This is a genomic window from Actinosynnema sp. NPDC002837 (assembly GCF_040295345.1).
Taxonomy (GTDB): Bacteria; Actinomycetota; Actinomycetes; order Mycobacteriales; family Pseudonocardiaceae; genus Actinosynnema.
In genome coordinates this window covers 1-53,883 of record NZ_JBEOVG010000062.1, presented here as the reverse complement: position 1 = coordinate 53,883, position 53,883 = coordinate 1, and the positions used below count along the sequence as shown (strand labels likewise).

The following is a 53,883-nucleotide window of genomic DNA, read 5'->3' as shown; positions in this document are numbered from 1 at the left end:
GTCGTTCGCGTCCTCATTCCCGGCGATCACGCTTCTCGATCGTCGGGAATCAGGGCGCGAACGACCGACTTCCCGGCGACCTCGCCCGCCGTCTGCGGAGCAGCGGCAATCCAACACAGCGGCCTAGTACTCAGCCTCGTACAGCGCGGCCAGCCGCCCGTGCAGCTCCGCGGCGTCCGGCAGCGTCTTGCCGTCCAGCGTGTGCACGCGGGTGATCTTGCGGACGCTCGACACCAGGAACACGCCGTCCGCCGAGTACAGCTCCTCCACCTCGATCGGCCGCACCTCGACCGCCCAGCCCTCGCGCCCGGCGGCGCGGAACAGCGCGGCCTGCGTGGTGCCCGGCAGGATGCCCAGCTCGGCGGGCGGCGTGGTCAGGGTCCGACCGCGGGCCATGATCAGGGTGGACGTGGGGCCTTCCAGCACCGAGCCGGACGACGTGGTGAACACGACCTCGGCCGCGCCGCGCCGTTCCGCCTCGCGGATCGCCGCCATGTTCACCGCGTACGACAGCGACTTGGCGCCCAGCAGCAGCCACGGCGCGCGCTCCATCAGGCCCGGCTCGATGCCCCGGTCGAGGGTGACCGCGGCGATGCCCTCGGCCCGCTGCGCCATCACCTTCGGCGAGATGTCCATGCCGAGCGCGAAGCCGGTCGGCGTGCCGTCGCCGCCCTCGACCCCCCGCGTGTAGACGAGCTTGAGCGCGATCTCCGCGCCGCCCGCCCAGTTGTCCAGCACGAGGTCGACGGCGCGTTCGAACGCCGCCCGGTCGGGTTCGGGCAGGTCGAGCATGGCCGCCGAGCGGGCCAGCCGGTCCAGGTGCGGGGCGAGCTCCCGTGGCTTGCCGTCGACCACGAGGATGGTCTCGAAGACACCGTCGCCGCGCATCAGGCCGAAGTCGTCGACCCGGATCAGCGGGGCGTCGGGGTCGGCCAGCGTTCCGTCCAGTAGTGCGAGCACGCGCATACCGTGAGACTACTCACGGCCTACCATCGGATTCGTGGACACCGCCAGCGCCCCGAAAGCCCTGCGCAAGACGCTGCACGAACGCGGCATGCGGATGACACCCCAGCGCCAGCTCGTGCTCGACGCCGTGCGCGAGCTGGGGCACGCCACGCCCGAGCAGATCTGCCAGCGCGTCCAGGTCACCGCGCCGACGGTCAACATCACCACGGTCTACCGCACGCTCGACCTGCTCGACCGGCTCGGCCTGGTCCGGCACACCCACCTCGGGCACGGCGCGCCGAACTACTCGGTTTACGCGCACGAGCACGTGCACCTGGTGTGCCACCGGTGCGGCCGGGTGGACGAGGTGCCGTGCGAGTTGCTCTCCCCGCTCGGGGGAACACTGCGGGACGAGTACGGGTTCGAACTTGATGCGAGCCACCTCGCGCTGTCCGGCACGTGCCGCGAGTGCCTGAGCGCACCGAAGGAGTCCGAGTGAATTCACCGCTGTTGACCGCCCCCGGTGCCGTCGCCCCGTTCGAGGGAGCTCCCGACCAGGGCGTGCCGTGGCACTTCGGCGACCCGTTCGCCGAGCAGCGCTCGGCGACGCGGTCGGTCGCGGTGTTCGACCGGTCGAACCGGGCCGTGCTCGCGGTGCCGGGTGAGGACCGGCTGACCTGGCTGCACTCGCTGACCAGCCAGCACTTCACCGCGCTCGGCGAGGACGAGGGCACCGAGGCGCTGATCCTGGACGTGCAGGGCCGGGTCGAGCACCACGCCGTGGTGGCGAACGTCGGCGGTGTCGTCTACCTCGACACGGAGGCGTCGCGGGCGGCCGAGCTGCTGGCGTACCTGACCAAGATGGTCTTCTGGTCGAAGGTCGAGCCGCGGGACGCGACGGCCGAGCTGGCCGTGCTGACCGTCGTCGGCCCGGAGGTCGAGGGCCTGTTCGCCAAGCTGGACCTGCCGGTGCCCGCGGGCCCGCACGGCGTGGTCGCCCTGGAGGGCGGCTTCGCCCGCCGGATGACGTGGCCGGGCCAGGACGCGGTCGACCTGGTCGTCCCGCGCGGCGGGATCGCCGACTGGTGGGCCAGGCTCACCGACGCGGGCGCGCGCCCGGCGGGCAGCTGGGCGTTCGAGGCGCTGCGGGTGGAGTCGCTGCACCCCCGGCTCGGCGTGGACACCGACGAGAAGACCATCCCGCACGAGGTGAACTGGATCGGCGAGGCCGTGCACCTCGACAAGGGCTGCTACCGGGGCCAGGAGACCGTCTCGAAGGTGCACAACGTCGGCCGCCCGCCCCGCCGGATGCTGCTGCTTCACCTGGACGGGTCGCGCGAGGTGCAGCCGGAGACCGGCGACCCGGTGCTGGTCGAGGACCGCGTGGTCGGCCGCGTCGGCAGCGTCGCCCTGCACCACGAGCTGGGCACGATCGTGCTCGCGCTGGTCAAGCGGTCGGTCTCGCCGGAGACCGAGCTGCTGGTCGGCGCGGAGGACCGGCGCGTGCAGGCGAACGTCGACCCCGACTCGGTGCCGCCGGACACCCCCGGTCTCGGCCGCGAGGCGGCGCGCAACCTGGGCCGGTGATCGTCCGGACCGGAAAACCGGCGACTTCCCCTGCCTGCGGTTCCCGGCCCGCGGGGTACCGCTGAGGCGCTAGCCCGAACGGGTTCTGTGCCAGGATCACGACATGTCCCGACCCGGATCCCACGGCACGCTGATCACCGTCGCGCCCACCGGGGCCGAGCACGCGAAGGCCGACGTGCCCCAGCTGCCGGTCACGCTGGAGGAACTGGTCGCCGCCGCACGGGCGTGCGAGCAGGTCGGCGCCGCGATGGTGCACGTGCACATCCGGGGCGCGGACACGAGGCCGACGCTGGACCTCGGGCTGCTCAAGGCCACGGTCGCCGCCCTGCGCGAGCAGACGGACCTGGTCGTGCAGCTGTCCACGGGCGGCGCGGTGACCGACCCGGAGGCCGACCGGCTCAAGGTGCTCGACGCCCTGCCCGACTCGGCGTCCTGCACCATGGGCACGGTGAACTTCGGCGACGACGTGTTCCTGAACCGCTGGGAGTTCGTGGTCGCGTTGCACAAGGGAATGCAGGAGCGGGGCATCGTCCCCGAGTACGAGATCTTCGACATCGGCCAGCTGGCGTCGCTGCGACGGCTGCTGGACCAGCACGGGCTGCCCGCGGGCGGCAAGGTGCACGTCGACCTGGTGATGGGCGTGCCGGGCGGCATGCCGGGCGACGCGGAGACGCTGGTGGCGGCGTTGCGGCTGCTGCCGGAGGGCGCGTCGTTCTCGGCGACAGGCATCGGGCGGACCACCCTGCCGGTGATGCTGACGGCGTTGGCCGCCGGCGGTCACGTCCGGGTGGGCATGGAGGACACCGTGTCCTACGCCAAGGGCCAGCCGGTCCGGGACAACGCGCAACTGGTCGCTCGCGCGGCGGGACTGGCGAAGATCGCCCAGCGCCCGCCGCTGTCGCCCGCGGACGCACGTGCACTTCTGGGCGTGCGCAGTCCGGTACAGGTTTGAGACAACTTTGGAAGCAGGTTTGTGTTGGCGGGTGGACACGAACTACCTCAGGATGAGTACGTGATCGAGGTGCGCCCCGGCGGGCGCCGCCGTATCGACCGGGTGCTCGCCCCCGACTACACCGAGGGGGTCGAGCGGCTCCCGCTCGCCGAGGTGCGCGCGCTGCGCGACGAAGCGGCGCAGGAGGAGACCGACCTGTCGTACCTGCGGAGGCTGCTGCACGCGCGGATCGACATCGTGCGGGCCGAGCAGGAGCGGCGGACGTCCGGCGGTTCGGCGGTGGTCGACCAGCTGGCGACCATCCTCGCCTCGAACGCCGTCGGTCCCGCGACCGGCCACGGGCGGTACCAGACGCAGGAGCCCTCCCGGGCGGAGGCGCACCGGCGGCACGTCGAGGCCCTCGTCTCGGACGTCGACCTGTCGGACGTGAGCGCGCTCACGGACGACAAGCTGATCCTGGCGCTGCGGGTGTTCGTCGGCGAAGAGGCCTCGGTCTCGTCACGGCGGCGCGAGGTGCAGGCCGTGGTCGACCAGCTCAACGCCGAGATCGCCGGCCGCTACCAGAGCGGCAGCGCCTCGGTCGACGAGCTGCTGGCCGCGGAGCGGGGCTGGCCGGCCAACCCCGGCCGTTCCAAGGAATAGGAACGCTCTCCCGACATGTGGGCCGGCCGCCTAACGTGGCCGGTCGATGGCACAACAACGCTCGGCCTCGCCCCGGTACCGCTGGGTGGTGCTCGCGGTCGGCGCGGTCGCCCAGGGCGCCAACGCCGCGGTGTTCCTCGGCCTGCCGGCGATCACCCCGCAGCTGCGCGCGCACTTCGGGCTGTCGTTGCCGCAGGTCGGGATGCTGCTCGGGGCGGTCAACCTGGGCACGATGCTCACCCTCGTGCTGTGGGGCGCGGCGGCCGACCGGCGCGGTGAGCGGCTGGTCATGGCCATCGGCGGCTTCGGCGCGGCCGGGTGCCTGGCCCTGGCCGCGTTCGACGGGCCCGTGGTGGCCGGGGTGGCGCTGGTCGGCGTCGGGCTGTTCGGCGCGAGCGTCAACGCCGCCAGCGGCCGGGCGGTCCTGACCTGGTTCCCCGCGCAACGGCGTGGGTTCGCGATGGGCATCCGGCAGACCGCCACCCCGCTCGGCGCGGCCCTCGCCGCCGCCGTGCTGCCGGTGGTCGCGCTGCGGGCCGGCGTGCCGGCGGCGTTCCTGGCGCTGGCGGGCTTCACCGGCTTCGTCGCGATCGCGGTGGCGCTGTGGATCCGGGAGCCGCCGTGGGCCGTGCGGTCCGGGCAGGGGCAGCACGGTCTCGTGCTCAAGGACCCGGGCCTCATCCGGCTCAGCGCGGCGAGCGGCCTGCTCGTCGTGCCCCAGTTCACCGCCGCCGCCCTCATGGTCGAGCTCCTGCACGACCACCGGGGCGTGGCCGTGGGCCTGGCTGCCGGGTTGTTCGCCGCCGCCCAGGTCAGCGGCGGTGTCGGCCGGCTGCTCGTCGGCGTGTGGTCGGACCGGTCGGCCACCAGGGTCGGGCCGCTGAAGGTGCTCAGCGTGCTGATCGCGATCGGGTTCGCGCTGTGCGCGGCCCTCGACCGGGCCCCGGTGTGGCTGCTGGCCGCCGTGCTCGTGCCCACGGCGGCGCTCGCGCTGTGCTGGAACGGCGTCGCGATCACCGCGGCGGGCGAGCTGGCGCCGCCCGGCCGGACCGGGATCGCGCTCGGCATGCAGAACACCGCCAACTACCTGAGCGCCACCGTCACGCCGCCGCTGGCCGGGTTGGTGGCGGTGGGCGTCGGCTGGCCCGCCGCCCTGCTCGTGGCCGCGGCGGCGGCCGTGGGCGCCCGCGTGCTGCTAGCCGTGCCGCTCGCGGCGCGCGAGCTCGCCCCAGAACTCCCGTAGCCGCTCGTACCGGAGGGCGACCTCCTCGGCGTCGCCGGTCTCCAGGGCGTCCACGATCGCGTTCACGTCGGTCGCGGAGCTGTCCTCGAGCAGGTCCTCGTCGTCGATGAGCTGCACCAACCCGCCGTAGTCGAGCTCGACGGCCGAGTCGGGCGCGAAGTGGTCGAGCCAGCGCCCGGTGTCGGCGAGCACCTTGGCCGGACCCGCCTCGCCCAGCGAACCCGACACCACCCGGTGCGCGCGGGCCACCCGTGCGCGGGCGTCCGGCATGGACACCCGCCAGGAGACCTGCCGCTCCGGGTCGCCCTTCGGCGCGAGCACGACCCGCCGCGCCTCCGGTTCGACCAGCGCGAACCAGGGCAGTGGCACCGTCCAGGTGGTCGAGATGACGTGCACGGCGCCCGCGGTCAGCTCGGCCATCACCGCCGAGGCCCGCGACCGGATCTCCTCCGGCTCCACCGCCACGGCTTCCTCGCGCAACGGGCCGGTGGCCGTGGCCAGGAAGCCGACGAGCGCGGCGGCCGACCGGGCGCGCAGGTCCAAGGGGCAGACCAGGGGACCCGGGCCGACCTCGCCGGGCACCTCGGCGGGACTGATGGTCATCACGTCGAACGGCGCGTCGGGCGAGACGCTGCCGTCCGACCGCTCACCGGGCAGGAGGCGGCGCGGCCGGGCGAGTTGTGATCGCAACCACAGCTCCCGTTCGCGCGCGCCGACGTCCGCACGGCTCAAGACCCCGTCTTCCAGGGCTTTTCGCACCTGATCCGCCAACGGTGCGTCAAGAGCCGACAGCGGTTCGTACACCCTGAGGTAGGCGACGAACGGTTGAGGCACCCGCGCATCCTCCCACGGTGAGATTTGGCGGTACGTGTCACGCCTACCGCGTCGCGGGGAACCCCTTCGACACGGTACGGTAGTTACCAGGAACTAGTTGTCGAGACGAGTGGGGCCGCCGTTCCCCCGGCCGCCCCCGTCCCTGTGCGAGGGGGTCGAGCCATGGGGCGCGGCCGAGCGAAGGCCAAGCAGACCAAGGTGGCGCGGGAGCTCAAATACAGCTCTCACAACATCGACGTCGACGCCTTGCAACGCGAGCTGTCCGGCGGCGAGTCCGCAGGTGTTCGCCGAAGCGAAGAACGCTTCGACGACCCGTCGGACGACGAATACGACGACTACCGTCGCTGACACACACAACACCCGCTGCTGAGGTTGGGCTGCCGGTTATCCAGACCGGCAGCCCGACCTTTGCAGCGGGCCCAACTACGCCCTGGCGTACTGCCTCGGCGGGCTGACCTGCACCCCCAACTGCCGAGCCGCGTGCAACGGCCAGTACGGGTCGCGCAGGAGCTCCCGGCCGAGCAGCACCAGGTCGGCCGAGCCATCGGCGAGGACCTGCTCGGCCTGCCGGGCGTCGGTGATCATGCCGACCGCCCCGGTGGGCACGTCGGCCTTCCGCCGCACGGCCTCGGCGAACGGCACCTGGTAGCCGGGGCCGATCGGGATGTCCGCCGTGGGCGTGTTGCCACCGGTGGACACGTCGATCACGTCGGCGCCCAGGGCCGCGAGGTCGCGTGCCAGCACGACGCTGTCCTCCGCGGTCCAGCCGCCCTCGACCCAGTCGGTGGCGGAGATGCGCACGAACACCGGCACGTCCTCGCCGACGGCTTCCCGGACGGCGGCCGTGACCTCGCGCACCAGCCGGGTCCGGTTCTCCGGGGAACCGCCGTAGGCGTCGGTGCGGTGGTTGCTGAGCGGCGACAGGAACTCGTGCAGGAGGTAGCCGTGCGCGGCGTGCACCTCGACCACCCGGAAGCCGGCCGCCAGCGCGCGTTTCGCCGCCGCGGCGAAGTCGGCGACCACCCCGGCGATGCCCTCGTCGTCCAGCTCGACCGGCGTCCGGTAGGTCTCGTGGAACGGCACGGCGCTCGGTGCGACGGGCGTCCAGCCGCCGTCGTCGTCCGCGACCCCACCCCGCTGCTCCGCGAACGGCGCGTAGGTCGAGGCCTTGCGGCCGGCGTGGGCGAGCTGCACGCCGGCGACGGCGCCCTGCGCGTGGATGAAGTCCACGACCTTCCGCCACGACTCGACGTGCGCGTCGTCCCAGAGCCCGGTGTCCTCGGGCGAGATGCGCCCGATGGCCTGCACCGCGGTCGCCTCGGTGAACACCAGGCCCGCGCCGCCGACCGCGCGCGACCCGAGGTGCACGAGGTGCCACTCGTCCGGGTGACCGTCGCGCGCCGAGTACTGGCACATGGGACTGACCGCGATGCGGTTGGGCAGCGTGACCGTGCGGAGGGTCAGCGGGCTGAACAGCTGGCTCACGTGCGACTCCTGGAGGCGTTCCGGTACGACGACGGCCTCGCGGCGCGTCACCACGTCCAAGTCCACCGGATCGGCCCCTTGTTCCCCGGTGTGGCCCCCGTCCCACCTCACGGGAGCTGCGCAATTCCATTCGATTCGGTATTGCGCGTGCATTCGCACGTGATCTTCAATGGGAGGTCGGCCGGCAAAACGCCGAACAAGAGGACACCAGTTACGCCCATTCGGGTGTACTGTCCGCAGCACGTTCGGGGAGACCATCACTTGCCGCCCGACGCAGGTCGGCCCATTGGAAGTTCCCGCCGGTCACGACAGTAACAGGATCCACATGCTGCCCATGCCGACCACGATGACGCAGGATCCAGGGTGGCCCAGCAACAGCCTCCTGGGTCGCCTCCGAGACAACACCCGACAAGAGCTGCTGAACATCGGCACGGTCGTGCGGTACACGGCCGACCGCGAGGTCATCGAGCAGGACGCGAAGGACACTCACGTCCTGTTGCTGCTCGACGGCGTGGTCAAGGTGCAGACCACGGACGAGACGGGTGACACGGCGCTGCTCGCGATCAGGGTCGCGGGCGACCTGGTCGGAGAGATGGCGGCGCTGGACCAGAAGCCGCGCTCGGCCACCGTCGTGACCTGTGGCGACGTGGTCGCGAAGCTGATCACCAGCGGTGAGCTGATGGCGTTCCTGCACCGGCGCAACGACGTCTTCGTCGAATTGATCGGGATGATCAACGACCGGCTGCGCTGGGCGAACCAGCGCCGGCGGGACTTCCTGTCCCACCCGGCCGCCGAACGGGTGGCCCGGGTGCTGGCCGAATTGGTGCAGACCTACGGGCGCGAAGAGTCGCACGGGTGGACGTTGGGAATTCCGCTGACGAAGGTGGAACTCGCCTCCATCGCCGGGATGAAGCCCAGGACGGCCGAGAAGGCGTTCTCCGATCTGCGAAAAGCGGGGGTGGTGGTGAGTCACCTGAGGCGTGACGTGCTGGTGCCGGATCTGGCGGGGCTGAGGAAATTCGCGGGCTTCTGACGCGAGACCGCATTTCTGCGGTATTCCCGCCGATGCAGTAGTCCACAGTGACTCTGCGCAGTCGTGTGTCCGCAGTGCGTCAGCACCCGTCGAAAGGCCTGGCCGATGAGCTTCCAGCGCAGTCTGCTGGTGTGTTGTGACCTGAGGAGCTACGGGTCGGCCGACGACCTGCTCCAGCGCGAGCTCCAGGAGCTGCTGGTGCGCAGCCTGGACCGGGCGGGCGCGGCCGCCGGCCTGGACCGCTCGACGTGGCGGCGGCAGGCCAAGGGCGACGAGGAGTGGGCCGTGCTGCCCGCCACGACGCCGGAGGGCGACGTCGTCGACCGGTACGTGCGCGCGCTGGACGCCGAGCTGGCCTCGACCAACCGCTACCGGGTACCGGAGGCCAAGCTGCGGATGCGGATGGCCATCCACTTCGGCACCACGGTCGAGGGCGCCAACGGCTACCCCGGGCAGGACGCCGTGCTGGTCAGCAGGCTGCTCAACAGCGAGCCGGCGCACGCGGCGCTGGAGCAGTCGCCGCACTCGGACCTCGTCGTGGTGCTGTCGGACTCCCTGTTCACGTCGCTGGTCGCCGCCCGGCACACCACGCTGCGGCCCGAGGACTTCCGGCGGGTGGACGTGCGGGTGAAGACGTTCCACGGGCACGGGTGGATGTGGCTGCCGAGCGGTGACGTGCACGCGCTGGTCCTGGGCGGCGGGCCGGTCGACGAGCCGGGCGCCGCGGCCGACCCGGTCACGCCCGAGCCGATCGCGGCCGACCCGGTCTCGCCCGTCGTGGGCTCGCCGTCGGTGAACCAGAGCGCGGTGGCCTCCGGCGGGTCGACGGTGATCCAGGCGGGCCGCGACGCGCACGTGACGCACCAGAAGGCCGACGTGATCCAGCACTTCGACCGCAACGACCAGCGGGGCTCGCACTTCGGCCCGACCTACCGCAGGGACAACGACGAGAGGGCGTGAGGTGCGCGAGCAACCGCTGAGACTCCTCGCCGGCGCGGCCGCGGGCGCGCTGGCGACGGTGGCGGACACCGAGCAGTGGCCCGACCTGCGGACCCGGGTGGCCGCGGCCCTCGCCCCCGACCTGGTCGACCTGGTCAGCGCCCGGTTGGACGAGGCGCGCAGCCGGCTCGTCGCCGTGCCGAGGGCGCGGCTGGAGCTGGCGCGGGCCGAGTTCACCACCGAGTGGCGCGGCTCGATCCACACCATGCTGTGGGAACGCCCGGAGGCCGCCGGGCCGTTGCGCGCGGTGCTGCACGACGTGGGGCCGGCCCTGCCGCGGGTGGCCGAGGACTTCGCGGCGGGCGCCACCGCGGGGCGGTGAAATCGACCGGCCGGGTCAGAGGTAGCGAATTTGTTTCGCTTTACCGGCGGCCACTTCGTCGTGCGCCGCGGTGATCCCCGGGCGGTGCGCCACTTCCGGCACGCCGACTTCCCACCACGCGCCCGCTTCGGTCCACGAGGACGGGTCGGTGCGAATCACCACCACGGCCGGGCGGTGTTCGGTCTTCGCGACTTCCCGGGCTTTTCGGTAGGCGTCGCGGAGGCCGTCGAGGTCGTCCACCGGGAAAGTCGCACAACCCATCGAGGCGGCGTGCGCGGCGAAATCGGTGCGTGGGGGGTTCGCGTGCCGGGTCGTCACGTCGTCGTAGAGGTTGTTGAAGCCCGTGCCGCCCTGGCCGGTCTGGAGGCGGTGGATCACCGCGTAGCCGTCGTTGTCGCACACCACGGCCACGAAACCGTGCCCGGCGAACGCCGCCGAGAACAGCTCCGAGTTCAGCATGAGGTAGGAGCCGTCGCCCACGAGCGCGGTCACCACGCCGTCCGGCCGGGCGATCGCCGCGCCCCACGCGCCGGCCAGCTCGTAGCCCATGCAGGAGAAGCCGTACTCGACGTCCATGGTCGCCTCGCCGACCGCGCGCCAGCCGCCGATCAGCTCGCCGGGCAGGCCGCCGGACGCCGTCAGCACGTAGTCCTCCGGGGTGGACTCCTCGTTCACCACTCCCACGACCTGCGCGTACGTCGGCGTGCCGCCGGGGGCGCGCAGGCCGTCGACGTGCGCGTCCCACTTGCCCCGCTCCTCGGTCGCGCGGGCGGCCCAGGTCGGGTCGGCCCGCCAGTCGCCGAGGTCGTCGGTGAGCTCGCGCAGGCCCTCGTCCGCGTCGGCGACCAGGGACAGCGCGCCGTGCTTCACGGCGTCGAACCGGGCGGTGTTGAGGGAGACGATCCGGACGTCCGGGGCGAAGACCGTCCACGACGCGGTGGTGAAGTCCTGCAGGCGGGTCCCCACGGCGAGGACCACGTCGGCTTCGGCCGCCAGGGCGTTGGCCGAGGCGGAGCCGGTGATGCCGAGCGGCCCGGCGTGCAGGGGGTGCTCGTGGGGGACTTCGGTGCGGCCGGCGGTCGTCTCGGCGATGGGGATGGCGTGTTGTTCGGCGAAGCGGATCGCGCGGCCGGCGGCGCGGGAGTAGCGGACGCCGCCGCCCAGGACGAGCAGCGGTTTGCGGGCGGCGCGGAGGGTGGCGGCGGCCTCGGCGAGGGCCTGGGTGTCGGGGCGCGGGCGTTGCGGGCGGTGCAGGACCGGGGCGAAGAGGGCGTCCGGGAAGTCGAACGACTCGGCCTGCACGTCCTGCGGGAGGGCGAGCACGACCGGGCCGCAGTCGGCGGGGTCGGTGAGCACGCGTGCGACCTGCGGGAGGGTGTTGAGCAGCTGCTCCGGCCGGGTGATGCGGTCGAAGTAGCGGCTGACCGCGCGGAAGGCGTCGTTGACCGTGGTGGTCGGGTCGCCGAAGTGCTCGACCTGCTGGAGCACGGGGTCGGGCGCGCGGCTGGTGAACGTGTCGCCGGGCAGCAGGAGCAGGGGCAGCCGGTTGGCGTGGGCGACGCCGGCGGCGGTGACCATGTTCAGCGCGCCCGGGCCGATGGAGGACGTGGCGACGCCGACCTGGCGGCGGTGGGTGGCCTTGGCGAGGCCGACCGCGGCCAGCGCCATGCCCTGCTCGTTGTGGCCGCGCCAGACGGGGAGTTGTTCCTTGGCGTCCTCCAGGGCGTTGCCGAGGGCGAGGACGTTGCCGTGGCCGAAGATCGCGAACACGCCGGGGAACAGCGGCGCCCGGCGGCCGTCGGGCAGCTCGGTGTGCTGGGCGGTGAGCCAGCGGACGAGTGCCTGTGCGGTGGTGAGCCTGGTGGTGAGCTTCATTCGACCCGTCCTTCGGCGGTCGTCACCGGGCAGCGGGGGTCGAGGTCCTGGCTCGCCCAGGTGTCCCGGACCCAGGTGTGCGCGGGGTCGTCGCAGAACGCCATGGAGCGCTCGGGGTTCGGGCCCGCCAGCACGTTCAGGTAGTACATGGGGTAGCCGGGCGCGGCGACGCAGGGGCCGTGGTAGCCGCGGGGGATGAGGAAGACGTCGCCGTCGCGGACGAGCACGTCCTCGTCGATGTCGCCGTCGTCGGTGTAGGTGCGGTGGAAGCCGAACCCTTCACGCGATGGGGTGACCTTGTCGCGGCCGGCGATGCGGAAGTAGTAGATCTCCTCGTTGACGACGTCGCAGGTGTGGTCGTGCTTGTGCGGCGGGTAGGACGACCAGTTGCCGTCGGGGGTGATCAGCTCGCAGGCGATGAGCTTGTCGGCGTGGTCCCAGACGCCGGGGACGCCGAAGTTGGTGACCTGGCGGGTGGCGTTGCCCGCGCCCCTGACCTCGACGGGGACGTCCTCGGCCGGGCCGTACTTCGGCGCCAGCCTGCGGTCGCAGCGGGCCGTCGGCAGCGCGACCTCGACACCGTCCTTTGTGGACAGGCGGACGGTGGCGTCCCTCGGCACGTAGGCGAAGTCCGAGACGCGGGTGAACACGGAGTCCCGCCCGCGCAGCTCGAACCGCTCGTCGTCGACCTCGACCACGCACCCGCCGGAGAGCGGTAGCACGAACGCTTCGTGATCACCGGTCTCGAACGTGGTCATCCCACCGGGGTGCAACAACACCACGCGCAACCCGGCGTGATCCCACCCGGCGGCCTCGGGGGTGAGCTCGACCGCGTTCTCCCCGTCCGCCAGCGTGCCCAACGGTCGGTGCAGGCTCATCCCGCCCCACCTCTCCCGGCTTGACCGACGGTCTCGCCGATGGTCTCGCCGTCACCTGATCGAGTGACTTCCCGCGCCGTGCGCAACACCCGCGCCGCCGCGTCGACCGCCCCGGCCACGTCACCGTCCGGCGGGTAGAGCAGGGCGCGCCCGATGACCAGCCCGCGCACGGTCGGGTGACGCAGCGACCGGCCCCACGAGGCCAGGTCGTCACTCAACCGGGTGGACGGCACGCCACCGAGCACGAGCGCGGGCAACGTCGTCGCGTCCAGCACCTCGTCGGGCGACGGCGGCAGCTTCAACCAGGTGAACGCCGACGTCGCCCCCAACCCGGCCGCGACGCTCCCGGCCCGCGCCAACGCCGCGGCGTCCCGCTGCAATACCAACTCCCCCGCCGCGTCGCGCGCGTACGGCAGCGGCTCGACCAACGCCATCAGGCTGCGCTCCGCCAACGCCGACACCGCCGCCGCGCAGCTCTCCAGCGTGGGCACGGTGCCGGGGTCGGAGTCGACCAGGCGCAGCAGCATCTTCCCGCCGTCCAACCCGTTGCCCGCGATCGACGTGGGGTCGTAGGCCGTGAACCGGTCGTCGATCTCCCAATCCGCACCGGCCAGCCCGCCGCGGTTCATGGAGCCGATGACCACCTTGTCGTGCAGGCCGTCGAGCAGCAGCAGTTCTTCGATCACGTCCGGCGTGCCGAGCACCCCGTCCACGGCCGGGTTCGCCAGCGCCGTGAGCAGGCGGTCCAGCAGGGAACGGCGGTCGGCCATGGCCAGCGGGTCGCCGCCGACACCCAGCGCACCGCGAGCCGGGTGGTCGGCCGCCACCAGGAACAGGGTGCCCTGGTCAGACAGCAACTGGCTCCGCCGGCGGCGGGTCTGGTAGGCGCGGCGGATCGCGGCCGGGTCGGTCGCCCTGGCCTCCAACAGCGCCGCCCACCGCTCGTCGCTGATCACCTGACGCCTCCCGCCAAGGCCGGAGCGGGCACCGACCGCGCAAAATCCGCCGGGATCGTCGACCCGATCGGAGCCGGCAACCCCGCCGCGGCTCGCAACCAAGTCGGGTCCGATCGCCAAGTCGGGTCCGGCAGCCACACCGGGGTGCGCAGCCACGCCGGAGTCGGCCGAAGCGCTGCGGTCGCCAGGGTCGCCGGGTCGGCCAAGCCTGCCGGGTCGGCTGGGTCCGCCGTGCCGGCCGCATCAGCCAGGTCGGGCCGGTTGGCCGCGTTGGCTGGGTCGGCCGTGCCGGTCGGGTCGTTGGTCGGGCCGCCTGGGTGGGCCGCGTCAGCCAGGTCGGGCGGGGTGGTCAGGTCGGCTGGGTCGGGTGGGTTGGCTCGGGTGGTCGGGGTGGTCGGGGTGGTCGGATCGAGGGCTGGGGTGGAGGGGTGGGTTGTGGGTTGGGCGGATGGGGGGTGGTTGTCGGGCGCTCGGTCCTCGTTTAACCGAGGATTGGTAACGGTGTTTCCGTACATTTTCGGGCCATGTTCATCCGATCGTGTCGCCGGGTGGGCGGGGGTCGATTGATCTTGGCACGGGGGTGCGGTGGGCGCCTGTCGAAGGGTTTTCACAGGTGGGCCTCGATCTCTGCCTCGGTCGGCATGGCGTCGGCGCAGGCCAGGCGGGAGGCGACCAGGGCGCCGGCGACGTTGGCGTAGCGGCCGATCCGGTCCGGTGGCCAGTTCGACAGCAGGCCGTGGGCGAGGGCGCCGCCGAACGCGTCACCCGCGCCCAAGCCGCAGACGACGTCCACCGGGTGAGGGGGGACAGTCCACGAGTCGGACTCGGTGGCGAGGAGGACGCCTGAACCGCCCAGCTTCACGACGGCCAGTCGGACGCCCCGCGCCAGCAGGCGGGCGGCGGCTTCCTCCGGGTCCGACGTCCCCACCGCCACCTCGACCTCGGCCCGGTTGCCGACGGCGACCGTCACGTGGTCGAGCATCCAGCCGATCTCACGGCGCGCGATCGGCACGTCGGGCCAGAACATCGGGCGGTGGTCGAGGTCGAGGACGGTGTGGGTGCGGCCGGACCGGTGGTGCAGGATCCGTCGTTGCGTCTCACGGGCGGGTGAGGCGGAGACACCCGTTCCGGTGACCCACAACAGCGGGACGTCGGCCACCAGGTCCCACGGCACGTCCTCCGGCGTGAGGGCGAGATCGGGGGCGAGAGGCGCCCGGTAGAAGAGCAGTGGTGGGTCCTCGGGTGGGTCCAGGGCGCAGAACACGACCGGTGTTTGGAGGTCCGGCGCCGTGCCCACGTAGGACGACGACACGCCGAACGACTCCAACGCCGTGCGCACGTAAGGCCCGAAGCCGTCCGGTCCCACCTTCGTCAGCACCGCCGACGCCCGGCCCAGGCGCGCCGCCGCCACCGCCACGTTCGTGGCCGTGCCGCCGAGCGACTTGGCGAACGTCCGCACCTCCGCCAGCGGCACGCCGCTCTGCTCCGGGTAGAGGTCCACCCCGACGCGGCCGACGGTCAGCACCTCGATCGTCATTCGCCGACCCCGCGCAGCTCGTGGGCCAGCGCCTCCAGCTCCGCCCCGCCGGCCATCTGCCTGGTCAGCTCCTCCAGCCCGATCTCCGACTTCTCGTACGCCCCCAGCGCGCGCCCCCGCTTGAGCAGCAGGAACCGGTCGCCGACGGGGTAGGCGTGGTGCGGGTTGTGGGTGATCAGCACGACCCCGAGCCCGCGGTCCCGCGCCCGTGCCACGTACTTCAGCACCACGCCGGCCTGCTTCACCCCGAGCGCGGCCGTCGGCTCGTCCAGGATCAGCACCTTCGCCCCGAAGTGCACCGCCCGCGCGATCGCCACGCACTGCCGCTCGCCGCCGGACAGCGTGCCCACGGGCTGCTCCACGTCCCGCAGGTCGATCCCCATCTCGGCCAACGCCGCCCGCGTCACCCGCCGCCCCTGCTTGCGGTCCAGGAACCGGAACGGCCCGAAGCCGACGGTCGGCTCGGACCCGAGGAAGAAGTTGCGCCACACGCTCATCAGCGGCACGACCGCGAGGTCCTGGTACACCGTGGCAATGCCCTGGTCGAGGGCTTCGCGCGGCGACGAGAACCGGACCGGCGTGCCGCCGACCAGCAGTTCGCCGGAGTCGTGCCGGTGCACGCCCGCCAGCACCTTGATCAGCGTCGACTTGCCCGCGCCGTTGTCGCCCAGCACGCACGTCACCTCGCCGGCGTTCACCACCGTCGAGACGTCCCGCAGCGCGATCACGCTGCCGTAGGTCTTGCCCAGGTCGCGGGCCTCCAGCAGTGGAGCAGTCATCGCCGCACCCTCTCCGCCCTCCGCCGCAGGGCGTTGTTGACGAGCACGGCGGCCAGCAGCATCACGCCGAGGAACAACTGGAACCAGTCCGAGTTCCAGTTCGCGTAGACGATGCCCTGCCGGGCCATGCCGAAGATCAGCGCGCCGATCGCCGCGCCGACGGCCGAGCCGAACCCACCGGTGAGCAGGCACCCGCCGATCACCGCGGCGATGATGTACTGGAACTCCAGCCCGATGCCCTGGTTGGCCTGCACGCTGGTGAACCGCAGGATGTTGATCGACCCGACGAGCCACGCCGCGCCCGCCGTGGTCATGAACAGCAGCACTTTGGTGCGCACGACGGGCACGCCGACCGCGCGTGAGGACAGCGGCGACCCGCCGACCGCGAAGATCCAGTTCCCGAACCGGGTGCGCAGCAGCACGGTGGCCGCGACCACCGTGACCAGGACCCACCACAGGATCGACACGTAGAACGCCGTGCCGCCGAGGGTGAACGTGGAGGCGAACAGGTACCCGGCCGACGAGTAGCCCTCGGCCGAACGCATGCCGGACACCTGCACGGACCCCGTGACCAGGCGGGTGACGCCGAGGTTCAGGCCTTGCAACGCCAGGAACGTCCCGAGCGTCACGATGAAGCTCGGCAGCCCGGTGCGCACCACCAGCCAGCCGTTCAGCGCGCCGACCGCCAGCGCGAACACCAGCGACGCGAGCAGCGCGAGCCACACGTTCCAGCCGAGCCTGGTCGCCAGGACGGCCGTGACCAGCGCGGTCGACGCGGTCAGCACGCCGGCGGACAGGTCGAACTCGCCGCCGATCATGAGCAGCGCGACCGCGACGGCCATGATGCCGAGCGTGGACGCGTCGTCCAGCCAGGTCGCCACGCCGCCCGTGCTGAGGAACCGCTCGGTCACCACCGAGAAGAACGCGAAGACCAGCACGGCGCCGAGCAGCGCGCCGATCTCGGGCCGCAGCACGAGCCGGTCGAGCGGCCGCGCCGAGCCGACCCGGTCGTCCGGCGGCGCCGACGGCGCGTCCGGCAGTTCCGACCGCGATGTCACCGGCGTCCTCCTCAGCGGGTGCCGCGCTCGGCGTACTCGGCCACCTTGTCCACGTTGGACCGGTCGACGAAGCCGGGTCCGGTGAGGACGGGCTTGCCGCCGCCGACGGTGTTGGCGTTGTCGCGGTAGAGCTTGAGCATCACGATCGGCAGGTAGCCCTGCTCGTACTGCTGCTGGTCGACGGCGAACAGCACGTCGCCCGCCTTGATCGCGGCGGTGACGTCGGCGTTGAGGTCGAACGTGGCCACCGCCGCCTTCGAGGAGGCGCCCTTGACCGCGCTCACCGACGAGACGGCGACCTGCGGGTTCAGCGCGAGCACGGCGTCGACCGACGGGTCGGTCTGCAGCGCGCCCTTGATCCGGGACTCGACGTCGGTGGGGTTGTTGATGTCGACCTGGAGGTTGGTGACGGTGCCGCCGAACCCGGCGCGCGCGCCGTCGCAGCGCTGGTTGAGGCCGACGTTGCCCGCCTCGTGGATGACGCACAGCAGCTTCGCCTTGCCGGCTTCCTTCAGCTTCTGCCCGGCCTGCTCGCCGGCGACGCTCTCCTCCTGGCCGACGTGCGCGAGCGCGCCGAACGACGTGCTCTTGTCCGAGCCGGAGTTGATGGTGATGACCGGGATGCCCGCCTTGACCGCGTTCTGGATCGAGGTCTGCAACGCGTCCGGGTTGGCCATCGAGACCACGATGCCGCCGACCTTCTGCGACACCGCGTTGTCGATCAGGGTGGACTGTCGGCCGGGGTCGCCGTCGGAGTGGTAGTCGACGGTGACGCCGAGCTGCTCGCCCGCGGCGGTGGCGCCGTTCTTCACCACGTTCCAGAACGCGTCGCCTGCCGTGCCGTGGGTGACGACGGCGACGCGCAGGTCACCGGTCGGCGCTGGGGCGGCCGCGGTGTCGGTGGTCGCGGCGGTGTTGTCCGCGCCGGGGCCGCTGCACGCGGCGAGCAGCGCGAGCCCGGTCAGGGCGAGGCCCGCACGCAGGCCCTTTCGAGTGGACGTCATCGTCTCTCCTCGCTGGTGGAAATCAGGCGGTGATCCGGGTGAGGTGCGCGAGGCTGCGCGCGGTGTCCCGCACCGGGGTGTCGAGCGGGCTGTCGTCGCCGAGCGCGGTGTCCTGCTCCAGGACGTACCAGCCGGTGTAGCCGGCGTCCCGGAGGAGCGCCACCAGGGCGGCCACGTCCACGTCGCCGTCGCCCAGCGGCACGTACATCCGCTGCTGGACGGCGGCCATGTAGCCGAGGTTCCCCTCGCGGACGGTGGCCGCGATGTCGGCCCGCACGTCCTTGAGGTGCACGTGCCCGATCCGCCGGGGGTGGCGGCGGGCGAGGTCGACCGGGTCCGTGCCGCCGATGAGGAGGTGGCCGGTGTCCAGGCAGAGGTCCAGGTCGGAGTCGGCGAGGAAGCGCTCGACCTCGGCGGCGCGTTCGACGTGGGTGCCGACGTGCGGGTGCAGGACGGTGCGCAGGCCGTGGTCGGCGGCGCGGTCGCGGATGAGCGCGGCGGTGTCGACCAGGGTGCGCCACTCGTCGTCGGTGAGCGCGGGGCGTTCGTCGTAGCCGTCGAGGCCGGTGGCGGCGGCCAGCACGAGGACTTCCGCGCCGCCGGCGGCGAGCAGCGCGGCGACCCGGCCTGCTTCGTCCACTGTGGACTGCTCGCCGGTGTGCAGCGGCACGGCCAGGAAACCGCCGACCAGCGTGAGCCCGTGCTCGTCCAGCAGGGACTTCAACGACGCGGGGTCGGCGGGCAGGTAGTCGGGCGGACCGAGTTCGGTGGCCCGCAGTCCCAGGGACGCCATCCCACCCAGCACGGACGCGGGTTCGAGGACCTTGCCCCAGCCGGGCACCTCGCAGACGCCCCACGAGATGGGCGCACCGGCGATCTTCACGCGACCACCCCGGTGTTCGAGTGCCCCGCCTCGGGCGTGGCGACGGAGGCGCCCGGAAGTCGGCCGTCCGGCACCGGTCCCACGCCGATCGGTGAAGCGCCGGCCGACGAGGGATCGGCGCCGGATGACCAGCGCGCCCCCGCGTCCACGCGGACCGGGGCGCCCGACCGCCGCGACCGCTCGCACGCCTCGGCGAGCAGGAGGCTGACCAGGCTCTCCCGCACCGGCGACGGGTTCGCCGCCGCGCCCGCCACGACCCGCGTGAACGCGGCCACCTCGGCCAGGTAGGCGCGGTGGAAGCGCTCGGCGAAGCCGGGGTAGGCGTCGCCCGCCGCCTTCGGGCCGTCGGGCTCCAGCGACGTCAGCGGCGTGCGCGGGTCGAGGCCGACGGCCAGCGAGTCGCGGCTGCCCAGCACCTCGATGCGGTGGTCGTAGCCGAGCGGGTCGTGCCGCCCGCCGGCCAGCACGGCGTGCGCGCCGCCCGCGAACTTCAGCAGCACCACGGCGTTGTCCACGTCGTCGGCTTCCGCGAACGCCGGGTCCACCAGGACGGACCCCGACGCGTACACCTCCACCACCGGCTCGCCGACCAGCCACGGCACCGCGTCCAGGTCGTGGATCAGCAGGTCGCGGAAGATGCCGCCGGACTGCGGCAGGTAGGAGAAGTCGGGCGGCCGGGCGTCGTTGCCGAGCGCGCGGACCAGGTAGACGTCGCCGACGTCGCCCTCGCGGACGCGCCGGTGCAGTTCGGACACCGCCGGGTCGAACCGGCGCTGGAAGCCGACCAGCACCTCCACCCCGGAGGCCTCCACGTCGTCCACCAACGCGCGCATCTCGTCCAGGTGGCTCGCGATCGGCTTCTCGCACAGCGTCGGCACGCCCGCCGCGATGGTCGCGCGCAGCAGCGAGGGGTGCGTGGTGGTGGGCGTGGCCAGCAGGACGCCGTCACTGTCGGTGAGCAGGGCGTCGAGGTCGTCCACGCTCCGGCTGCCGGGCAGGAGGGCCGACGCCTGCGCCGCGCGGCCGGGCGCCGGGTCGAACAGGAGCACTTCGTCGACCTCGTCGAGGGTGGCCAGGTTGGTGGCGTGCATGGTGCCGATCCGACCCGCTCCGGCAACTCCGATGCGCATCCCGCTGGTCTCCGTCCTGGTAGAGGCGATCTCCGGTTAGAGCGCTCTATTTGTTGGAGCGCTCTAAGGCTGTAGCGTCCGTCACACGGGTGTCAAGGGCGCGTTGCCCGCTCGTGACGTCCGCCGCCGCGTCCGGGAGGGAGACACCGTTGGCCAGACCCACGATGGACGACGTCGCGGCCCGCGCCGGGGTGTCCCGCGCCCTGGTGTCGCTGGTGATGCGGGGGTCACCGAAAGTGAGCGACCGGCGGCGGGCGGCGGTGCTCAAGGCGGCCGAGGAGCTGGGGTACTCGCCGCACGCGATGGCGCGCTCGCTGGCCAGCCGCACGTCGCACGTGCTCGGCGTGATGGTGTCCGACCTGCACAACGCGTTCTTCGCGGAGGTCGTGGACGGGTTGGACGCGGTGGCGGCCGAGCACGGCTTCGACCTGATCCTCAACACCGGCGGGCGCAGCCCGGCGCGGGAGCGGCGGGCGTTGCGGAGCCTGCTGTCGTTCCGGCCGGCGGGGCTGGCCCTGCTGTCGCCCGTGGTGCCGACGGCGGACATCGGCCGGGCGGCGGAGCAGACGCCGGTGGTGCTGGTGGCGCGGTCGTCCCGACTGGCCACTGTGGACACCGTGAACGACGACGGCGAGCGCGGCATCGCGCTGGCCGTGGACCACCTGGTGTCGTTGGGGCACAAGCGGATCGCGCACCTCGACGGCGGCGAGGGCTCGCAGGCCGCCCCCCGCAGGCGTGGCTACCTTGCCGCGATGGCGGCGCACGGGCTGGCGCCCCGGGTGGTGGGCAGCGAGTACACCGACGTGGGCGGCGCGCGTGCCGTGCGGGGGTTGACGGACGACCTGCCCACCGCGATCGTCTCGTGCAACGACTTCAACGCGGTCGGCGCGATCTCGGCGTTGGAGGAGGCCGGGTTCCGCGTGCCGCGCGACGTCTCGGTGGTCGGGTACGACAACACCTCGCTGGCCGCCCTGCGGCACGTCTCGCTGACCACGGTCGACCAGCCGCGCAACGAGTTCGGCCGGCTCGCCGCCGAGGCGCTGCTGCAACGGGTGCGGGGCGAACGGGTCGAGCCCGTGCGCCACCTGCTGCACCCGTCGCTGGTCGTCCGCTCGACGACCGCACCGCCGGTCAGGCCAGCTTGAGGCCCACCACGCCGACGACGATCAACGCCAGGCACGCCAGCCGCAGCGGCGACGCGCTCTCGCCGGCGGCGACGCCCACCAGGACCACGCCGACGGCGCCGAGCCCGACCCACACCGCGTAGGCGGTGCCGACGGGCAGGTCGCGCATGGCGATCGCGAGCATCACGAAGCTCGTCACCGCCGCCGCGATCCCGACCGCGGTGGGCCACGGACGGGTGAAACCGTCCGACCGGCCCACCGCCGTGGCCCACACGACCTCCAGCAACGCCGCGCCGAGCAGCAGCAACCAGGCCACCGCTACGCCACCGCGCCCGCGTCCACGACGAACGCCGCACCGGTGATGTTGCGCCCGCCGTCGCCGACGAGGTGCGCGACGGTCGCGGCCACGTCCTCCGGGTCGCAGTACCGGCCCAGCGCGGTGTAGCGGCGCTCCTCGTCGGCGTCCGGGCCGTCGGCCGGGTTCATCTCCGTGTCGGTCGAGCCGGGGTGGACGAGGTTGACCGTGATGCCGCGCGGGCCGAGGTCGCGGGCCAGGCCCTTGGTCAGCCCGACCAGCGCCGACTTGCTCATCGCGTACAGCGCCCAGCCCGGGTACGGCACCCGTTCGGCCAGGGTGCTGCCGATGGCGACGATCCGACCGCCCGCCGTCATGTGCGGCACGGCGGCCTGGGCCAGCACGAACGCCGCCCGCGCGTGGATCGCCAGGATCCGGTCGACGGCGTCCACCGTGACGTCCTCGAACGGGCCGTGCTCGGCGATGCCCGCGTTGTTCACCAGGACGTCCAGCCCGCCGAACGCGGTCGCCGCACGGGCGACGGCGTCACGCAGGGCGTCGACGTCGGTCGCCTCGGCCCGCACCGCGAGCGCCCGCACGCCCAGGGCCGTCATCTCCTCGACCACCTCGCGGGCGCGGTCGCCGGAGCGCGCGTAGGTGATCGCCACGTTCGCGCCCTCGCGCGCCAGCCGCTTGGCGATCGCCGCCCCGATACCGCGACTGCCCCCGGTGACGAGCGCGGACCTGCCTTCGAGTTGCCGCATGACCTGAACCCCCACTAACCGGAACTGATTCCGCTTCAGCTTAAGCGGAATCAGTTCCGGTTGTCGAGGTCGTTAAGCTGCCGACGTGACGCGGGAGCGGGCCGACGCCGCCAAGAACCGGGCGAAGATCCTGGCCGCCGCCGCCGACATCGTGGCCGAACGGGGCATCGAGGGCCTGGCCATGGCCGAGGTCGCCGCCGCGTCCGGCGTGGGCGTCGGCACGCTCTACCGCCGCTTCGGCGACCGTTCCGGACTGGCCCACGCGCTGATCGACGCCTCGGAGCGGGAGTTCCAGGCCGCGTTCCTCACCGGCCCGCCGCCGGTCGGCCCCGGCGCACCGCCCGCCGAGCGCGTCCGGGCCTTCCTGCACGCGCTGGTCGACCGCACGCTCGCCCAGCTGGACCTGCTGCTGATGGCCGAGACCACCGGCCCGTTCGCCCGCTTCGGCGGCGCCTACGACGCCCACCACCGCCACCTGGCCGTGCTGATCGCCCGAGCCCGCCCGGACGTGGACGCCGCGTTCACCGCCGACGCCCTCCTCGCCCCCCTGGCCGCGAACCTGGTCGCCCACCGGGGTGTCGAGGCCGCCAGGATCAAGCGCGGCCTCGACACCCTGCTGGACGGCCTGCTCACCGGCTAGGCGTCCACCTTCGGCCGTTCCGGCTCCGGGGAGGCCTCGGTCGGCGGGGTCGGCTTGCGCAGCAGGCGGCGGATCAGGGGCCAGAGCAGCAGGACCACCACGATCCCGTAGACGACCAGGGCGAACGGGGTGTTGACCAGGCCCGTCAGGGAACCGTCCGACAGCTGCAGCGCACGGCGCATCTGCTGCTCGGCGGCCGGGCCGAGGATCACGCCGATGATCGCCGGCAGCACGGGCAGGCCGTAGCGCCGCATCACGAAACCCAGCACGCCGATCACGAACATCACCAGCAGGTCGAACACGTCGGCGTTCACCGCGTACGCGCCGACGCCCGCGAAGAACAGGATCCCCGCGTACAGGTACGGCCGGGGGATGTTCAGCAGCTTCGCCCACACCGGCGCCAGCGGCAGGTTCAGCACCAGCAGCAGGCACAGGCCGATGAACAGCGACGCGATCAGGCCCCAGACCAGCGCGGACTCCCGCTCGAACAGCAGCGGCCCCGGCTGGATGCCGTACTGCTGGAACGCCGCCAGCATCACCGCCGCCACCGCCGTGGTCGGCAGGCCCAGCGTCAGCATCGACACCAACGTGCCCGCGGCCGACGCGCTGGCCGTCGCCTCCGGACCGGCGACGCCCTCGATCGCGCCCTTGCCGAACTCGTCGCGGTGCTTGGACAGCCGCTTCTCCGCCACGTACGACAGGAACGTCGGGATCTCCGCGCCGCCGGCCGGGATCGCGCCGAACGGGAACCCGATCACCGGACCGCGCAGCCACGGCTTCCACGACCGCCGCCAGTCCTCCCGGCCCAGGAACGCGCGGCCGACCGGCACCGGCCGGGCGGGCTTGCGCCGCAGGTGGGCCGCCACCCACAACGACTCGCCGACCGCGAACAGGGCCACCGCGACCACCACCACGTCGATGCCGTCGGCCAGGTGCAGCGAGCCGAACGTCAGCCGCTGCTGGCCCGTCATCTCGTCCAGCCCCACCAGGCCGATGGTGAGCCCGATGAGCAGGGACGCGAACCCGCGCACGCGGGACGCGCCGAGCACGGACGTGACCGCGATGAACGCCAGCACCATGATCGCGAAGAAGTCCGGCGCGCCGATGTCGACGGCGAACTTCGCCACCGTCGGCGCGAGCAGGACCAGCAGGACCGTGCCGATGAGACCGCCGACGAAGTGCCCGATCGCGGCCGCCGCAAGCGCTTGCGAACCGCGTCCCCTGCGCGCCATCGGGTTGCCGTCGATCGCCGCGACCACCGCGGCGCTCTCACCCGGCGTGTTCAGCAGGATGGACGTGGTCGAACCGCCGAACATGCCGCCGTAGTAGATGCCGGCGAACATGATGAACGCGCCGGTCGGCTCCAGGCCGTAGGTGACGGGCAGCAGCAACGCCACCGCCATCGCCGGACCGATGCCCGGCAGCACGCCGATCGCCGTGCCCAGCAGCACGCCCAGCGCCGCCAGCGCCAGGTGCGTCGGCGTCAGCGCGGTCGCGAAGCCCTCGAGGAGGTTGGTGAACGAGTCCACGTCAGAACATCCCAATCAGCGGCCCGCCGGGCAGCGGCACGCCCAGGAGGTTGTTGAACAGCACGAACGTCGCCACCGACAGCCCGGCGGCGAGCAGCGGGTCGCGCACGAAGGCGCGGCTGCCCAGCGCGTAGGCCGCGCCCCAGAACAGCACCGCCCCGGAGATCGGGAAGCCGACCACCCCGATCAACGCCGCGTTGGCCAGGAACGCCCCGCACAGCAGCAGCACGGTCCGCCAGTCGGCCGGCGCGGAGAGGTCGACGTCCTCGCCGCCCTCCGCCTCGCCGCGCCCACCGCGCAGCACGTCCCGCGCGAGCAGCGCGGCGACCACGATCAGCCCCACGCCGACCACCACGGGCACCGCCTTCGGCCCCACCGGTCCGCGCTGCGCGAAGTCGGTGTGGATCCGGATCGCGTCGACCAGGACCAGCACGCCCAACCCGACCAGCACCGCGGACACGCCCAGCTCCGACCGCTCCCGCAGCCACGCCCGGCTCAAGGGCTTGTTCACCGCCTTGTGCACGCCCAACCCTCCACTCATGCCAACCCCAGGTCCTTGAGCACGGTCGCCACCCGGTCGTTCTCCTCGCGCAGGAACGCGCCGAACTCGTCACCCGGCGCGAACGCGTCCGTCCAGCCGTTGCGCGCCAACGCCTCCCGCCACTGCGGCGTGCCGTGCAGGTCGGTGAACAGGTCCACCAGCCGGGCCCGGTCGGCGTCGGAGATCCCCGGCGGCGCGACCACGCCGCGCCAGTTGTTGAACTCGACGTCCACACCGGACTCGCGCAGCGTCGGCGCGTCCACGCCCGGCAGCCGCGACCCGCTGGTCACCGCCAGCACCCGGATCTGCCTGGCCTCGATCTGGTCGCGGTACTCGCCGACGCCGGACACGCCGAACGCGACCTTCCCGCCCAGCACCGAGGCCAGCAGCTCGCCGCCGCCGTCGTACGGGATGTAGTTGACCCGCCGCGGGTCGAGGCCGACGGCCTTGGCGATCAGCATCGGCGCCAGGTGGTCCGGCCCGCCGGGCGACGAGCCGCCGCCGACGGTGACCTCGCCCGGGTTCGCCCGCCACGCCGCGACCAGCTCGTCCAGCGTCCGGTACGGCGAGTCCGCGCCGACCACGACGATGTCCGGCTCCTCGATGAGCTTCGCGATCGGCGTGGTGTCCAGCAGCGACGACGGCGCCTTGTTCGTGTAGACGCTGCCGACCACGCCCAGGCCCATGGACATCACGAGCTTGCCGTTGCCGCGCTCGCTGACCGTGCGGCCGAGCCCGACCGTGCCGCCCGCGCCGGGCAGGTTGAACACCTCGGTGTTGCGGATCAGCTCCGCGTCCTCCATCGCCTTCGCGGCGGTGCGCGCCGTGATGTCGTAACCGCCGCCCGGCGCGTTCGGCACCAGCACGCGCAGGCTGCGCAACGACGCCGTGGTGTCCGCGCCGGACGTCAGCAGCGGCGGCACGAGGACGACGACCGCCAACGCGCCGGCGACCGCGACCCAGTTCCTGATCCGCACTGTGATCCCCACCTCTCTTCCGCGTGGTTGGACATGTTGCACTCGTGTAAACAGGGATGTCCCGCTTGCGCGCCTAAGGGTTCTTTTGTTCTTTGTGGTCATCCGGGAGGTGCTGATTGGCCGAGGAAGTCCGCCGCGGACGCGGATCGCTGGCACGTCAGCTGCTCGTGTGGCAACTGGTAGTGGTCGTGGCGCTGCTGTGCGCGGTGGGAGTGCTGTCCGTCGTCCAAGCGGGGAACAACTTCCGCACGACCGAGGGACGCCGGATGCTGTCCGTGGCCGAGGACGTGGCCGCGACGGCGGGGGTGCGGGCGTCGCTGGCCGACCCGCTGCGGCACTACGCGCTGGCGCCGTTCGCGGAGAGCGCCCGCAGCCTGTCCGGCGCCAGCTACGTGATCATCACCGGCCCCGACCGCGAGGTCCTGACCTCGCCGGACCCGAGCCAGGTCGGCGAGCCGCTCGACGTCGGCGACAGCACGGCGGCGCGCGGCCGGTCGTGGGTGGGCGAGCTGGGCGGCGCGACCGTGGCGCACGTGCCGGTGATCGGCGACGACGGCGCGGTGATCGGGCTGGTCGCGGCCGGGCGGCAGGCGCCGGGGTTCTGGGAGGGTGTGCTGGACTCGCCCGACAACGCGCTGCGGCTGCTCGGGGTGGCGCTGGTCATCGGCGTCACGGGGTCGCTGCTGCTCGCGCGGCGGGTGAAGAACCAGACCCTCGGCCTGGAGCCGCACGAGATCACCGCGCTGGTCGAGTACCGGGAGGCACTGCTGCACGGCATCAAGGAGGGCGTCGTCGCGCTCGACCCGCAGCACCGGATCACGCTGGTCAACGACCACGCGCGCGACCTGCTGGCGCTGCCGGCGGACGCGGTCGGCCGGTCGGTGACCGAGCTCGACCTGGACGAACGGCTGCGCGACGTGCTCACCGGGCGGGCCAGGGGCGTGGACCAGCTCGCGCTCACCGGCGGCCGGGTGCTCACGCTGAACTACATGCCGCTGGACGTGCACGGCGCCGTGGTCACCCTGCGGGACCGGACCGAGCTGACCGCGTTGCGCGACGAGCTGGACGCGAACCGGCACGCCACCGACACCCTGCGCGCGCAGGCGCACGAGTTCCGCAACCGCCTGCACACCATCGCGGGCCTGGTCGAGCTCGGCGAGTACGACGAGGTGCGCGGGTTCATCAGCCGCCTCACCACCGCCCAGGGCGCGTGGCGGGCGGAGGTCGGCTCGAAGGTCGCCGACCCGGCCGTGGCGGCGCTGCTGATCGCCAAGTCCAGCCTCGCCGCCGAACGCGGCATCGGGCTGCGGATGGCGCCGGACAGCTCGCTCGGGGAGGTGGACGAGGCGTTGTCCACGGACCTCGTGACGGTGATCGGGAACCTGGTGGACAACGCGCTGGACGCGCTGTCGGAGCGCGGGTGGATCGAGGTGTCGGTGCGGTCGACGGCCGCCGAGGTCGTCGTGGTGGTGCGGGATTCCGGGCCCGGCGTGGCGGCGGGGCTGGCCGAGGAGGTCTTCCGGCACGGCTTCACCACCAAGGCCGCCGAGCAGGGCGGGCGCGGGCTCGGGTTGGCGTTGACCCGGCAGACCTGCCTGCGGCGCGGCGGGTCCGTCCGGGTGCACAACGAGGACGGCGCGGTGTTCACCGCCCGGCTGCCCGTGGAGGTGCCGGTGTGATCAGGGTTCTGGTGGTGGACGACGACTTCATGGTCGCGAAGGTCCACAGTGGATACGTGGCGCGCACGCCCGGCTTCGAGGTCGTCGGCGTGGCCCACAACGGCGCGGACGCCGTGCGGCTGGTGCGGGAGCTGCGGCCGGACCTCGTGCTGCTGGACGTGTACCTGCCCGACGTCGACGGGTTGGCCGTGCTGCGGGAGCTGCGCGGGGTGGCCGAGGACGTGGACGTCATCGTGATCACGGCCGCGACCGACGTGGAGACGGTGCGCAGCGCCATGCGCGGCGGCGTGCTGCACTACCTGATCAAGCCGTTCGAGTACGCGGCGCTGCGCGACCAGCTCGCCCACTTCGCCGCGCTCGACCGGCGGCTCGACCAGCTCGGCTCGGCCGGGCAGGCGGACGTGGACCAGGTGTTCGGCGCACGGCCGAGCAGCGCGCCCGTGCTGCCGAAGGGGCTGACCGCGCAGACCGCCGCGCTGGTGGAGCGCGTGCTGCGGGAACGCCCGGTGACGGCCAGCGAGTGCGCCGACGCCACCGAGCTGGCCAGGGTGTCCGCGCGGCGGTACCTGGAGCACTTCGTGAGCACCGGCAAGGCCGAGGTGCGGCTGAAGTACGGCGGCACCGGGCGGCCCGAACGCCTCTACGTCTGGCTGGGCTGACCGCTCTTGCGCACGATCAGGTAAGCCTGCCGGGTCTTCTCCCACTTCGGGTCCGCCGGCTCCCGCTCCAGCCGGGTGTGCGGCTCGAACCCCGCCTCGGCGAGCTGGCCGAGCACCCGGTCGGGGTTGATCCGGTACACGTCGAGCAGGATGTCGTGCCCGTAGCCCTGCTCGTACCGCCGGACCTCGTCGCCGACCTGGAACGCCAGCACCAGCAGGCCGCCGGGCGCGAGCACGCGGTGGAACTCCGCGAGGACGGCCGGGTGCTCCTCCCACGGCACGTGGATCAGCGAGTACCAGGCCAGCGCGCCGCCCAGCGAGCCGTCCGGCAGGTCGAGGTCGAGCATCGAACCCACCTCGAACGGCACGTCCGGGTGCTCGCGGCGGGCGACCTCGACCATCTCCGGCGACAGGTCGACGCCGAACACGTCCACGCCGAGCCGCTTGAGGTGCCCGGAGATCCGGCCGGGACCGCACCCGACGTCCGCCACCCGCCCGCTCACCAGCTCGGCGAACATCCCGAGCACCGCCCGGTCCGCGGGGATCTCCGCGAGCAGGTCGCGCGCGAGGTCGGCGTAGCTGTGGGCGACGGTGTCGTAGGCGGTGCGCGCCATGGTGAGGAAATCGGGCTCGGTCACGCCCTGGGACCTTAGTCCCAGCCACCGCCGCGGCGGCCCTGCTTCGTCTGGGCGCGGCGCTTCTTCTCCGCGATGCGGCGTTCCTTCGAGCCCTTGGTCGGCTTGGTCGCGCGGCGCACCGGCGGGGGCGCGGCGGCGGCGTCGCGCAGGAGGCGCGCCAGCCGCTCGCGGGCCGCCTGGCGGTTCTGCAACTGCGCCCGGTGCTCGCTCGCGGTCACCGTGAGCACGCCGTCCACCAGGCGCTTCTCCAGGCGGCCGAGCATCCTCGCGCGCAACCACTCCGGCACCGACGGCGAGGCAGCCAGGTCGAAGCTCAGCTCGACCCGGCTGTCCGCCGTGTTCACGCCCTGGCCACCGGGGCCCGAGGACCGGGAGAACCGCTCGCTCAACTCGGCCGCCGGTATCACCAGCGTCCGCGTCACGGTCAGGTCCTCGGCCACCGGTACAGGTTAGAAGACCAGCCCCGGCACGGTCGCCAGGTTTACGAGCTCGTCCACCGTCATCGGGTTCGGCCCACCGCCCACCGCCGGCGTCGTGTTGTAAGGGCCTCCGCTTCGGTCCTCGATGCCCTGGGCCGACACCTCGAGCTTCCGACCGTCCGGGAGCTTCGCGGTGACCCTGATCAGATCGCCCGGGACGTCCGGTCCGCGCTCGACCTTGTACTCACGACCGTCGGGCGTCGTCCGCACCTCGCACGTCCGGGCGGCCGACTGGAAGGTGACCGCCTCACAGCCCTCGTACGGGCGCGCGACCAGTTCCACCGTCACGATGGCACTGCCGCGGGCGTCGAACACCTCCGCGTGGGCCTTGTAGAAGGCTCCCCACGCCTCGAACTCCCAGGGGCCGAACTCCGCCCCGGCGGGGCTGTGCGTCTGCATCGCCGGGATCGCGCCCGAGTCGCGCAGGATCCCGGTCAGCTCCGCCGCCCGCTCGTCCGACAGGCCCGGATCCAGTGGCTTGGTGTACGGACCAGGCGCGGATCGCGGTACTGACGCCTGCGACTCGGCGGTGCCCGCCTGCCCCACGTCCGGACCGCCGCCACCACCGGCGTCCAGGCCGAACGGCACGATCGCCACGGCCACCGCGACCGCCACCGCCGAGCCGACGGACGCGTGCCGGGTCACGACCTTGCGCCGGCCCGCGCGGCGGATGGCGGACTTGTCGACGGCCAGCGGCGGCTCGTCGGCGAACGCCGTGGCCAGGGTCTGCTTGATGTCTGTCATCGCTGCTCCTCCAGGACGTCGTGCCCGAGAAGGTCGCGCAACGCGGCCAAGCCCTTGGCCGCCTGGCTCTTCACGGTGCCTTCGGTTCGCCCGAGGAGGCGCGCGGTCTCCGTGACGCTCAGGTCCTCCCAGTAGCGGAGCACCACCACCGTCCGCTGCCCGACCGGCAACGACGCCAGCGCGCGCCGCACGTCGATGTCGGACGGGGCGCCCGCGACCGGTGTGTCCGGCACCGCGTCGACCACCGTCTCCCGCCGCCGGAACGCCCGGCGCGAGTCGTCGATGGCCGCGCGGACCAGCACCTTCCGCGCGTAGGCGTCCGGCGACGCGTCCCGCCGCACCCTGGGCCAGGCGACGTACAGCTTGGTCAGCGCCGTCTGCACCAGGTCCTCGGCGCGGTGCCAGTCCCCGCACAGCAGGTACGCGGTCCGCCGCATCACCAGTGCCCGGGCGTCGACGTACTCGTCGAACTCACGATCGCGATCCACTCGGCCCCTCCTCGGTCGCCGCTTGATACGGATCGGCGACCGCCGGAGGTTGCTGCCGGCGCCTAGAAACGCGGGTGGTCGCCCACCAGGGCGGCGCCCGGCTCGTCCGAGCGGACCACGTCGCCCAGCACCCACGCGGGCACGTGGCGGGCCGTGAGCACGGCCAGGGAGCGGTCCACGTCCTCGGGCGCGACCACGGCCACCATGCCGACACCCATGTTGAACGTCTTCTCCATCTCCTCGCGCTCCACCCGACCGCGCTGGGCGATCAGGGCGAACACGGGCGCGGGCGTCCAGGTGCGGCGGTTGAGCTCGGCGCGCAGGCCCTCGGGCAGCACGCGGGCCAGGTTCGCGGCCAGGCCACCACCCGTGACGTGGGCGAACGTGCGCACCTCTGCCTCGGCGGCCAGCGCGAGGCAGTCCTTGGCGTAGATGCGGGTCGGCTCGAGCATCTCCTCGCCGAGGGTGCGGCCGAACTCCTCGACGTGGCCCTCCAGCGGCATCCGGGCGATGTCCAGCAGCACGTGCCGCGCCAAGGAGTACCCGTTCGAGTGCAGGCCGGACGAGCCCATGGCGATCACCACGTCACCCGCGCGCACCCGGTCCGGGCCGAGCATGCCGGACGCCTCGACCACGCCGACGCCCGTGCCGGAGATGTCGTAGTCGTTCGCGCCCATCAGGCCGGGGTGCTCGGCGGTCTCGCCGCCCAGCAGCGCGCACCCCGCCAGCACGCAGCCCTCGGAGATGCCCTTGACCAGCGCCGCGACCTTGTCCGGGTCGACCCGGCCGATCGCGATGTAGTCCTGCATGAACAGCGGCTCCGCGCCGCACACCACGAGGTCGTCCACGACCATCGCGACCAGGTCGATGCCGACCGTGTCGTGCTTGTCCAACGCCTGCGCGACCGCGATCTTGGTGCCGACGCCGTCGGTCGAGGCCGCGAGCACCGGTTCCTTCCAGCGGTCGAGCTTGAGCTGGAACAACCCCGCGAAGCCGCCGATCCCGCCGAGCACCTCGGGACGCTGCGCCTTGGCCGCCCACGGCTTGAGCTTCTCCACCGCCTCGTCGCCGGCTTCGATGCTTACTCCAGCTGCGGCGTAGGTCGCCTTGGCGCTGTCCGTCACGTCTCTGTGCTCCACATTCAGGGCATCCACATTCGGTACATCTGTTCCCGGGCCGGGCGCGCGCCCGGCTCCGCCGGCGATCAGGGGCGTTGCAGGGCGTCTTCGGCACCGTACCCGTTCGTCAGGACGGGGGTCGCCGAGCCCGCGACGCCCCGGATCCCCTCGAGCAGGTGCTTGCCGATCAGCGCGTCGTCGGGCAGCGGGATCGGGTAGTCCCCGTCGAAGCAGGCCGTGCACAGCCGGGTCTTGGGCTGCTCGCTGGCCGCGATCAGCTCCTCCAGCGACACGTAGCCGAGCGAGTCCGCGCCGACCGAGCGGCGGATGCCGTCGGTGTCCAGGCCGTTGGCGATCAGCTCGGCCCGGGAGGCGAAGTCGATGCCGTAGAAGCACGGCCACTTGACCGGCGGCGACGCGATCCGCACGTGCACCTCCAGCGCACCCGCCTCGCGCAGCATCCGGACCAGGGCGCGCTGGGTGTTGCCGCGCACGATCGAGTCGTCCACCACGACCAGGCGCTTGCCGCGGATCACGTCCCGCAGCGGGTTCAGCTTCAGCCGGATGCCCAGCTGGCGGATGGTCTGCGACGGCTGGATGAACGTGCGGCCGACGTAGGCGTTCTTGACCAGGCCCGAGCCGTACGGGATGCCGCTGGCCTGCGCGTACCCGATCGCGGCCGGCGTGCCGGACTCGGGCACCGGGATGACCAGGTCGGCCTCCACCGGGTGCTCCGCGGCCAGCCGGCGGCCGATCTCGACGCGGGTGGCGTGCACCGAGCGGCCGGCGATCGTGGTGTCCGGACGGGCCAGGTAGACGTACTCGAAGATGCAGCCCTTGGGCTCGGGCGTGGCGAACCGGCTGGACCGCAGGCCGTTCTCGTCGATCGCGATCAGCTCGCCCGGCTCGACCTCGCGGACGAACGACGCGCCCACGATGTCCAGCGCCGCCGTCTCGCTGGCGACCACCCAGCCGCGCTCCAGCCTGCCGAGCACCAGCGGGCGCACGCCCTGCGGGTCGCGGGCCGCGTAGAGGGTGGACTCGTCGGAGAACGTGAGGCAGAACGCCCCGCGCAGGGTCGGCAGCAGCTCCAGGGCCGCCTGCTCGATGCCGATGTCGGCGGCCTGCGCGGCGAGCAGGCCGCAGATCAGGTCGGAGTCCGTGGTCGCGCCGTGGCTGGTGTCCACGCCGACCTCGCGCGCCTTCACCATCAGCTCGGCGGTGTTGACCAGGTTGCCGTTGTGGCCGAGCGACAGGCCCGAGCCGGTGGCCGTGGTGCGGAACGTCGGCTGCGCGTTCTCCCACGTGGTGGAACCGGTGGTGGAGTAGCGGCAGTGGCCGACGGCGACGTGGCCGCGCAGCGCCTGGAGCACCTGCTCGTCGAACACCTGGCTGACCAGGCCGAGGTCCTTGAAGACCACCACCTGGCTGCCGTCGCCGACCGAGATGCCGGCGGCTTCCTGGCCGCGGTGCTGGAGGGCGTAGAGGCCGTAGTAAGTGAGCTTGGCGACCTCCTCGCCGGGCGCCCACACGCCGAACACACCGCATTCCTCGCGGGGTTCGCGCTCTTCCTGGGTGTCGGGGTCAATGCGGCCGGTTGCTGAATGGTCGGTGACCACCGGGTTGCTCCCTAACGACGAGGGTGGGCTGCACTATCGAGTGTAAGGCTGAGAGGGGGCGTCCCACCCCCCTCAGCCCCCCTGCGACGTGACGAAACGCACCCTCACCCGGCCGTCAGTCGAGCTTCAGCGCGAACCAGACCCGCTCGTCGCCCGTGTGCTTGAGCGGCAGCCGGCCCCACAGCCCGTAGTGCACGAGCTGCGCCTCGCCGGTGACCTGGACGTCCGTCTCCTCGCCCGGCCAGGCCGCCCGCACCTCCGGCACGACGCCCGGCGCGAACGTCACCACCCACGCCTCGGGCACGTCGGTGAGCTGGACGAGGGCGGTGCCCTTGGTGGTCGGCGGCACGTCGGTGGCGTACTTGGCGGCGAGCAGGGTGGTGAGCGCCTCGTCGATGCCGTCGACCGCGAAGTCCGCGTCGCCCACCACCAGCTCGCGCAGGGCCGCCTGGGCGTCCCAGCGGCGGAGGTCGAGCTCGTGCGCGATCCGCCGGTGCCAGACCCACGCCAGGTCCGGCGCGGCGGGCGAGAACGTCCAGGCCGCCCGGTTGCCCGGGACGGCGGGCAGCAGCTCGGCGGCCTTGGCCAGCTGGGTGTCCAGGTAGGTCAGCGGCTCCACCTCGGCGGGCGGGCTCGGCAGGCGGAGCTGGACGGGGCTGCCGGTGCGGAGGTACTCCAGCGACGTCTCCAGGAACCTGCCGACGTGCAGCGTCAGGTCGGTGAACGTCCAGCCGGGGCAGCTGGGCACCTTGGCGGCGGGGTCGGCCTTCCCGACCGCCGCCCGGAACATCCCCGCCTGCGCGGTGAAGACCTCGGTCCACCGCTGGGTGGTCCAACCTCCAGGCACGTCCAGCCTCCCGCTTGAGTCGATCGGTGCGCGGCCATCGTGCCGCACGGGGCGCCGTCCCGGCGGCGGAAGGCCGACCTTCACCCTGATCGACGCGGGGACCGGGCCGCCGGTGCCGTCCGATCGCGAATACCTCCGGGTGGGATCACCCCAGGGTGGGGATCCGGCGACGGGCGGACGGGCCCGGGTCGCCCGGCGGGACGACGGCACCGCCGCCGGGCGGGACCGGCGTCAAGCCAGGTCGACGACCACCTTCACGTCGTCGGGCTCCCGCTCCAGCGCCTCGGTGAAGCGGTCGAGGGGCACGCGGCGGGTGATCAGGCCGTTCAGCCACGGTCGGCTGGCCTCGGCGAGGGCGTCGGCGGCCGCGAGGTAGTCCGGCAGGCCCGCGTTGACCGTGCCGAAGACCGTCTTGTTGCCCAGCACCATGCCGTCGAACACGCCCGGGTCCAGCGGCACGGGGTCGTGCTCGCCCGAGATGCCCGCCACGACGGTGACCGACGCGCGGCGGGCGCACTCCCAGATCAGGGCCGGCACGCCGGTGCACTCGATCGCCACGTCCACCTCGGCGGTGACCTTGGCCAGGTCGGGGTGGTAGGTCGCGCCCAGCGTGGTCACCAGGTCGGGTTTGCGGCCGTCGGTGACGCGGTCGACCACGTGCACCTCCAAGCCCCGCTGCACGCCGAGCAGCGCGGCCAGCAGGCCGATCGGCCCCGCGCCGGTGATCAGCGCCGACCGGACCGGCAGGTGCGACCGCGCGGCCACCGCCGACACCTGCGCCCACGCCTTGGCCACCACCGAGGCGGGCTCGGTCAGCACGCCCGCGTCACCCAGGGTCGGGTCCAGCCGCACGGCGAACTTCGGCGGCACGGTCCAGCGCTGCATGCCGTACCCGTCGAGCTCCTTGATGCCGCGCTCGGTGTACTTGCCGTTGCGGCAGAAGTCCCACGCGTCCACCGCGCACGCCGGGCACGGCTCGGGGTCGGGCCGGCGCACCACCCCGGCCACCAGGTCGCCCGGCGCGAACTCGGGCGTCGGGCTGCCGATCACCCGGCCGAGCGACTCGTGGAACGGCACGATGTGCCCCCGACCGGGCGGCAACCAGCCGAAACCGTCGCGGACGATCTCCACGTCGGTGCCGCACACGCCCGCCAGCAGCCCCTCGACCAGCAGCTCGCCGTCGACCGGGACGACCTCGCGGTCCACCACCCGTGACGCCGAGGGCTCGCCGGGGACGACCTCCGCCGCCCTCACGCCGCACCGCCGCGGTGGCGTTCGTCGCGGGTGTGGCCGCCGAACAGCACCGCCGCGCTGTTCACCAGCGCCAGGTGGCTGAACGCCTGCGGGAAGTTGCCGAGCATCCGCCCGGTGCCCGCGTCGTACTCCTCCGCCAGCAGCCCCACGTCGTTGCACAGGTCCACGAGCCGGTCGAACATCGCCAGCGCCTCCTCGCGCCGCCCGGCCAGCGCCAGCGCGTCGACGTACCAGAACGAGCACGCCAGGAAGCTTCCCTCCACGCCGACCAGCCCGTCCACTTCGGACTCGCCGTGCCCCGTCTCGTACCGGTCGACCAGGTCGCCGCGCTTGAGCACCCGCGAGATCGCGTCGAGGGTGCCGGTGACGCGCGGGTCGTCGCCGGGCAGGAAGCCGACCGCCGGGATCAGCAGCGTGGCCGCGTCCAGCTCCGTCCCGCCGTAGTACTGGGTGAACGCGCCCAGCGACGCGTTCCAGCCCTTCGCCAGCACCTCGGCGTGCACGGCCTCGCGCAGCTCGCGCCACCGCTGCACCGGACCGGGCAGGTCGTGCTCCTCCACCGCGCGCACCGCCCGGTCGAACGCCACCCACAGCATCACCCGCGAGTGCGTGAAGTGCCGGTCCGGGCCGCGCACCTCCCACAGCCCCTTGTCCGGCTGCTCCCACACCTTCTCCAGGTGCCGCATCATGCCGCGCTGCATGGCCCACGAGTCCGGCGTCTCGCCGAGGCCGCGTTCCCGGGCCAGGTGCAACGCGTCCATCACCTCGCCGTACACGTCCAGCTGCAACTGCCGGTAGGCCGCGTTCCCGACCCGCACCGGCCGCGCGCCCCGGTAGCCGGGCAGCCAGTCGACCTCCCACTCGACCAGGTGCCGCTCGCCGCCGAGGCCGTACATGATCTGCAGGTCGGCCGGGTCGCCCGCCACGGCGCGCAGCAGCCACCGCCGCCACGCCGCCGCCTCGTCCGTGCAGCCGAAGTTGTCCAGCGCCAGCAACGTGAACGTGGCGTCGCGCAGCCAGCAGTACCGGTAGTCCCAGTTGCGCTCGCCGCCGAACGTCTCCGGCAGCGACGTGGTCGGCGCGGCCACGATCCCGCCGGTCGGCGCGTACGACAGGCCCTTCAACGTGATCAGCGACCGCCGCACGGCCTCCGCGTGCGGACCGTCGTAGCCGATCCGGGACGACCAGCCCAGCCAGAACGCCTCCGACCGCGCCACCTCCGCCATCGCGTCCACCGGCGCGGGCGGCTCGTCGGGCGAGTAGGCGAACTCCATCACCCACGACAGCCGCTCGCCCGCCGAGATGGTGAACTCCGCCTCGTGCGCGCGTTGGCCGTGCACCCGGTAGGGCAGCCGGTCGCCGTACAGCGCGACCGCGGACGGTCCGGCGAGCGCGACGATGCACTCCTGCCCGTCCCGCTCGCCGCGCCGCACCCACGGCACCGAGTCGCCGTAGGCGAAGCGCAGCACCCACCGCAACGACATCTCGACCTGCCCGGCCACGCCTTCCAGCACGCGCACCACCCGCGTGTCGGCGTCCCAGTCGTCCTGCTCGGGCGGCATGGTGTCGATCAGCCGCACCACGCCGTCCACGGTCTCGAACTCGGTCTCCAGCACCAGGCCGCCGTCCCGGTAGGACCGTCGCACCGACACCACCTCGCCCGTCGGCGCGATCCGCCAGTGCCCGTCGTCCTCGGTGCCGAGCAGTCGGGAGAAGCAGGAGGGCGAGTCGAACCGCGGCATGCACAGCCAGTCGATCGACCCGTCCCGTCCCACCAGGGCCGCCGTCCTCAGGTCGGACAGCAGCGCGTAGTCCTCGATCCGTCCAGGTCCCGTGTCTCCCACGCCGCCGACCCTACGTACCCGTGTTCGGCCGTGCGCGCTGTCGCGCGGGTTGCCCCAACCCGCCTTGCGGGTGACGTTGATCCGATACGTTGGTCCTCATGCGCCGTGTCGTGCCGCTCATCGCCGCCTTGGCCCTGCTCGGGGGCTGCTCGCAAGCCACGGACGGGTCCGCCAACCCCGGTGGTTCGACGCCGACGACCACCGCGTCGGGCCAGGCGTCCGGGTCGGGCAAGCCCTCCTCGACGACGAAGGAGCCGGCCAAGCGCCCGAAGACGATCAACATCGACGACGTGGACCCGTGCACGCTGCTGACCGAGGCCCAGCGCGCCGAGTTCGGCCTGGACCGGCCGCCGCAGCCGGGCGGGCAGCCGGACAAGAAGAGCTGCACGATCAGCCGCGAGGACCGCAAGTACTTCGTCGGCCTGACCGCCGACACCACGGCGGGCATCGACGACTACGCCAAGTCGGTCGGCAAGGTGACCAAGCTGGAGGTCGGCGGCTTCCCCGCGCTGATGATCGAGGCGACGACCCAGCTCGGCGTCTCCTGCTCCGTCACGGTGGACGTCTCGGACGGCCAGGTGGTCGACGTGCAGGCCTCCAGCGTCGACGAGACCGACATCCCGACCCTGTGCCAGGTCGTCCAGCCGGTCGCGGCCGCGGTGGTCGCCAACGTGAACAAGTAGAACTATTCCCTTTGCAGGTGGAACCGGTCACCTGCGTCATGCATCAGAGCTAAAGTCGTCCCAGATGCACACGCTGGGGTATGTGCAGCACTGAGGAGGGGTGTGCCGTGTACATCGCGGATGGTGGTGGCGGAGGAACGACGCCGACGACGCTGCCCGACTACAGCGGGGCGCAGCGCAAGTTGAGCATCGAGCCCTCGGCGATCCCGGCCGCGCGCAAGGTGTTCTCGGACGCGCTGGACCAGCTCGAGACGAAGCTCGCCAACGCGATGACGCAGCTCGAAGCGAAGCCCTGGGCGGGCGACCCGGTGAGCGACGAGACCGCGCAGCGGTTCAACCAGGACACCTTCAAGTCCGGGGACTCGGCCGGCGTGGTGGCGCTCAAGGCGTACCGCGAGCAGCTCAAGGGCGTGGTCGACCAGCTCACCGCGATCGAGGCCGACTACCGCCGGGTCGAAGGCGACAACTCCGCGTCCTGGGGACGCATCCACAACGGCTGAACCTTGCTGACCTACGCACCCGAGGGGGGCGAGCACGATGGGTGACCACCGCTGGCGCGGGTATGCCCACCCCGATCTCTACCGGATGATCAACGAGGGTCCGGGCGTTGCCGCGTCCCGGCCGCTCGAGGACTCCTGGAAGTCGCTGTCCGAGACCCTGGGCGAGATCGACGTCTCGATCAAGGAAGGGCTCGCCAAGCTCGGCGCGAGCTGGGAGGGCGACACCGCCGACACCACGACGGCCACGCTGTCGCCGCTCGCCGCGTGGGCGGAGGACGCCCAGCAGGGTTCGAGCACGATGGAGACCTCCGCCCAGCTGCAGGCGGACTACATCGCGAACGCCCGCAAGGAGATGCCCGAGCCGGTCCCGGTGACAACCGAGGCGCCGTCGCTCGGCGACAAGATCCTCGGCGGGCTGACCGGTCCGGTCGGGATGATGCACGTCATCCAGCAGCAGCAGGACCACGAGCAGCAGGAAGCGGCGCAGGACAACGCCGAGGCCAAGGCTGTCGAGGTGATGAACAACTACCAGTCCAGCAGCGAGTGGAACGCCGACACGCTGGGCAAGTTCGTCCCGCCGCCGCAGGTCGTGATCGACACCCCGCCGCCCGCCGGCGCGGGCGAGTTCAACAACACGCGCGCGAACTACAACGCCACCCCGACGTGGACGCCGCCGGCCGACAGCGGTGGCACCACGAACACGTCGTGGGCCCCGCCGTCGACCGGCACGCCCGTGCCGCAGCCCGGCCTGGTGCCCGGCACCGGCGGCAACACGAACACCTCGTGGGCGCCCCCGCCGACCGGCGGGCCGACGCCGACGCCTCCGCCGACGGTCAACCCCCCGGTGAACCTGCCGCCGAAGCCGCCCGTCGGCCCGATGCCCCCTCCCCAGTGGGTCCCGCCGAAGCCGCCGAACAACGGCCCGCAGGTCCCGCCGAGGGTGCCGACCGGTCCCGGCGGTCCGCCGCGTCCCGGCCTGCCGACCGGCCGCGGCCCCGGCATGCCGGGTATGCCCGGTGTGCCCGGCCCTGGTCAGCAGGGTCCCGGCGGCATGCGTCCCGGTATGCCCGGCATGGGCGGCATGCCCGGTTCCGGCGTGCCCGGCGCGGGCATGCCCGGCGGTAGCAACCCGGCCGGCGTGCCCGGTCGCGGTGGCGCCGCGGGCGTCGGCGGCTTCGGTCCCGGCGCCGGTGGTCCCGGCGCGGCGGGTCGTCCGGGTGCGGGCGGTCCGGGCATGGCCGGTGGGGCGGCCGGCGCGCACGGCGGCAACGGCGAGGACGACATCGAGCACAAGGCAGCCGACTACCTGGTCGAGACGAACGACGTGTTCGGCGACGACCGGCTCGTCGCGCCGCCGGTGATCGGGGAAACGCCTCAGTAGGGTTCGATCCTCCGGTGCACGGGCTCGCGTCGACCTGATGCGGGCCCGTGTCCGGCGTTCAGGGGACGGGGATTTCGGTGACGTATTTCGGGGGGTCCGCGGAGCGGGAGCCGATCGAGCTCTCGGCCGAGGAGTTCGACGTGCTCTGGGAGCGCCTCGACCTGGGCCAGATGCCGTTGGTGATCAAGGTGCCGTCGCCGGGCAAGACCCACGCCGAGCGCGCCGACCTGGAACGCCGCGTCTGGCAGGGCATCGGCGCGCGCGGCCTCGGCGGCCCGACCGGGCTGCACCCGGAGCTGGACTACCTGCTGCGGCTGTTCAGCAGGCCCGAACGCGAGGTCGACGGCCGGGTGTGGATCGGCAAGAGCGTGCGCGTGCTGGCCGTGGCCAACGGTGACGAGGGCGCGGTGGCCACCTTGACCGGGGACCGGCTCACGTTCCGGCGCGCGGCGGGCAGCGGCCTGCCGTCGGCGGTGCTGGGCGCGCTGCCCGCGCACCCGGCAGGCACCGGGCACTCGGTCACCATGCCGAGCGCCGACCTGGAGGCCGCGGTCAAGAAGTCCGACGGCTCGCCCAAGAGCCTGGAGAACTCGTTGCGCCAGCACGGCGTGCGCCAGGAGGACGCCGTCACGCTGGTGAAGATGTTCACCGGGCTCGTGCACACCGGCAACTTCGGCGCGGCGGCCCGCGACAAGTACGGCAAGCGGTGCCGGCCGGACCGCGTGGTCGCGTTCTTCGACACCGAGGACGGCCGCTACCTGCAACAGCGCCGGGCGTCGAACGGCACCGCGCCGTGGAGCACGTTCAGCCCGACCGACTCGCGCCGGCTCGCGCACCAGGTCGAGGAACTGCTCGCCGAAGCGGTGCGCGCCGCGAAGTCCTGACGCCGCCGCCACGGGTGGTCATCCGCGTGGCACCGGGCCCGACGACGGCCCGGCGCGCGGCGATAGCCTGGGCGGGTGCCGTCGAAGTCCGTTGACCCCCACGAGGTTCGCGCCGCGGTCGAGGCCGTACTGCCCTGGCTCGCCGGCGAGGCCGAGCGGCCGGACCGCCCGGTGCTGGCCGCGGCCGTGCGGCTGAGCCTGCGCACGCTGGAGCAGGTCGCGCCGGGCCGCAGCGTGGAGGTGCGGGTGCCGCCGTTCGCCGCCGTGCAGTGCGTGGCGGGCCCCCGGCACACCCGCGGCACGCCGCCGAACGTGGTCGAGACCGACCCGCGCACGTGGCTGGAACTGGCCGTCGGCAGGCTCGGGTGGGCCCAGGCGGTGGCGGACGCCAAGGTCACCGCGTCCGGGAGCCGGGCCGATCTCTCAACCCTGCTCCCGGTGCTCCGCTTCTAGCTAAGCTCGACCGCGTGAAGGCGCTCAAGGCGTGTCTCGCCATCCTCGCGGTCGGAACCCTCCTCGTCGGTTGCAGCTCGGACTGGGAGGAAGAGGTCCGGTTCAAGGTCACCCGGATCACGCCCGAGCACGAGGCCGTCCCGGGGAAGACGTCCCCGCCCTACGTGGTCCTCGCGCTGGACCAGGACGACCCCGGCGCGAAGGTGTCCCTCAAGACCGCCGGGGCCGACATCGACCGCTTCCCCGACGGCATCAAGGTCGGCGACTCGGTGATCTGCCAGGTGCGCCAGGTCGAGAAGAACAACCTCGACGGCCTCGAACCGGAGTCCGAAGTCGGTCCTTGCCGCTTGGCCTAGAACCAGGACCCGACGGTCTTGTCCCAGGCCTTGCCGACGCCCTCGACCGCGTCGCGGCCCAGCTCGACCACGTCGCCGACACCGCCCACGACCACGTCCCCGGCGTCGTTGAGGATCTCCTTGCCCGTGTTGAGCAGACCGGTACCCGCCTCGGACCAGTTGCCGTTGACCGCGTCGCGACCGGCGTTCCAGAGCCCGGTGCCCGCGTCCTTCGCCAGGTCGGCCGCGCCGACGGCCGTGCCGCCGACGAAGTCCACCACCGGCCCGACGCCGGGGAGGTGCGAGCCGGGCAGCGACGGGCCGAGCGGGTTCTCGTCCCAGTCCTGCGAGGTCACCGAGCCGCCGTCGCCGGTCGCGATCCGGGCCAGGTTCTGCACCGACTCCGAACCCTCGGTGTAGTACTCGGAGTGCGCGCCCACCAGGGACGTGCCGTCGGTGGTGCCGAAGGTCCGCGCGCCGAACCGGTCGTCGTACGGGCCGATCGAGGAGCCGTCCTCGGTGAACCAGCTGGAACTGGTGCCCTGCACGACCGGGTCGTGCTCGGTCGCGCCGACGTAGACGTGACCGGGGCCCGCGGAGAGCTGGTCGACGTTCGACGCGCCGACGCCGGGCGAGCCGATGAACGCGATGTCGTCCGCGGCGAGGCCGTTCATGCCCGCGTAGCCGACGGTGGTGGAGCCGTAGGAGTGGCCGATCACGGTCACGTGCGGGTCGTGGCCCGCGGCCTCGGCGGCGGCGCGGTAGCCGTTGACGTCGGCGACGAGGTTCGCGCCACCCTCGCGGGCCTGCGCGGGGTTGTCGACCTCGCCGATCGCCCAGCCGGGCGCGTCGTAGCCGAGCCACTGGATGGTGGCGTTGCCGTCCGCGCCCATCTGCTCGCGCAGGTTCGCGGCCTGGCTGAGGCCGAAGCTGCCCAGGTCCGAACCGGTGCCCGGCACGCAGACCGCGAGGTTGTTCGCGGTGTCCGGGTCGCCGTACGCGACCGCCATGCCGCCGTCGCCACGCGGGCCGTACGGGTCGTAGGCGAGGAGGCGGACATCGCTCTCGTCCCAGCCCTTCTTGACGGCGATCTGCTCGGCGTTCTCGAGGCTGTCCGCGGCCTTCTGCGCGTTCTCGGCCTTGGTGGCGGCTTCCTGGCGCTGCTCGCTGAGCGACGCGTACTGCTCGTCGTTCATGAGCTTGGTCAGGTCGTCGGAGTTGTTCGGGTCGAGGCCCAGCTCCCGCGCCCGCTCGGCCAGCTGCGCGTCGAGCTGGTCGCGCTGGTCGCCGAAGCGCTGGAGGTCGTCCGCGATGCGCATCCGGTTGGCCTGGTCCAGCACGCCGGACGGCAGGCCGCGCAGCTGGCCGAGCTCCTGGAACTTGGTGCGCAGCAGCTCGTCCTGCTGCTCCTTGGTCAGCGACTTCCACCAGGCGGCGACCTGCTTGGGGTCGGTGCCGGGACCGGGCACGGTGGCGGACGTGCGCATGGCCGCGACGGCGGTGTTCCAGCCGGGGTCCTTGCTCGCGGTCTCCTCGAAGCCGGGCCGGACCTTGGTGAGCGCGTCGGCGTAGGAGCGGAGCACGCGCTCGTAGCCGGTCTTGACGTTGTTCAGCTGCTCGTTGACGCGGCTGGCCAGCTCACGGGTCTGCGCCTCGTCCAACGCGGGCGAGCGACCGCGCCAGAAGTCGATCAGCTGGTCGGCGCTGCCGCGCATCTGGGTGTAGGCGCGGGACGCGGCCTGGACGATGTCGGCGCCCGCGCCCAGCCGCTCGCCGGCCACGGTCGCGGACTTCGCGGACAGCTCGGCGCGCGCGCCGAAACCCGCCGCGGCGTCGCCCTGCCAGCTGGAGGTGGCCGTGCTGCCGCCCGACGAGACCGCCTGCCCCGCGCGGCCGACGGCGCTCATCGCGCCGGTGATGGGGTCGGAGGCCGCCGCGACCCGGCCCGCGTCGCCCGCGGCCAGCTGCCCGTACAGGACCTCAGGGTCGGTGAAGCTCACGCCATGCCCCCTTCGATGCCGCGGAACGAGGTGTTCGAGTCGTCGTCCGCGCGCTGGTAGGCGTCGGCGTTCTCGTTGAGGCCGTCACCGGCGTCTCGGTACCAGGCGCTGCCCCGGCGCAGGTCGTCGGACTGCTCGCCGGACCACTTGGCCAGCGCGTCGACGAACTCCGCCGCCGCGGGCACCTGGCCGAGCGCGTCGGCGTCGAGCCTGAGCATGGAGATCATCTCCGCGCCGTCGCCTGCCGCGTCCGCGCCTTCGTGGAACTGCTTGGACGCCTCGCGCAACGTCTCTGGTCGCACCCCGAACACGATCGCCCACCCTTCGCGCCGCCTGCCGCCGGCAATGCGACGCACGTTCACCCGTCCCGGTTCCCTCGCCCCACTGGTCCAGGAGGGGGAGAAATCCGCCCGTCGGTGATCACTCAAAGGTGATCTTGCCAGCGTCGAACAGCAGTTCGACCATTGACACATGACATTGTTGCTCCAGGCGTCCGGGCTCATGGTCGTCATCGCCCTGCACGAATCGGCGGAACGCCTCCGCCGATTCGCCGTCGCCTACCTGACCCGAACACGGCCCCGCGCACGCCACCGCCTGCTCAGTCCTCGCCAGATCCGTTGGCAGCGCTGGAAGTCCGCGCTCGCGGACTACCTCGTGGCCCGCTTCGCCGAGGTCGCGGTGGACGCCGTGCCCTACCCGCCCATCCCGGTGCGACCCGACCCCGAGACGTCCCGCCCGCCGGCCTGGGACGCGCTGGACCCACCTCCCCGAATGGCCCAGTCCGAAGAGCCTGAGCTGGTCGAGGACGACCGGTGGGACGACGACCGGACGCCCACCACCGACTACGCCTTGCCGAACGGCGCGCCGCCCGACCTGTCGGCGGAGGAGCCCGGAACCTGGCCCGTGGCGTGGCCGGAAGCGTCGCCGGAATCGTGGGCGGAGCCGTGGTCCGAGCCGTCGCCGGAGCCGTGGGCGGAGGCGTGGTCCCGGCCGTCGCCGGAACTCTGGACGGAGGCGTGGTCCCGGCCGTCGCCGCAGCCGTGGGCAGACTCCTGGACGGAGCCGTTGCCGGAGTCGTGGGCCGAGCCGTGGACGGAGGCGTGGGCGCAACCGTGGGTCGAGCCGCGGGCCGCGCACGCCGGCACCTACTTCACCGGCCACCTCGACGAGCCCGCTTACGCGAACCCCGTCACCGGACGGCACGCGGCCGCCGAACCGACCTCCGGCCGCCACGCCCTCCGCGAGCCCGCCTAGCGGCGCAGCAGCTCGTCGATCTCCTCCGGCTTCATCGGCTTGGCGAAGAACCAGCCCTGGCCGGTGTCGCAGCCGATCCGGTGCAGGCGCTTGGCCTGCGCCGGCGTCTCGACCCCCTCGGCGGTGACGCCCAGTTGCAGCGCGTGCGCCAGTTGCACGAGCGTCGACACGATCTGGGCGTCCACCGCGTCTTCCTCATCCGCCGCGCGCAGGCCCTCCATGAACGAGCCCGCGATCTTCAGCTCGTGCACGGGCAGGTGCTTGAGGTAGGCGAGGTTCGAGTAGCCGGTGCCGAAGTCGTCGATCGCGATCCGCACGCCCATCTCCGACAACGCCCGCAGCGCCTCCAGCGGCTCGTCGGCGGTGCCCATGATCGCGCTCTCGGTCAGCTCGAGCTGCAGGTGGTGGGGCGGCAGCGCGCACTCGTCCAGGATCCGCTTCACGTCCCGCACCAGCTCCGGGTCGCGGGACTGCCGCACGGCCAGGTTCACCGACACGAACGGCGCGGAGTCGCCGAACTCCTGCAGCCACCGCCGCGCCTGCTCGCACGCCCGCCGCAGCACCCACCGGCCCAGCGGGACGATCAGCCCGGTCTCCTCGGCCAGCTCGATGAACCGGTCCGGCGCCAGCCGCCCGAACTCCGGGTGCTGCCAGCGCACGAGCGCCTCCACGCCGACCACGGTGCTGTCCTCCAGCCGCACCAGCGGCTGGTAGTCCACGTAGAACTCGTCGCGCTCCAACGCCGCCGGCATCGTCGCCGACAGGGTGAACCGGGCGACCTCCTTGGCGTTGCGCTCCGGGTTGTACAGCGCCCACCGCGACTTGCCGTCCGCCTTCGCCCAGTACAGCGTGATGTCCGCGTCACGCATCAGGTCGGCCGCCGTGGTGCCCGACAGCGCGCGCTCCACGATGCCGATCGACGCCGACACGGTCAGCTCGTGCCCGCCGATCCGGATCGGCGACTCCAGCTCGCGCAGCACGCGGTCGGCGACGTTGACGATGTCCTGCGTGTCCTGCGAGCCCTCCACCAGGATGACGAACTCGTCGCCACCCATCCGGGCGACGAGCTTGCCCTCGCCGGACACCGAGTGGTCAAGCCGCCGCCCGACCTCGACCAGCAGCTGGTCGCCGATGTCGTGGCCGAGGCTGTCGTTGATCACCTTGAACCCGTCCAGGTCCAGGTAGCACAGGCCGGCGCGGTGGCGCGCCCGGTTGTTGAACACCCGGCCGAGGCGCTCCAGGAACAGCGCGCGGTTCGGCAGGCCGGTCAACGGGTCGTGCAACGCCTGGTAGCGCAGCCGGTTCTGCAGCAGGTGGCGGTCGGTGACGTCCTCGATCATCGCCACCTGGTACTGCGGGTCGCCGTGGTCGTCGCGCACCAGCGACAGCGTCAGGTGCGTCCACACCTGCTCGCCGTCGGCCCGGCGGAACCGCTTCTCCGCCCGGTAGTGGTCGCACTCGCCCGCGGTGAGCTGGTCGTACAGCCGCCAGACGCTGCCGCCGTCCTCCGGGTGCATCAGGTCGCGGATGTTGTACTGCCGCATCTCCTCGACGCTGAACCCGAGCATGTCCTGCAACGCCTGGTTCACGTCCAGGATCCGGCCCTCGATGTCGGCGATGCCGATGCCGATCGCGGCCTCGGTGAACATCGCCCGGAACCGCGCCTCGGACGCGCGCAACGCGGCTTCGGCCTGGTCACGGGCGTCCAGCACGGCCGCGCGGATCGCCTCCTGCTCGGCCAGCGTGCGTTCGCGCAGCGCACGGGCGTACCCGGCGGCCAACGCGCCCTGCAACGCGGCCAGCCGCGACCGCATCAGCTCGTCCGGCTGGATGTTCAGCTCGCCGAGCAGGTCGTCGCCGAGCAGCTGCACGGTGCGGCCGAGCGTGTCGGTGCCGGTGAAGTGCGCCTCGACCAGGCGTGCGCCGATCTCGTAGCCGGGCGCGGTGCGGAACGGGCTGGCGTGCAGGGCGTGCACCAGCACCTCGGTCAACGCCTGGAGGTGCTCGGCGACCTCGGCCCGCGTCATCGGGACGTAGCTGCTGCCGATGACGGCGGTGGCCCAGGTGCGGGCGAAGGACTCCGCCCCGGCCAGTACGGCGGGGTCGAGGTTCGATCGGCCCGGTGCTGCCACCCGATGGTCAACCTGTTCCGTCATGTCCGCCGGCCTACCGCCACAACCCAGAGGATACGGCCGGTCGCGGGGCGCGGTCGACAACCCGGCCCGGTCCGCGATCGGCGTCGTCGCCGCTCATCAGGCCTTCCGCCCGACGCCGCCGAAGCTGATGAAGTGGGCGGCGTCGGCGTCCACGTCGTCGGGCGACTCCGGCCGCCACAGCGGCAGCCGCGCCACCCCGGGCTCGACCAGCTCGAAACCGTCGAACATGGCCTCGACCTCGCGTTTCGGCCGGAAGCACATCTCGCTGACGCCCCGGTCGTAGACGCTCTTCGCGTCGTCCCACGTGGGGTCCCACTCGCCTTCCTCGAACCCGGCGTGCGAGATCGCCAGGTAGCTGCCGTCCGGGAGGGCGTCGCGGTAGTCGCCCACGATCCCGCGGGGGTCCTCGGCGTCGGGCACGAAGTGCAGCAGCGCGATCATCAGCACGCCGATCGGCTCGTCGAAGTCCAGCAGGCCCTGCACCTCGGGCGAGGCCAGCACCTGCTTGGCGTCGCGCACGTCGGTCTGCAGCACGTTCACCAGCTCGTTCCCGGTGAGGATGGCCCGGCTGTGCGCGACCGCGACGGCGTCCATGTCCACGTACACCACGCGCGCGGACGGGTCGGTGGCCTGGGCGATCTCGTGCACGTTGCCGACCGTCGGGATGCCGGAGCCCAGGTCGAGGAACTGGCGGATGCCCCGCGACAGCATGAACCGCACGGCCCGGCGCAGGAACGCCCGGTGGTTGAGCACGATGCTCTTGATCACCGGCACGTCCGCGAGGACCTTGTCGGCGACCGCCCGGTCGACGGCGAAGTTGTGCGCGCCGCCGAGCCAGTAGTCGTAGACCCGCGCGATGCTCGGGCGGGCCAGATCGATGTCGCCCGGCGCCCAGGTGGGCCGCTCCACGCTGTCCACTCGAAATCTCCTCCGACGTGCTCGTGTCCCACCGTTGCGGTGACACCCACATCATGGGCCAATCCGGTGAGTTAGCACACCGTCGGATCGCGCGAGTTCTTCAATCACCCACCTCGGATCTGATCACCGGGAAGAATGACGGCCTTGTGGAGCACCTGTGGATCGCGGGCGCGGTCGTCTCGGTGGCGGCGCTGGTCTGGCTCGTGGTCGGCCGCCGCCGCGAGCGCGGTGTGGTCAAGCCCGTCCTGCTCGGTGCGATCGGCGCGTTCCTGCTGGTCACGGGCTGGTTGTTCGCCGTGGACCCGACCGCGCCGAAGCACGAGGCGATCAAGACCGGCGGGCTCGCGGGCGGCGCGCTCGTCGCCCTGTACGCGCTGTGGCTCAACGACCGCCGGCGGCGCACGGACGAGGACCGGCAGCGGATCGAGTCCGCGCGGCAGGCGTTGGAGAACGCGCGGGCCGAACACGATCGGTCGCGGGTCGCCGACGAGCGGTTCGCCCGATCGGTTGAACTGCTCGGTCACGACGCGGAGCAGGTCCGGGTGGGCGCGATGCACGGGTTGGCGGGGCTGGCGCGGTCGCGCGCCGAGTACACCCAGACCGTGCTCGACGTGCTGTGCGCGTACCTCCGGCGGCCGTTCGAGGAGACGCTCGCGGACGACGACGTGGTGGCCCGGGACGAGCGGGAGCTGGAGGTCCGGCTCACCGCCCAGCGCCTGATCGCCGACCTGCTGCCCCGCGCCGGCACCGCCGACGCGCCCCTCTACAACCTGGACCTGACCAGGGCGCACCTGGAGTACTTCGACCTGTCCCACCGCCAGGTCGGCGACCTCGTGCTGCGGGCGGCGCACCTGCGGGAGTCGAACTCGGCGCACCACGCGGTCGTGCACGGCGGCGCCTGGTTCACCGACGCGGTCAGCGACGGGCGGCTGCACCTGCACGACATGGTCTTCCACGGCAAGGCGTGGTTCAGCCGGTTCAGGTGCCACGACACCGCCGACTTCACCGCCACGAGGTTCCTCGGCCCGAACAAGTTCGCCGGGGTCAGGTTCACCGCGCCGGCGAAGTTCGCGGACTGCGAGTTCGCGGAGCCGATCGACTTCGCGGACGCCAACTTCCGCGGCGGTGTGCACCTGGGGTTGGCGAAACCCCAGCGAGCGCGCACGCACGCCATGTACGTGTCCCTGGAGCACGAGAACGCCCTGCCCGACGGCTGGGCGGTGGAGCGCCGCGACGACAGCGGCCTCGGACTGGTCAGGAGCTGACGTGCGGGGACGCTGGTTGTTGGTGGCGAGCGTGCTCGCCGCGGTCGTGGTGACGGTCGCGACGACCGCCCTGCTCGTCCTGGTCGACCCCAGGCAGCCGAAGGCGGAGGCGATCAAGACCGGCGGGTTGGCCGGCGGCGCGGTCGTGGCGCTGTACGCGCTGTGGCTCAACGACCGCCGGCGGCGCACCGAGGAGGCGCGGCACGACCTGGAGAGCGAGAAGGTCGCCGACGAGCGGTTCGCGCGGGCCGTCGAGCTGCTCGGCAACGAAGCCGACCAGGTCAGGGTGGGCGCCATGCACGTGCTCGCGAGCCTGGCCCACACCACGCCGCGCTACAAGCAGACCGTGCTGAGCGTGCTGTGCGCGTACCTGCGGCGGCCGTTCGAGCACGAGGCGATCGACGAGAAACCCGAAGACCCGGAGCAGGCCTTCTTCGGCAAGACGCGCAAGGTCGACCCGGCCCACGACCACGAGATGACCGTCCGGATGACCGCGCAACGGCTCATCACGGACATGCTGCCGTGGGGCGAGGACACCGACGACCTGCGGTACCACCTGGACCTGACCGGGGCGAAGCTCGTGCACTTCCGGCTGGAGGGCCGCCGGTTCGGCCGGCTGGTCGCCCGACGGGCGCAGTTCTACGGGATCACGCAGTTCGGGGAGGCCGAGCTGGGCAAGCCCGCGCTGTTCTCCGGCGCCACGTTCCACGGTCGGGTGAACTTCCGGGACGGGAGGTTCGAGGGCGGCATCTCGTTCCAGGACACCACGTTCAAGGGGGAGGTCAACGTCACGGGCGCCCAGGTCGGCACCTTCCTGCACGTGTCGCCGCAACCGCCGGCGCGGCTGGTCGGCACGCTGGAGGTGCTGGCGGGCACCGCGTTCCGCAACGACCCGGCGGGCTGGCCGCTAACCGGCGACGGGCAGCCCCCGGCCCGCCTCCAGGACCATGTCCAGCAGGACTGACGCCGCCGCGCTCACCGTCGGCGCGGTGACCACGGCGGTCTCGGCGGTCGGCGCGTCGACCAGCTCCACGAACCGCGCCCGGGTCTGCTTGGCCGCGAACGACGCCGGCACCAGCGCCACGCCGAGGCCGAAGCCTACGAAGTCCAGCAGCGAGTGCACGTCGTTGACCTCGACCGCCACCCTCCGGTCCACGCCGGCGGTGGCCAGCGCGCGGTCCACGTCGTCGCGCGTGCCCCAGTCGGGGTTGAAGTCGACGAACGGCTGACCGGCCAGCTCGGCCAGCCGCACGGACTCCCGTTCGGCGAACGGCAGCTCCGGCGCGCACGCCAGCACCAGCGGTTCACTCGACAGGGTGGACACCGACAGGTCGTCGCCCACCCGCCCGGACGTGACGAACGCGAGGTCCAGCCGGCCGGCGCGGACCAGGTCCACCAGCTCGCCCGAGCCCGCCTGGCGCAACCGCAGCTCGACGCCGGGGTGCAGCTCGTGGAACCGGGCCAGCACAGCGGGCAGGTGCACGGCGTGCAGGCACTGGATGCTGCCGACGGCCAGCGTGCCCCGCAGCAGCCCCTGCACCGCGGCCACCGCGTCCCGCGCGGCGTCGATCGTGCCGAGCACGCGCCGCGCCTCGACCAACAGCGCGCGGCCGGCCTGGGTCAGCTCGACCTGCCGGGTGCTGCGCACGAACAGCGGCGCGCCCAGCTCCACCTCCAGCGCCCGGATCGACGCGGAGAGCCCGGACTGGGCCACGTGCATGCGCCGGGCGGCACGGGTGAAGTGGCACTCCTCGGCCACGGCCACGAAGTACTCGAGCTGCCGGAGTTCCACGATTCATCACCCGTACTGCTGAATGGCATCAGCTTCTTCTGTTGGACAGCTTAATGCCTACCGCTCAAGCTGGGCGTGCACAAGGACGACACGAGGTCGCGGAGTGGCGGCGATCCGACACAGGAGGGATGCCCACCATGCTGACTCGCCGAATCGGAGGAGTCGAGGTCAGTGCCATCGGCCTGGGCGCGATGCCGATGTCGCTGGAGGGCCGACCCGATCGCGCCCAGGCGATCGGGACGATCCGCGCGGCGCTGGACAAGGGCGTCACGCTGATCGACACGGCGGACGCGTACTCGGCCGACGACCGCGACTTCGGGCACAACGAAGAGCTGATCGCCGAGGCGCTGAAGGGCGTGAACGGCGTCATGGTCGCCACCAAGGGCGGCCACACCCGCGTACCCGGCGGCGGCTGGGAGGTCGACGGGCGGCCGGAGTACCTGAAGGCGGCGTGCGAGGCGTCGTTGCGCCGCCTCGGCGTGGACGCGATCGACCTCTACCAGTTCCACCGGCCCGACCCGGCGGTGCCGACCGCCGAGTCCGTCGGCGCGCTGGCCGAGCTGCTGGACGCGGGCAAGATCAAGCTCGCGGGCGTGTCCAACTTCAACCCCGCGCAGATCCGGGAAGCCGACGAGGTCCTGGGCGGCCGGCTGGCGAGCGTGCAGAACCAGTTCTCGCCCGCGTTCCGCGGAAGCGAGCCGGAACTGGAGCTGTGCGCCGAGCTGGACATCGCGTTCCTGCCGTGGAGCCCGTTGGGCGGCATGAGCGCGGCCGGGCGGCTGGGTGAGCGGTTCGGCGCGTTCGCCGAGGTCGGCCGGGCGCACGGGGTGAGCCCGCAGCAGGTGTGCCTGGCGTGGATGCTCGCCAAGGCGCCCCAGGTCGTGCCGATCCCGGGCTCGTCGCGGCCGGCGAGCATCGCCGACTCGGCCGACGCCGTGCACCTGCGGCTGTCGGAGGAGGAGCTGAAGCGCCTGGACGGGTGACTCCTGCGGATGCGGCGGCGGACGTCCGGCCTGACGATCTAGGCCGGACGTACCAGCACTGCCGACCGAATGGGGGCGTTGATGGCGGCGCACACCCGACTGCACAGCTTGATCACCCGACTGGGTGTCCTCACGATCACGTTGGCGGTCGTGCCCGCGCCCGTCGCCGACGCGCTGCCCGAAGGTTCCGCGGACCACTTCGCGGGCTCGCAGATCGCCAAGCACGAGGGCGGGAACCGCACCGCGCAGCACCGGCCGCGGACCGGGGACTCCGTGCCCGGCATGGACGTCAGCAGCCACCAGGGTGACGTCGACTGGGAGAAGGCGTGGGCGGACGGCGCGCGGTTCGCCTACGTCAAGGCCACCGAGGGCACCGGGTACCGCAACCCGCACTTCGCCCAGCAGTACGACGGTTCCCACGCCGTCGGCATGATCCGCGGCGCGTACCACTTCGCGCTGCCGGACCGGTCGGACGGCGCGACGCAGGCCGAGTTCTTCGCGGCCAACGGCGGCGGCTGGTCACGGGACGGCAAGACGCTGCCCGGCGCGGTCGACCTGGAGTACAACCCGTACGGCGACACGTGCTACGGCCTGGACCAGGCCGGGATGGGCGCGTGGGTGCGCGCGTTCAGCGACCGCTTCGTGCAGCGGACCGGCAGGCACCCGACCATCTACACGTCCACGAGCTGGTGGAACCGGTGCGTCGGCGAGTCGGACCGGTTCGGCGACACGAGCCCGCTGTGGGTGGCGCACTACGCCGACGAGCTCGGGCCGCTGCCGCACGGGTGGGACTACCAGACGATCTGGCAGTGGCAGGCCGCCGGGCTGTTCCCCGGCGACCAGAACCTCTTCAACGGCAACGACGAACAGTTGCTCAGGGTGGCACTCGGGTAGCGCCGTTGCTCCGTTTTCGTGACTAATTCACAAGAACCCTGGTGAACTGGTTAGAGGTGCAGCACACTGCCCAACGAGTCAACTCCCTGCACTGACTCGAGGAGTCACCATGAACAACCTCGCACGTACCGCCACTGCTCTGGTGACCTGCGTCGGACTGGCCGTGCTCGGCTTGACCGGCACCGCGCAGGCCGCACCCGTCGTCGAAGACCACGCCATGGGCTCGCAGATCGCCAAGCACGAAGGCGGCGGCGGCCGGCGCATCGCCATCCCGACCGACCCGAGCGCCCAGGCCGTCGTGTACGGCATCGACGTCAGCGGGCACCAGGGCAACGTCGACTGGAACTACTGGTGGGGCCAGGGCAAGCGGTTCGCCTACGTCAAGGCGACCGAGAGCACCACCTACCGCAACCCGTACTTCGCCCAGCAGTACAACGGGTCCTACAACGTCGGCATGATCCGCGGCGCGTACCACTTCGCGCTGCCGGACCGGTCCGCCGGCGCCACCCAGGCCGACTACTTCGTCAACAACGGCGGCGGTTGGTCGCGGGACGGCAAGACCCTGCCCGGCGCGCTGGACATGGAGTACAACCCCTACGGCTCCACGTGCTACGGCCTGTCCAAGGCGAGCATGACGGCCTGGATCAAGTCGTTCAGCGACCGCTACCAGGCCCGCACCGGCCGCTGGCCGGTCATCTACACGTCCACGAGCTGGTGGAGCCAGTGCGTGAGCGGCGACTTCAGCTCCACCAACCCGCTGTGGGTCGCGCGCTACTCGTCCACCGTCGGCACCCTGCCGTACGCGTGGCCGTTCTACACGTTCTGGCAGTACTCGTCCTCGCCGATCGACCAGAACCAGTTCAACGGCGCCTACGACCGGCTCCAGGCACTGGCCAACGGCTGAGCACGAGGTGGCCGGCCGGGGGGGCCCCCCGCCCCCCCACCCCCCGCAGTGGTAAAACCCCCGGCGGGTGGCCCACCACGGCAAGCCCCACGCGGGCCCC

General features: G+C 72.6%; 56 protein-coding genes. 25 read left to right on the top strand and 31 right to left on the bottom strand.

Translation table 11 applies throughout. The annotated features are described in order from the left end of the window. Positions 1 to 123: 123 nt before the first annotated feature. Positions 124 to 966, bottom strand: a complete 843-nt coding sequence (locus ABTZ99_RS31575; RefSeq protein WP_499616449.1) for an aminodeoxychorismate lyase — start codon at positions 964 to 966, stop codon at positions 124 to 126. Between the two features lie 34 nt (positions 967 to 1,000). Between ABTZ99_RS31575 and ABTZ99_RS31570 the strand changes: the two genes are divergently transcribed. The 5 genes from ABTZ99_RS31570 to ABTZ99_RS31550 all read left to right on the top strand — a co-directional run bounded on the left by ABTZ99_RS31570 (position 1,001) and on the right by ABTZ99_RS31550 (position 5,369). Then, positions 1,001 to 1,444, top strand: coding sequence for a Fur family transcriptional regulator (locus ABTZ99_RS31570; protein WP_499616446.1), 444 nt, complete (start codon positions 1,001 to 1,003; stop codon positions 1,442 to 1,444). Further along, positions 1,441 to 2,532 carry a CAF17-like 4Fe-4S cluster assembly/insertion protein YgfZ gene (gene ygfZ / locus ABTZ99_RS31565; protein WP_499616443.1) on the top strand — a complete coding sequence of 364 codons (1,092 nt, stop codon included), beginning with the start codon at positions 1,441 to 1,443 and terminating at the stop codon, positions 2,530 to 2,532. The genes ABTZ99_RS31570 and ygfZ overlap by 4 nt, the downstream gene beginning before the upstream one ends. 103 nt (positions 2,533 to 2,635) lie before the next feature. Then, on the top strand, positions 2,636 to 3,484 hold the full coding sequence (locus tag ABTZ99_RS31560) for a beta-keto acid cleavage family enzyme (protein WP_498771942.1): 849 nt from the start codon (positions 2,636 to 2,638) through the stop codon (positions 3,482 to 3,484). Positions 3,485 to 3,544: 60 nt separating this feature from the next. Next, on the top strand, positions 3,545 to 4,126 hold the full coding sequence (locus tag ABTZ99_RS31555; protein ID WP_498771940.1) for an RsiG family protein: 582 nt from the start codon (positions 3,545 to 3,547) through the stop codon (positions 4,124 to 4,126). A 46-nt stretch (positions 4,127 to 4,172) separates the two neighbouring features. Next, positions 4,173 to 5,369: an MFS transporter gene (locus tag ABTZ99_RS31550; RefSeq protein ID WP_498771938.1), complete on the top strand. Its 1,197-nt coding sequence runs from the start codon at positions 4,173 to 4,175 to the stop codon at positions 5,367 to 5,369. Here ABTZ99_RS31550 and ABTZ99_RS31545 read toward each other — a convergent pair. Further along, the gene (locus ABTZ99_RS31545; RefSeq protein ID WP_498771936.1) at positions 5,322 to 6,203 is read right to left on the bottom strand and encodes a DUF8083 family protein; all 882 of its coding nucleotides are present in this window, start codon (positions 6,201 to 6,203) and stop codon (positions 5,322 to 5,324) included. The two genes, ABTZ99_RS31550 and ABTZ99_RS31545, sit on opposite strands and share 48 nt — an antisense overlap. A gap of 162 nt (positions 6,204 to 6,365) precedes the next feature. Here ABTZ99_RS31545 and ABTZ99_RS31540 point away from each other — a divergent pair, with 162 nt between their 5' ends. Next, on the top strand, positions 6,366 to 6,551 hold the full coding sequence (locus ABTZ99_RS31540; protein ID WP_123745067.1) for a DUF3073 domain-containing protein: 186 nt from the start codon (positions 6,366 to 6,368) through the stop codon (positions 6,549 to 6,551). Positions 6,552 to 6,626: 75 nt separating this feature from the next. Here the strand turns inward: ABTZ99_RS31540 and ABTZ99_RS31535 are convergent, their stop codons facing one another. Beyond that, positions 6,627 to 7,754 (bottom strand): NADH:flavin oxidoreductase/NADH oxidase, encoded by a 1,128-nt coding sequence (locus ABTZ99_RS31535; protein ID WP_499616438.1) that lies wholly within the window; start codon positions 7,752 to 7,754, stop codon positions 6,627 to 6,629. A gap of 280 nt (positions 7,755 to 8,034) precedes the next feature. On the opposite strand from ABTZ99_RS31535, the gene ABTZ99_RS31530 reads away from it, so the two are divergent. The 3 genes from ABTZ99_RS31530 (at position 8,035) to ABTZ99_RS31520 (ending at position 10,042) form a co-directional block, all read left to right on the top strand. Next, positions 8,035 to 8,721 (top strand): Crp/Fnr family transcriptional regulator, encoded by a 687-nt coding sequence (locus tag ABTZ99_RS31530; RefSeq protein ID WP_498771932.1) that lies wholly within the window; start codon positions 8,035 to 8,037, stop codon positions 8,719 to 8,721. A 105-nt stretch (positions 8,722 to 8,826) separates the two neighbouring features. Next, positions 8,827 to 9,681 (top strand): hypothetical protein, encoded by an 855-nt coding sequence (locus tag ABTZ99_RS31525; protein ID WP_498771930.1) that lies wholly within the window; start codon positions 8,827 to 8,829, stop codon positions 9,679 to 9,681. Between the two features lies 1 nt (position 9,682). Further along, positions 9,683 to 10,042 (top strand): hypothetical protein, encoded by a 360-nt coding sequence (locus ABTZ99_RS31520; RefSeq protein ID WP_498771928.1) that lies wholly within the window; start codon positions 9,683 to 9,685, stop codon positions 10,040 to 10,042. A gap of 15 nt (positions 10,043 to 10,057) precedes the next feature. Here ABTZ99_RS31520 and iolD read toward each other — a convergent pair whose 3' ends face one another. From iolD to ABTZ99_RS31475, 9 genes are all read right to left on the bottom strand, one after another. Then, the gene (gene iolD, locus ABTZ99_RS31515) at positions 10,058 to 11,917 is read right to left on the bottom strand and encodes a 3D-(3,5/4)-trihydroxycyclohexane-1,2-dione acylhydrolase (decyclizing) (RefSeq protein WP_498771926.1); all 1,860 of its coding nucleotides are present in this window, start codon (positions 11,915 to 11,917) and stop codon (positions 10,058 to 10,060) included. Beyond that, the gene (iolB, locus tag ABTZ99_RS31510; RefSeq protein ID WP_498771924.1) at positions 11,914 to 12,795 is read right to left on the bottom strand and encodes a 5-deoxy-glucuronate isomerase; all 882 of its coding nucleotides are present in this window, start codon (positions 12,793 to 12,795) and stop codon (positions 11,914 to 11,916) included. The genes iolD and iolB overlap by 4 nt, the downstream gene beginning before the upstream one ends. After that, positions 12,792 to 13,751, bottom strand: a complete 960-nt coding sequence (locus ABTZ99_RS31505) for a Cgl0159 family (beta/alpha)8-fold protein (RefSeq protein ID WP_498771922.1) — start codon at positions 13,749 to 13,751, stop codon at positions 12,792 to 12,794. The genes iolB and ABTZ99_RS31505 overlap by 4 nt, the downstream gene beginning before the upstream one ends. 607 nt (positions 13,752 to 14,358) lie before the next feature. Next, entirely contained in the window at positions 14,359 to 15,288 is a 930-nt protein-coding gene (iolC, locus tag ABTZ99_RS31500; RefSeq protein WP_499616432.1) for a 5-dehydro-2-deoxygluconokinase, read from the bottom strand. Next, entirely contained in the window at positions 15,285 to 16,067 is a 783-nt protein-coding gene (locus ABTZ99_RS31495; protein WP_498771918.1) for an ATP-binding cassette domain-containing protein, read from the bottom strand. Before ABTZ99_RS31495 ends, iolC begins: the two co-directional genes overlap by 4 nt. After that, the gene (locus ABTZ99_RS31490; RefSeq protein WP_498771986.1) at positions 16,064 to 17,107 is read right to left on the bottom strand and encodes an ABC transporter permease; all 1,044 of its coding nucleotides are present in this window, start codon (positions 17,105 to 17,107) and stop codon (positions 16,064 to 16,066) included. Before ABTZ99_RS31490 ends, ABTZ99_RS31495 begins: the two co-directional genes overlap by 4 nt. Positions 17,108 to 17,136: 29 nt before the next feature. Beyond that, positions 17,137 to 18,129, bottom strand: coding sequence for a sugar ABC transporter substrate-binding protein (locus tag ABTZ99_RS31485; protein WP_498771916.1), 993 nt, complete (start codon positions 18,127 to 18,129; stop codon positions 17,137 to 17,139). A 22-nt stretch (positions 18,130 to 18,151) separates the two neighbouring features. Next, a complete protein-coding gene (locus ABTZ99_RS31480) occupies positions 18,152 to 19,012 on the bottom strand; it encodes a TIM barrel protein (protein ID WP_499616430.1) in 861 nt (286 codons plus the stop codon). Further along, positions 19,009 to 20,172, bottom strand: a complete 1,164-nt coding sequence (locus ABTZ99_RS31475) for a Gfo/Idh/MocA family protein (RefSeq protein WP_499616452.1) — start codon at positions 20,170 to 20,172, stop codon at positions 19,009 to 19,011. Before ABTZ99_RS31475 ends, ABTZ99_RS31480 begins: the two co-directional genes overlap by 4 nt. A gap of 119 nt (positions 20,173 to 20,291) precedes the next feature. Here ABTZ99_RS31475 and ABTZ99_RS31470 point away from each other — a divergent pair, with 119 nt between their 5' ends. Continuing rightward, a complete protein-coding gene (locus tag ABTZ99_RS31470; RefSeq protein ID WP_498771912.1) occupies positions 20,292 to 21,287 on the top strand; it encodes a LacI family DNA-binding transcriptional regulator in 996 nt (331 codons plus the stop codon). Here the strand turns inward: ABTZ99_RS31470 and ABTZ99_RS31465 are convergent. After that, the gene (locus ABTZ99_RS31465; RefSeq protein WP_498771910.1) at positions 21,274 to 21,582 is read right to left on the bottom strand and encodes a DMT family transporter; all 309 of its coding nucleotides are present in this window, start codon (positions 21,580 to 21,582) and stop codon (positions 21,274 to 21,276) included. The two genes, ABTZ99_RS31470 and ABTZ99_RS31465, sit on opposite strands and share 14 nt — an antisense overlap. 2 nt (positions 21,583 to 21,584) lie before the next feature. Beyond that, positions 21,585 to 22,325: an SDR family NAD(P)-dependent oxidoreductase gene (locus ABTZ99_RS31460; RefSeq protein ID WP_498771908.1), complete on the bottom strand. Its 741-nt coding sequence runs from the start codon at positions 22,323 to 22,325 to the stop codon at positions 21,585 to 21,587. Positions 22,326 to 22,410: 85 nt separating this feature from the next. Here ABTZ99_RS31460 and ABTZ99_RS31455 point away from each other — a divergent pair, with 85 nt between their 5' ends. Next, positions 22,411 to 22,965, top strand: a complete 555-nt coding sequence (locus ABTZ99_RS31455) for a TetR/AcrR family transcriptional regulator (protein ID WP_499616427.1) — start codon at positions 22,411 to 22,413, stop codon at positions 22,963 to 22,965. On the opposite strand, the gene ABTZ99_RS31450 is transcribed toward ABTZ99_RS31455, so the two are convergent. The 3 genes from ABTZ99_RS31450 to ABTZ99_RS31440 are packed head-to-tail and all read right to left on the bottom strand — an operon-like array spanning position 22,962 to position 26,024. Beyond that, positions 22,962 to 24,494, bottom strand: a complete 1,533-nt coding sequence (locus tag ABTZ99_RS31450) for a tripartite tricarboxylate transporter permease (protein ID WP_498771904.1) — start codon at positions 24,492 to 24,494, stop codon at positions 22,962 to 22,964. The two genes, ABTZ99_RS31455 and ABTZ99_RS31450, sit on opposite strands and share 4 nt — an antisense overlap. Before the next feature lies 1 nt (position 24,495). After that, positions 24,496 to 25,035, bottom strand: coding sequence for a tripartite tricarboxylate transporter TctB family protein (locus ABTZ99_RS31445; protein ID WP_498771902.1), 540 nt, complete (start codon positions 25,033 to 25,035; stop codon positions 24,496 to 24,498). Then, complete coding sequence (locus ABTZ99_RS31440; RefSeq protein WP_499616424.1) at positions 25,032 to 26,024, bottom strand: Bug family tripartite tricarboxylate transporter substrate binding protein; 993 nt, start codon at positions 26,022 to 26,024, stop codon at positions 25,032 to 25,034. Before ABTZ99_RS31440 ends, ABTZ99_RS31445 begins: the two co-directional genes overlap by 4 nt. A gap of 104 nt (positions 26,025 to 26,128) precedes the next feature. On the opposite strand from ABTZ99_RS31440, the gene ABTZ99_RS31435 reads away from it, so the two are divergent. Together ABTZ99_RS31435 and ABTZ99_RS31430 are read left to right on the top strand one after the other, a co-directional pair. Then, positions 26,129 to 27,691 (top strand): sensor histidine kinase, encoded by a 1,563-nt coding sequence (locus tag ABTZ99_RS31435; protein WP_499616421.1) that lies wholly within the window; start codon positions 26,129 to 26,131, stop codon positions 27,689 to 27,691. Then, positions 27,688 to 28,350 (top strand): response regulator, encoded by a 663-nt coding sequence (locus ABTZ99_RS31430; protein WP_498771898.1) that lies wholly within the window; start codon positions 27,688 to 27,690, stop codon positions 28,348 to 28,350. The genes ABTZ99_RS31435 and ABTZ99_RS31430 overlap by 4 nt, the downstream gene beginning before the upstream one ends. Here the strand turns inward: ABTZ99_RS31430 and ABTZ99_RS31425 are convergent. The 9 genes from ABTZ99_RS31425 to ABTZ99_RS31385 form a co-directional block, all read right to left on the bottom strand. Beyond that, positions 28,332 to 28,988: a class I SAM-dependent DNA methyltransferase gene (locus ABTZ99_RS31425; protein ID WP_498771896.1), complete on the bottom strand. Its 657-nt coding sequence runs from the start codon at positions 28,986 to 28,988 to the stop codon at positions 28,332 to 28,334. The genes ABTZ99_RS31430 and ABTZ99_RS31425 overlap by 19 nt on opposite strands. Before the next feature lie 11 nt (positions 28,989 to 28,999). Beyond that, complete coding sequence (gene arfB, locus ABTZ99_RS31420; RefSeq protein WP_498771894.1) at positions 29,000 to 29,428, bottom strand: alternative ribosome rescue aminoacyl-tRNA hydrolase ArfB; 429 nt, start codon at positions 29,426 to 29,428, stop codon at positions 29,000 to 29,002. A 9-nt stretch (positions 29,429 to 29,437) separates the two neighbouring features. Then, positions 29,438 to 30,211 (bottom strand): hypothetical protein, encoded by a 774-nt coding sequence (locus ABTZ99_RS31415; RefSeq protein ID WP_498771892.1) that lies wholly within the window; start codon positions 30,209 to 30,211, stop codon positions 29,438 to 29,440. Further along, positions 30,208 to 30,699 (bottom strand): SigE family RNA polymerase sigma factor, encoded by a 492-nt coding sequence (locus ABTZ99_RS31410; RefSeq protein WP_498771890.1) that lies wholly within the window; start codon positions 30,697 to 30,699, stop codon positions 30,208 to 30,210. Before ABTZ99_RS31410 ends, ABTZ99_RS31415 begins: the two co-directional genes overlap by 4 nt. 62 nt (positions 30,700 to 30,761) lie before the next feature. Next, on the bottom strand, positions 30,762 to 31,823 hold the full coding sequence (gene purM / locus ABTZ99_RS31405; RefSeq protein ID WP_498771888.1) for a phosphoribosylformylglycinamidine cyclo-ligase: 1,062 nt from the start codon (positions 31,821 to 31,823) through the stop codon (positions 30,762 to 30,764). Positions 31,824 to 31,903: 80 nt separating this feature from the next. Next, a complete protein-coding gene (gene purF / locus ABTZ99_RS31400) occupies positions 31,904 to 33,436 on the bottom strand; it encodes an amidophosphoribosyltransferase (protein ID WP_498771886.1) in 1,533 nt (510 codons plus the stop codon). Between the two features lie 115 nt (positions 33,437 to 33,551). Further along, positions 33,552 to 34,283: a maleylpyruvate isomerase N-terminal domain-containing protein gene (locus ABTZ99_RS31395; protein WP_498771884.1), complete on the bottom strand. Its 732-nt coding sequence runs from the start codon at positions 34,281 to 34,283 to the stop codon at positions 33,552 to 33,554. Positions 34,284 to 34,514: 231 nt separating this feature from the next. Next, a complete protein-coding gene (locus tag ABTZ99_RS31390; RefSeq protein ID WP_499616416.1) occupies positions 34,515 to 35,537 on the bottom strand; it encodes an alcohol dehydrogenase catalytic domain-containing protein in 1,023 nt (340 codons plus the stop codon). Continuing rightward, complete coding sequence (locus ABTZ99_RS31385; protein ID WP_499616413.1) at positions 35,534 to 37,381, bottom strand: glycoside hydrolase family 15 protein; 1,848 nt, start codon at positions 37,379 to 37,381, stop codon at positions 35,534 to 35,536. The genes ABTZ99_RS31390 and ABTZ99_RS31385 overlap by 4 nt, the downstream gene beginning before the upstream one ends. Before the next feature lie 98 nt (positions 37,382 to 37,479). Between ABTZ99_RS31385 and ABTZ99_RS31380 the strand changes: the two genes are divergently transcribed. The 6 genes from ABTZ99_RS31380 to ABTZ99_RS31355 all read left to right on the top strand — a co-directional run bounded on the left by ABTZ99_RS31380 (position 37,480) and on the right by ABTZ99_RS31355 (position 41,638). Further along, positions 37,480 to 38,064 carry a DUF3558 domain-containing protein gene (locus ABTZ99_RS31380; RefSeq protein WP_498771878.1) on the top strand — a complete coding sequence of 195 codons (585 nt, stop codon included), beginning with the start codon at positions 37,480 to 37,482 and terminating at the stop codon, positions 38,062 to 38,064. Between the two features lie 107 nt (positions 38,065 to 38,171). Continuing rightward, positions 38,172 to 38,564: a transcriptional regulator gene (locus ABTZ99_RS31375; protein WP_498771876.1), complete on the top strand. Its 393-nt coding sequence runs from the start codon at positions 38,172 to 38,174 to the stop codon at positions 38,562 to 38,564. A 37-nt stretch (positions 38,565 to 38,601) separates the two neighbouring features. Continuing rightward, positions 38,602 to 39,945, top strand: coding sequence for a PPE domain-containing protein (locus tag ABTZ99_RS31370; protein ID WP_499616409.1), 1,344 nt, complete (start codon positions 38,602 to 38,604; stop codon positions 39,943 to 39,945). Between the two features lie 77 nt (positions 39,946 to 40,022). Next, complete coding sequence (locus tag ABTZ99_RS31365) at positions 40,023 to 40,829, top strand: ESX secretion-associated protein EspG (RefSeq protein ID WP_498771872.1); 807 nt, start codon at positions 40,023 to 40,025, stop codon at positions 40,827 to 40,829. 75 nt (positions 40,830 to 40,904) lie between these two features. Then, the gene (locus tag ABTZ99_RS31360) at positions 40,905 to 41,282 is read left to right on the top strand and encodes a sterol carrier family protein (RefSeq protein WP_498771870.1); all 378 of its coding nucleotides are present in this window, start codon (positions 40,905 to 40,907) and stop codon (positions 41,280 to 41,282) included. Between the two features lie 14 nt (positions 41,283 to 41,296). After that, the gene (locus ABTZ99_RS31355; RefSeq protein ID WP_499616405.1) at positions 41,297 to 41,638 is read left to right on the top strand and encodes a hypothetical protein; all 342 of its coding nucleotides are present in this window, start codon (positions 41,297 to 41,299) and stop codon (positions 41,636 to 41,638) included. Here ABTZ99_RS31355 and ABTZ99_RS31350 read toward each other — a convergent pair. Both ABTZ99_RS31350 and ABTZ99_RS31345 read right to left on the bottom strand, forming a co-directional pair. Beyond that, positions 41,635 to 43,617, bottom strand: coding sequence for an alpha/beta hydrolase (locus ABTZ99_RS31350; protein WP_499616402.1), 1,983 nt, complete (start codon positions 43,615 to 43,617; stop codon positions 41,635 to 41,637). The two genes, ABTZ99_RS31355 and ABTZ99_RS31350, sit on opposite strands and share 4 nt — an antisense overlap. After that, positions 43,614 to 43,919, bottom strand: a complete 306-nt coding sequence (locus ABTZ99_RS31345) for a DUF2563 family protein (RefSeq protein WP_499616400.1) — start codon at positions 43,917 to 43,919, stop codon at positions 43,614 to 43,616. The genes ABTZ99_RS31350 and ABTZ99_RS31345 overlap by 4 nt, the downstream gene beginning before the upstream one ends. Positions 43,920 to 44,088: 169 nt before the next feature. On the opposite strand from ABTZ99_RS31345, the gene ABTZ99_RS31340 reads away from it, so the two are divergent. Further along, positions 44,089 to 44,871: a hypothetical protein gene (locus ABTZ99_RS31340; protein ID WP_499616397.1), complete on the top strand. Its 783-nt coding sequence runs from the start codon at positions 44,089 to 44,091 to the stop codon at positions 44,869 to 44,871. Here the strand turns inward: ABTZ99_RS31340 and ABTZ99_RS31335 are convergent. Further along, the gene (locus ABTZ99_RS31335) at positions 44,868 to 47,027 is read right to left on the bottom strand and encodes a putative bifunctional diguanylate cyclase/phosphodiesterase (RefSeq protein ID WP_498771860.1); all 2,160 of its coding nucleotides are present in this window, start codon (positions 47,025 to 47,027) and stop codon (positions 44,868 to 44,870) included. The genes ABTZ99_RS31340 and ABTZ99_RS31335 overlap by 4 nt on opposite strands. A 96-nt stretch (positions 47,028 to 47,123) precedes the next feature. Then, positions 47,124 to 47,945, bottom strand: coding sequence for an SAM-dependent methyltransferase (locus ABTZ99_RS31330; protein ID WP_499616394.1), 822 nt, complete (start codon positions 47,943 to 47,945; stop codon positions 47,124 to 47,126). A 146-nt stretch (positions 47,946 to 48,091) separates the two neighbouring features. On the opposite strand from ABTZ99_RS31330, the gene ABTZ99_RS31325 reads away from it, so the two are divergent. Together ABTZ99_RS31325 and ABTZ99_RS31320 are read left to right on the top strand one after the other, a co-directional pair. After that, positions 48,092 to 49,210, top strand: coding sequence for a pentapeptide repeat-containing protein (locus ABTZ99_RS31325; RefSeq protein WP_499616391.1), 1,119 nt, complete (start codon positions 48,092 to 48,094; stop codon positions 49,208 to 49,210). Position 49,211: 1 nt separating this feature from the next. Then, positions 49,212 to 50,174, top strand: coding sequence for a pentapeptide repeat-containing protein (locus ABTZ99_RS31320; RefSeq protein WP_499616389.1), 963 nt, complete (start codon positions 49,212 to 49,214; stop codon positions 50,172 to 50,174). Here the strand turns inward: ABTZ99_RS31320 and ABTZ99_RS31315 are convergent. Continuing rightward, a complete protein-coding gene (locus ABTZ99_RS31315; RefSeq protein WP_498771852.1) occupies positions 50,118 to 51,002 on the bottom strand; it encodes a LysR family transcriptional regulator in 885 nt (294 codons plus the stop codon). The genes ABTZ99_RS31320 and ABTZ99_RS31315 overlap by 57 nt on opposite strands. Positions 51,003 to 51,139: 137 nt before the next feature. Here ABTZ99_RS31315 and ABTZ99_RS31310 point away from each other — a divergent pair, with 137 nt between their 5' ends. From ABTZ99_RS31310 to ABTZ99_RS31300, 3 genes are all read left to right on the top strand, one after another. After that, a complete protein-coding gene (locus ABTZ99_RS31310; RefSeq protein WP_499616386.1) occupies positions 51,140 to 51,985 on the top strand; it encodes an aldo/keto reductase in 846 nt (281 codons plus the stop codon). An 81-nt stretch (positions 51,986 to 52,066) separates the two neighbouring features. Continuing rightward, positions 52,067 to 52,879 (top strand): lysozyme, encoded by an 813-nt coding sequence (locus tag ABTZ99_RS31305; RefSeq protein WP_499616383.1) that lies wholly within the window; start codon positions 52,067 to 52,069, stop codon positions 52,877 to 52,879. A gap of 109 nt (positions 52,880 to 52,988) precedes the next feature. Continuing rightward, entirely contained in the window at positions 52,989 to 53,783 is a 795-nt protein-coding gene (locus ABTZ99_RS31300) for a lysozyme (RefSeq protein WP_498771846.1), read from the top strand. Positions 53,784 to 53,883: the final 100 nt, after the last annotated feature.

Coding starts and splice junctions, on each gene's coding strand:
- ABTZ99_RS31550 (WP_498771938.1), top strand. CDS start 4,173: ATGGCACAACAACGCTCGGCCTCGCCCCGGTACCGCTGGGTGGTGCTC.
- ABTZ99_RS31530 (WP_498771932.1), top strand. CDS start 8,035: ATGACGCAGGATCCAGGGTGGCCCAGCAACAGCCTCCTGGGTCGCCTC.
- ABTZ99_RS31335 (WP_498771860.1), bottom strand. CDS start 47,027: ATGACGGAACAGGTTGACCATCGGGTGGCAGCACCGGGCCGATCGAAC.
- ABTZ99_RS31445 (WP_498771902.1), bottom strand. CDS start 25,035: ATGAGTGGAGGGTTGGGCGTGCACAAGGCGGTGAACAAGCCCTTGAGC.
- ABTZ99_RS31495 (WP_498771918.1), bottom strand. CDS start 16,067: ATGACTGCTCCACTGCTGGAGGCCCGCGACCTGGGCAAGACCTACGGC.
- ABTZ99_RS31460 (WP_498771908.1), bottom strand. CDS start 22,325: ATGCGGCAACTCGAAGGCAGGTCCGCGCTCGTCACCGGGGGCAGTCGC.
- ABTZ99_RS31485 (WP_498771916.1), bottom strand. CDS start 18,129: ATGACGTCCACTCGAAAGGGCCTGCGTGCGGGCCTCGCCCTGACCGGG.
- ABTZ99_RS31340 (WP_499616397.1), top strand. CDS start 44,089: ATGACATTGTTGCTCCAGGCGTCCGGGCTCATGGTCGTCATCGCCCTG.
- ABTZ99_RS31540 (WP_123745067.1), top strand. CDS start 6,366: ATGGGGCGCGGCCGAGCGAAGGCCAAGCAGACCAAGGTGGCGCGGGAG.
- iolD (WP_498771926.1), bottom strand. CDS start 11,917: ATGAAGCTCACCACCAGGCTCACCACCGCACAGGCACTCGTCCGCTGG.
- ABTZ99_RS31525 (WP_498771930.1), top strand. CDS start 8,827: ATGAGCTTCCAGCGCAGTCTGCTGGTGTGTTGTGACCTGAGGAGCTAC.
- ABTZ99_RS31310 (WP_499616386.1), top strand. CDS start 51,140: ATGCTGACTCGCCGAATCGGAGGAGTCGAGGTCAGTGCCATCGGCCTG.
- iolC (WP_499616432.1), bottom strand. CDS start 15,288: ATGACGATCGAGGTGCTGACCGTCGGCCGCGTCGGGGTGGACCTCTAC.
- ABTZ99_RS31300 (WP_498771846.1), top strand. CDS start 52,989: ATGAACAACCTCGCACGTACCGCCACTGCTCTGGTGACCTGCGTCGGA.
- ABTZ99_RS31575 (WP_499616449.1), bottom strand. CDS start 966: ATGCGCGTGCTCGCACTACTGGACGGAACGCTGGCCGACCCCGACGCC.
- ABTZ99_RS31380 (WP_498771878.1), top strand. CDS start 37,480: ATGCGCCGTGTCGTGCCGCTCATCGCCGCCTTGGCCCTGCTCGGGGGC.
- ABTZ99_RS31370 (WP_499616409.1), top strand. CDS start 38,602: ATGGGTGACCACCGCTGGCGCGGGTATGCCCACCCCGATCTCTACCGG.
- ABTZ99_RS31415 (WP_498771892.1), bottom strand. CDS start 30,211: ATGACAGACATCAAGCAGACCCTGGCCACGGCGTTCGCCGACGAGCCG.
- iolB (WP_498771924.1), bottom strand. CDS start 12,795: ATGAGCCTGCACCGACCGTTGGGCACGCTGGCGGACGGGGAGAACGCG.
- ABTZ99_RS31305 (WP_499616383.1), top strand. CDS start 52,067: ATGGCGGCGCACACCCGACTGCACAGCTTGATCACCCGACTGGGTGTC.
- ABTZ99_RS31560 (WP_498771942.1), top strand. CDS start 2,636: ATGTCCCGACCCGGATCCCACGGCACGCTGATCACCGTCGCGCCCACC.